Origin of the sequence: Pseudomonas brassicacearum subsp. brassicacearum, assembly GCF_008801605.1 — a bacterium.
GTDB lineage: Bacteria > Pseudomonadota > Gammaproteobacteria > Pseudomonadales > Pseudomonadaceae > Aquipseudomonas > Aquipseudomonas brassicacearum.
Genome location: NZ_VZPJ01000021.1, coordinates 1 through 57,671, shown reverse-complemented (window position 1 = coordinate 57,671; position 57,671 = coordinate 1). Strand labels below are relative to the sequence as shown.

The window sequence follows — 57,671 nt, the reverse complement described above, 5'->3', positions numbered from 1 at the left end:
CGTCGCCAGCCACCCGGAACGGTTCGCCGATTCGGTGGTGACCGAGATCGTCGGCTACAGCGATGAGAATGGCGACTCGCCGTTCTGGGATGCCATCGGTCGCAACTTCTTCGACCTCAACTACGCCGCCGCCGAGCGCTTGTGCGGGCTGAAAAGCCGTACTTTCCTCGCCGAGTTGATGCCCCATTACCCGATCTACGTGCCGCTGTTGCCGGACGCCGCCCAGGAAGCCATGGGCCAGGTCCATCCGCGGGCGCAGATCACCTTCGACATCCTGATGCGTGAGGGTTTCGAGACCGATCACTACATCGACATCTTCGACGGTGGTCCGACCCTGCATGCTCGTGTCTCGGGCATCCGCTCGATTGCCCAGAGCCGCGTGGTGCCGGTCAAGATCGGCGAACCGGTCAAGGGGGCCGGCCGCCAATACCTGGTGGCCAATGCCCAATTGCAGGATTACCGCGCCGTGCTGCTCGAGCTCGATTACGCGCCGGGCAAACCCGTGACGCTGGACATGGAAGCGGCCGAAGCCTTGGGCGTCGGCGAAGGCGCCAGCGTGCGTCTGGTAGCCGTATAACGCTTTACAGCTGAGTTTCGCGGGTGGCGTGAGCGACCCGTTTGAGGAGATAGCATGATCGTTCGTCCCGTACGCAGCAGCGATTTACCCGCTCTGATCGCCCTGGCCCGCAGCACGGGCACCGGCCTGACCACCCTGCCGGCCAACGAAGAGCGCCTGGCCCATCGGGTCGGCTGGGCCGAGAAGACCTTTCGCGGTGAAGCCGGGCGCGGTGACGCGGACTACCTGTTCGTGCTCGAAGACGACGACGGTCGCGTGGTGGGCATTTCCGCTATCGCCGGTGCCGTTGGGCTGCGTGAGCCCTGGTACAACTTCCGGGTTGGCCTGACGGTCAGCGCGTCCCAGGAATTGAACATCTATCGGGAAATCCCGACCCTGTTCCTGGCCAACGACCTGACCGGCAATTCCGAGCTGTGCTCGCTGTTCCTCCATGCCGATTTCCGCAGTGGTCTCAATGGCCGCATGCTGGCCAAGGCGCGGCTGTTGTTCATTGCCGAATTCCCACAGTTGTTCGGCAACAAGATCATCGCCGAGATGCGCGGCATGTCCGACGACAAGGGGCGTTCACCGTTCTGGGAAAGCCTGGGCCGGCACTTCTTCAAGATGGAATTCAGCCAGGCCGATTACCTCACCGGGGTGGGCAACAAGGCGTTCATCGCCGAGCTGATGCCCAAGTTTCCGCTGTACACCTGTTTCTTGTCCGAAGATGCCCGGGCCGTGATCGGCCAGGTTCATCCGGATACCGAACCTGCATTGTCGATGCTCAAGAGCGAAGGTTTCAGCTACCAGGGTTACGTCGACATCTTCGACGCCGGCCCAGCGGTGGAATGCGAAACCGGCAAGATCCGCGCGATTCGCGACAGCCAGGCGCTGGTGCTGGCCATCGGTACGCCGGGCGATGACGCCACGCCGTTCCTCATCCATAACCGCAAGCGCGAAGACTGCCGCATCACCGCTGCACCGGCGCGCTTTGCCGCCGGCACGCTGGTGGTCGATCCGCTGACCGCCAAACGTCTTCAACTCAACGCCGGCGATCAGGTACGTGCCGTCGCGCTGTCTGCTGCCCGGGAGTCGAAATAATGAACTCGCTGTACATCGCAGGAAGCTGGCTGGAAGGCCAGGGTGATCTCTTTGAGTCGTTGAACCCGGTGACCCAGCAGGTATTGTGGTCGGGTAACGGCGCCACGGCGGCACAAGTGGAGTCGGCGGTGCAGGCCGCGCGCCAGGCGTTCCCGGACTGGGCTCGGCGCTCGCTGGATGAACGCATCCAGGTGCTGGAAGCCTTTGCCGCTGCCCTGAAAAGCCACGCGGACGAACTGGCCCATTGCATCGGTGAAGAAACCGGCAAGCCGTTGTGGGAAGCGGCGACCGAAGTGGCCAGCATGGTCAACAAAGTCGCCATTTCGGTGCAGAGCTACCGCGAGCGGACTGGCGAGAAGAGCGGCCCCCTGGGCGACGCCACCGCTGTGCTGCGCCACAAGCCCCACGGTGTGGTGGCGGTGTTCGGCCCCTACAACTTCCCTGGTCATTTGCCCAACGGCCACATCGTGCCAGCCCTGCTGGCCGGCAACAGCGTATTGTTCAAGCCGAGCGAACTGACGCCGAAAGTTGCCGAGCTGACGGTCAAGTGCTGGGTCGAGGCCGGTCTGCCGGCGGGCGTACTGAACCTGCTGCAAGGCGCGCGGGAGACGGGTATCGCCCTGGCGGCGAACCCAGGCATCGACGGGCTGTTCTTCACCGGCTCCAGCCGCACCGGCAATCTGTTGCATCAACAATTTTCCGGGCGTCCGGACAAGATCCTCGCGCTGGAAATGGGCGGTAACAACCCGCTGGTGGTGGATGAGGTGGCCGACGTCGATGCGGCGGTCTACACCATTATCCAGTCCGCTTTCATTTCCGCCGGGCAGCGCTGCACCTGTGCGCGCCGCCTGCTGGTGCCGGAAGGCGCCTGGGGCGATGCCTTGCTGGCGCGCCTGGTGGCGGTCAGCTCGACCCTTGAAGTCGGTGCCTTCGACCAGCAACCGGCGCCGTTCATGGGCTCGGTGATTTCCCTGGCCGCGGCGAAGGCGCTGATGGATGCGCAAAACCATTTGCTGGGCAAAGGCGCCGTGCCGCTGTTGAGCATGACCCAACCGCAGGCCCAGGCCGCATTGCTGACGCCGGGTATCCTGGACGTGACGGCCGTGGCCGAGCGTCCCGATGAAGAGCTGTTCGGGCCGTTGCTGCAAGTGATCCGCTACAAAGATTTCGCAGCGGCAATCGCCGAGGCCAACAATACGCAATATGGCCTGGCCGCCGGGTTGCTGTCCGATTCCCAGGAGCGTTACCAGCAGTTCTGGCTGCAAAGCCGCGCCGGTATCGTCAACTGGAACAAACAGCTGACCGGTGCCGCCAGCAGCGCGCCGTTCGGCGGTGTCGGCGCCTCGGGCAACCATCGCGCCAGCGCTTATTACGCGGCCGATTATTGCGCGTACCCGGTGGCTTCCCTGGAGACACCAAGCCTTGTGATGCCGGCTGCCCTCACTCCCGGCGTGCGCATGTCTTGAGACCGCCATCGCGGGCAAGCCTTGCTCCCACAGGCGTTATGCCAAATCTGTGAGAGCAAGCCTTGCTCCCACAGGAACTATGCAGAACCTGTGGGAGCAAGGCTTGCCCGCGATAGCCGCGACTCGGTTGTTATTGATGCCTATAAAAAAACAGATCCTCGTGGAGCCTCGCTGATGAAATCCTATGAAGTCAACTTTGACGGTCTAGTGGGGCCGACCCATAACTACGGCGGGCTCTCGTACGGCAACGTCGCGTCCCAGAGCAACAGCCAGCAGTCCTCCAACCCCAAGGAAGCGGCGTTGCAGGGCCTGGCGAAAATGAAAGCGTTGATGGACATGGGTTTCCAGCAAGGTGTGCTGGCGCCACAGGAACGCCCGGACGTGGCGGCCCTGCGTCGGTTGGGCTTTGCCGGTAGCGATGCCCAGGTCATCCAGCAGGCCGCGAAAGAAGCGATGCCGTTGCTGGTTGCCAGTTGCTCGGCCTCCAGCATGTGGGTGGCCAATGCCGCCACAGTCAGCCCGAGCGCCGACACGGCCGATGGCCGCGTGCATTTCACCGCCGCCAACCTGAACTGCAAATACCACCGCAGCATCGAACATCCGACCACCAGTCGGGTGCTGGGGGCGATGTTCGCCAACCAGCAACACTTCGCCCACCACGCCGCCTTGCCGGCGGTGGCGCAGTTCGGTGACGAAGGCGCGGCCAACCACACCCGTTTCTGCCGCGCCTACGGCGAGGCTGGTGTTGAATTCTTCGTGTTCGGTCGCAGTGCTTTTGACACCCGCTATCCCGCGCCGCAGAAATACCCGGCGCGCCAGACCCTCGAAGCTTCCCAGGCCGTTGCCCGTCTGCACGGGCTGAGGGAGGAGGGCGTGGTGTACGCCCAACAGAACCCATCGGTGATCGACCAGGGTGTGTTCCACAACGACGTGATCGCGGTGGGCAATGGCGAAGTGCTGTTCTATCACGAGGACGCGTTTCTCGAGACCGACAAGATGCTGGCCGAATTGAGCGGCAAACTCGCCAAGGTCGGTGGGAAATTTCAATCGGTGTGCGTGCCGCGTTCGGCGGTCACCGTCGATGATGCGGTACGTTCCTACCTGTTCAATAGCCAGTTACTGTCGCGTCCCGACGGTTCGATGCTCTTGATCGTGCCGGAAGAATGCCGTAGCAACGAACGTGTCTGGCAATACCTGCAGGGCCTGACGGGCACTGGCGGGGTGATTCGCGAAGTGAAGGTCTTCGACCTCAAGCAAAGCATGCAGAACGGTGGTGGCCCGGCTTGCTTGAGGTTGCGCGTGGCGCTCAATGAAACCGAGCTGGCGGCCGTCAACCCAGGGGTTATCATGACCGCGCCGCTGTACGATTCGCTGACCCAATGGGTCGAGCGGCACTACCGCGACCGCATGACCGAAAACGATCTGGCAGACCCGCAGTTGCTGCTCGAATGCCGTGCGGCACTGGATGAACTGACACAAATCCTTAAACTTGGCGCGGTTTATCCTTTCCAGATCAATTGAAAGCGCGCGCGACCTGACTACAGTCAAAGCAGGGCGCGTTGCCTTATCCCCAGACGAGAATGTAAAGACATGAGCGATACCCTGCAGCTGATCCTTGAAGACACCGACGGCACTCAACTGGAAACTTCCTGCACCCGCGTCGCGGTGATGTGGCAAGGCAAGGAATTGTGGATCCAGCAGGATGGCCGCGGTCAGTTGCTGATCGGCGTCGATGTCGAGGAAGGGGACGAGGAATACGCCAACCTGTTGTTGCGTCCATTGGCGACCAACCTGGTCAGCCTGCAACTGGAAATGGAACCAGCGGACGTCGGCGACGATGACCATGTCCATGGCCCGGATTGCGGCCACGACCATTAAGGAAACCGCGCTATGCTCGCCCTCGGCAAACTGCTTGAACTGACCCTCGCCGGCCGTGAACCGGCGGAGAAGACTCAACTGACTGTCGAAGGCGTACGGATGCGCTGGTTGAGCGAGGGCGCGCTGGAGGTCAAGCCGCCCGAAGCCCGGGACAACGGCCTGGACCTGCTGCTGTCGGCCGGTATCCACGGCAATGAAACCGCGCCGATCGAGCTGCTCGACCGCTTGCTGCATGACATCGCCCGTGGCCATTTGAAGCCGCGGGCACGCATTCTGTTCCTGTTCGGCAACCCCGAGGCCATCCGGCGCGGTGAGCGTTTCGTCGAACAGGACGTCAACCGCCTGTTCAATGGCCGCCACGAGCTGAGCGGCGGCCCCGAGGCGCTGCGGGCCTGCGAGCTGGAGCGATTGGCCGCCAGTTTCTTCAGCCGGCCAGAACGCAGTCGCTTGCATTACGACCTGCACACCGCCATCCGCGGCTCGAAGATCGAGCAGTTCGCCCTCTACCCGTGGAAAGAAGGTCGCCAGCATTCACGCCGTGAGCTGGCACGCCTGCGTGCCGGGGGCATGGAGGCGGTGCTGCTGCAGAACAAGCCGTCCATTGTGTTCAGCGCCTACACCTACGACCAGCTCGGTGCCGAGTCCTTCACCCTGGAACTGGGCAAGGCCCGGCCATTCGGGCAGAACGACGGCGTCAACGTCAGCCTGCTGGAAACCCGCCTGCAACAGATCATCGAGGGCAACGAGCCGGAGCTGGATGAGGGGCTCGATGGCCTGCAGCTGTTCAGCGTGGCCCGGGAAATCATCAAGCACAGCGACAGTTTCCGCCTGAACCTGCCAGCGGACATCGAGAACTTCTCGGAATTGGGGAAAGGCTACGTGCTGGCCGAAGACATCGCCCAGACCCGCTGGGTGATCGAAGAAGAGGGTGCCCGGATCATCTTTCCGAACCCCAAGGTCAAGAATGGCTTGCGGGCTGGCATCCTGATCGTGCCGGCGACCGACGAAAACCTGATCTAAAACCCACACCGAACTATTGTGGGAGCGAGCTTGCTCGCGATAGCGATGTATCAGTCAACATTAATGCAGGCTGAACCACCGCCATCGCGAGCAAGCTCGCTCCCACAGGTTTTTAGCGGCTTTTAGACCGCTACCGCCCGCTGCTCACTACGGCGCAACGCCCGGGTCTTGTGCAACGTATCGGCACAGGTCTTCGCTGCTTCCTGGCCCTTGTGCACGAAATGCTCGAAGAAGAACTTCTGATGTTCTTCCCCGGCATGGAAGTGATGCGGCGTGAGCACCACCGAGAATACCGGCACTTCGGTTTCCAGCTGGACCTGCATCAGGCCGCTGATCACCGATTGGGCGACGAACTCGTGGCGGTAGATGCCCCCGTCTACCACCAGGCCGGCGGCGACGATGCCGGCGTAGCGGCCTGACTTGGCCAGCAGCTTGGCGTGCAGCGGAATCTCGAAGGCGCCACCGACTTCGAAGAAGTCGATATCACTTTCCTGGTAACCCTGGGTGATCATTTCGGCGACGAAGCCTTTACGGCTCTGGTCGACGATTTCCTTGTGCCAGCAGGCCTGGATGAACGCGACGCGCTCGCCCGGATGACTTTTGCTTTTGCTGTCGATTGCAGTGGGTTGCATGTTCTGGTTCCTGTTTGTGTGAAAAACAGGGCGTCATGAATCGAAGGGGATTCGAGGGTACGCCGCGCACGGACAGTCGCAGTCGGCCCTTGGGTATCAATCCCGTTCTCTCTTCATCCGGACTATGACCGTCGGCCCCGGAATCACACCGGGTCTGCTGACCTTGTCGCTACACCCTAAAAAAGTGGTGTACCACCAAGCGCTCGCGGGCTATGCACGTTGCGTGCAATTACCGCCGGTGGGGAATTACACCCCGCCCTGAGAACGTTTTGCCGCCACGCTTTGTGACGGCGGACAATTTTTAACACATAACCCCTTGTGGGAGCGAGCTTGCTCGCGATGGCGGTGGATCAGCTTGCATCGCTGCTGAATGTGCCGCCGTCATCGCGAGCAAGCTCGCTCCCACAGGGGTTTTGAATAATCTGTTGGTTCGTGTCGTCCTGGGCTTGATTATTCCTCGCCATGACCGCAGTAATTGCCCTTCGAAAGGGATTTCCCTCCACTTGAGCCCGAGGCCAGATTCATGAGTGTTATCGATCTTCGCAGCGACACGGTCACCCAACCTACCGCCGGCATGCTGGATGCCATGGCCAGCGCGCCTACCGGCGACGATGTGTATGGGGAAGACCCGACCGTCAATCGCCTCGAGGCCGAACTGGCCGCGCGCCTGGGGTTTGCCGCAGCGCTGTTCGTGCCCACGGGGACCATGAGCAACCTGTTGGGTTTGATGGCCCACTGCGAGCGCGGCGGCGAATACATCGTCGGCCAGCAGGCCCACACCTACAAATACGAAGGCGGCGGTGCGGCCGTGCTCGGTTCGATCCAGCCCCAGCCCCTTGAAGTGCAGGCGGACGGTACCCTGGACCTGGCGCATGTCGCTGCGGCGATCAAACCCGATGATTTCCACTTTGCCCGCACCCGCCTGCTGGCCCTGGAAAACACCATGCAGGGCAAGGTGCTGCCACTGGAATACCTGGCCCGGGCCCGGCGTTTCACCCAGGAACATGGCCTGGCCCTGCACTTGGACGGGGCGCGGTTGTACAACGCTGCGGTCAAGCTGAATGTCGATGCCCGTGAGATCACGCAGTACTTCGATTCGGTGTCGGTGTGCTTGTCCAAGGGCCTCGGCGCGCCGGTGGGCTCGGTCCTGTGTGGCAGCGCCGAACTGATCGGCAAGGCCCGCCGGCTGCGCAAGATGGTCGGTGGCGGCATGCGCCAGGCGGGGATTCTCGCGGCGGCGGGGCTATACGCCCTGGAACATCAGGTCCAGCGCCTGGCCGATGACCACGCCAATGCCCAGCGGCTCGCCGAGGGCTTGCGTGCGGCGGGTTATGAAGTCGAGCCAGTGCAGACCAACATGGTCTACGTGCAAATGGGCGAGCGGGCCGAGGCGATCAAGGCATTTGCCGATGAACGGGGCGTCAAGCTCAGCGCGGCGCCACGCCTGCGAATGGTGACGCACATGGACGTGAGCGCGGCGCAAATCGACCAGGTGATCGCCACTTTCGTCGAATTTTCCCGCCACTGACCCGTCAACCGGGCCAATTGACAGTTTCTATCGCATAAACACGCTGTACCCCACGCGAAGGGCCGATATAATGCGGCCCTTTGCCGTTGCTTCGTCTGTTGACGTTTTGCACAGGCCTTTGGCCGCAGCCTCCGTGGAAGAACCTAATGAAAAGCGCAGAAATCCGTGAAGCCTTCCTTCGCTTCTTCGAAGAGCAAGGCCACACCCGAGTAGCCTCCAGCTCTTTGATTCCGGGCAACGACCCGACCCTGCTGTTCACCAACGCGGGGATGAACCAGTTCAAGGACTGCTTCCTGGGCCAGGAAAAACGTGCCTACACCCGTGCGGTGAGCAGCCAGAAGTGCGTGCGTGCCGGCGGCAAGCACAACGACCTGGAGAACGTCGGTTATACCGCTCGTCACCACACCTTCTTCGAAATGCTGGGTAACTTCAGCTTCGGTGACTATTTCAAGCGCGACGCCATCACCTTCGCCTGGACCTTCCTGACCTCCGACAAGTGGCTGAACCTGCCCAAGGAGAAGCTCTGGGTAACGGTCTACGCCACTGACGACGAAGCCTATGACATCTGGACCAAAGAGGTCGGTGTCCCGGCTGAGCGCATGGTGCGCATCGGCGACAACAAAGGCGCGCCTTACGCCTCCGATAACTTCTGGACCATGGGTGACACCGGCCCGTGCGGCCCGTGCACCGAGATTTTCTACGATCACGGCGCCGACATCTGGGGCGGCCCACCCGGCTCGCCGGAAGAAGATGGCGACCGCTACATCGAGATCTGGAACAACGTGTTCATGCAGTTCAACCGCACCGCCGATGGCGTGTTGCATCCGCTGCCAGCGCCGTCGGTCGACACCGGCATGGGCCTGGAGCGGATCAGTGCGGTGCTGCAGCACGTTCACTCCAACTACGAAATCGACCTGTTCCAGAGCCTGCTGAGCGCGTCGGCCCAGGCCATCGGTTGCACCAACGACAACCAGGCGTCGCTCAAAGTGGTGGCCGACCACATCCGTTCCTGCGGTTTCCTGATTGCCGACGGTGTGCTGCCTTCCAACGAAGGTCGCGGTTATGTGCTGCGCCGGATCATCCGTCGCGCCTGCCGTCACGGCAACAAGCTGGGCGCCAAGGGCAGCTTCTTCTATCAGATCGTCGCGGCATTGGCGGCCGAGATGGGCGAAGCCTTCCCGGAGCTCAAATCCCAGCAGGCGCACATCGAGCGCGTGCTCAAGGCTGAAGAAGAACAATTCGCCAAGACCCTGGAGCAAGGCCTGAAGATCCTCGAGCAGGACCTGGCCGAGCTCAAGGGCAACGTGGTCCCGGGCGATGTGGTGTTCAAGCTGTACGACACCTACGGTTTCCCGATGGACCTGACTGGCGACATCGCCCGCGAGCGCAACCTGACCCTCGACGAGGAAGGTTTCGAGCGCGAGATGGACGCCCAGCGGGTGCGTGCGCGTTCCGCCAGTTCCTTCGGCATGGACTACAACAGCCTGGTCAAGGTTGACGTGGCCACCGAGTTCACCGGTTATGCAGGCACCACCGGTTCGGCCAAGATCGTTGCCATTTATAAGGACGGGCAATCGGTCGACATCCTGAGCGAAGGCCAGGAAGGCGTGATCGTGCTGGACAAGACCCCGTTCTACGCCGAATCCGGCGGCCAGATCGGCGACAGCGGTTACCTGCAGGCCGGCAGTTCGCGTTTCGACGTGCGTGATACCACCAAGACCGGCGGCGCCTTCCTGCACCACGGCGTGCTGGCTTCGGGCAGCCTGATGATCGCCGCCCCGGTGGCCGCCCATGTCGACGCCGATGTTCGACATGCCACGTCGCTGAACCACTCCGCCACGCACTTGCTGCACGCCGCGTTGCGCCAGGTGCTGGGCGAGCATGTCCAGCAGAAAGGTTCGTTGGTGGACAGTCAGCGCCTGCGCTTCGACTTCAGTCATTTCGAAGCCATCAAGCCTGAGCAGCTCAAGGCGCTGGAAGAAATCGTCAACGCCGAGATTCGCAAGAACTCCCCGGTGGAAACCGAAGAAACCGACATCGAGACCGCCAAGCGCAAGGGCGCGATGGCGTTGTTCGGCGAGAAATACGGCGACAGCGTGCGCGTGCTGAGCATGGGCGACTTCTCCGTTGAACTGTGCGGTGGCATCCACGCCAACCGCACCGGTGACATCGGCCTGATGAAAATCATCAGCGAAGGTGGCGTGGCATCCGGCGTGCGCCGGATCGAAGCGGTCACCGGCGCGGCGGCCCTGGCGTACCTCAACGCGGCCGAAGAACAACTCAAGGAAGCGGCAACCCTGATCAAGGGCAGCCGTGACAACCTGATCGACAAGCTGTCGGCTGTGCTGGAGCGCAATCGCCTGCTGGAAAAGCAACTCGAGCAGTTGCAGGCCAAGGCCGCCAGCGCCGCGGGCGACGATCTCTCGGCCCAGGCCGTGGACGTCAAGGGCGTGAAAGTGCTGGCCGTGCGTCTGGACGGCCAGGATGGCAAGGCGCTGCTGGCGCTGGTCGATCAACTGAAAAACAAACTCGGCCGCGCAGTGATCCTGCTCGGCAGTGTCCATGAGGAAAAGGTCGTTCTCGTCGCAGGCGTGACCAAAGACCTGACTGGCCAACTCAAAGCCGGTGATTTGATGAAGCAAGCCGCTGCGGCAGTGGGCGGCAAGGGCGGTGGTCGTCCGGACATGGCGCAAGGCGGTGGTACCGACGTCGGCGCACTGGACGCAGCACTGGCCCAGACCGTTGCATTTGTAGAGCAGGGTATTTAAGGCAGCGTCGCGGGCTCGTGGTCTAGTCACGGGCCCGACCGCTGTTGAGTGATTATTGGGCGCCCTTCATGGGCAGAGGCGGCTTTGAAATGGCTTTGATCGTACAGAAATTTGGAGGCACCTCGGTCGGCACTGTCGAGAGAATCGAACAAGTCGCCGACAAGGTTAAGAAATTCCGCGAGGCGGGCGATGACCTGGTGGTTGTGCTGTCGGCAATGAGCGGCGAGACCAACCGTCTGATCGATCTGGCCAAGCAAATCAGCGGCGATCAGCAACCGGTTCCGCGGGAACTGGACGTGATCGTTTCCACTGGCGAGCAGGTGACCATCGCCTTGCTGGCCATGGCGCTGATCAAGCGTGGCGTGCCAGCGGTGTCCTACACCGGCAACCAGGTGCGTATCCTGACGGACAGCGCGCACAACAAAGCGCGTATTCTGCAGATCGACGACCAGAAGATTCGCGGCGACCTGAAGGCTGGCCGTGTCGTGGTGGTCGCCGGTTTCCAGGGTGTGGACGAGCAGGGCAACATCACCACCCTCGGCCGTGGTGGTTCCGACACCACGGGCGTAGCGCTGGCAGCGGCCCTCAAGGCTGACGAATGCCAGATCTACACCGATGTGGACGGTGTCTACACCACTGACCCACGCGTGGTGCCTGTGGCCCAGCGCCTGGACAAGATCACGTTCGAAGAGATGCTGGAAATGGCCAGCCTCGGTTCGAAGGTGTTGCAGATCCGGGCGGTCGAATTCGCCGGCAAGTACAACGTTCCGCTGCGCGTTCTGCACAGCTTCAAAGAGGGTCCGGGCACCCTCATTACTATTGATGAAGAGGAATCCATGGAACAGCCGATCATTTCCGGCATCGCTTTCAACCGCGATGAAGCCAAGCTGACCATCCGTGGCGTGCCAGACACCCCCGGCGTGGCGTTCAAGATTCTCGGCCCGATCAGTGCCGCGAACATCGAAGTCGACATGATCGTGCAGAACGTCTCGCACGATAACACCACTGACTTCACCTTCACCGTGCACCGCAACGACTACCAGTCTGCCGAAGCGATACTGAAAAAAACCGCTGGCGAGATCGGTGCCCGTGAAGTGGTGGGCGATACCAAGATTGCCAAGGTCTCGATCGTTGGTGTCGGCATGCGCTCCCACGCAGGCGTGGCCAGCCGCATGTTCGAATCCCTGGCCAAGGAAAGCATCAACATCCAGATGATCTCTACCTCGGAAATCAAGGTTTCCGTGGTGATCGAAGAGAAATACCTGGAACTGGCCGTGCGCGCCCTGCACACGGCTTTCGAACTCGACGCTCCTGCCCAACCGGGCGAATAAAGCGTTGTCTGAAGGGCGCGGCTGGACCGCGCCCTCTGTTTTTCTGAATGGCGCGTCCCAAAACTGTTCTTTTGCCCGCGCTGGTCAATACTAGGCCTGTAGGCTTCGACCGTTTCGGTTGTAGGTCCAATGCCTTTTTTTTGCAGACTGTTGTCCCTTAAGTGAATTGCGTGAGGAGAAAGGTATGCTGATTCTGACCCGTCGGTGTGCAGAAAGCCTGATTATTGGCGATGGCGAAATCACCGTGACCGTGCTCGGCGTCAAAGGAAACCAAGTGCGTATCGGCGTCAATGCCCCGAAAGAGGTTGCTGTACACCGCGAGGAAATTTACCTGCGTATCAAGAAAGAGAAGGACGACGAACCAAGCCATTAATTTTTATCGATTTTTATGTTTGCAAACGGGGATGAAGGTGGTTAATATACGCCCCGTGTTGCGGAGAGCTGGCCGAGTGGCCGAAGGCGCTCCCCTGCTAAGGGAGTACACCTCAAAAGGGTGTCGGGGGTTCGAATCCCCCGTTCTCCGCCATTATTCGTTTAGTGCGTCAAAACCTGGCTTGTTCAGTAAGTGATTGAAATTACTGAAAAAAGCGCTTTACAAAAGGAATTGACGACCTATAATGCGCGGCAACAAATGCACTCGTAGCTCAGCTGGATAGAGTACTCGGCTACGAACCGAGCGGTCACAGGTTCGAATCCTGTCGAGTGCACCATTTAAGAGTTGTTTGCAGCAATGCAAATAACTTGGCTTCAACCAGTTGTGATCTGGTATAAAACCACAATCTGCACTCGTAGCTCAGCTGGATAGAGTACTCGGCTACGAACCGAGCGGTCACAGGTTCGAATCCTGTCGAGTGCACCAAACACCAAAAAGCCCGCGTTTAACGCGGGCTTTTTGCTGTCTACGATTTGCCTTTCACGCATCCCCTCTCATCGAACACGACCTCTGCGCTGCGACCTTTCCTCGCCTTGTAGGTATACCGCGTGCTCGAATTCCGAACGTTGATCGAGTCTGGCTTGCCCAGGGCGCTCTCTACGTCCTGTTGGCTCATGCCGGCGATGATGCGTCGGTCCAGGATGGCGTCGCGGCGTTGCCTGGCGTCGATTAGGTTCCCGCAGCGGTCCTGGAACTGGCCAACCACGGTCGGTTCCTTGCGCGTGGTTTTGTTGCCGGATGTTTGCCCGCGCTCCGCGTCAGGCAGCATTGCCTCGGTCGTCGGTTTGATTGTCGGTTCGGTCGAACCTGGGCGGTACGGATGGATCTGTTGTAGCGACAGGGCTTCTCCCGGGCCGCAGCTCAGGGTGGTGAATGTCACGTGCCCTGCGATGTTTTCGCAGCGATGCACGGTCTGCCCGGCAGCCCACAAAGGCAGGCAGGGCAAGCAGGCGAGCAGGAACAGGCAGTGGCTTGGATGCATCCGATCGTCCTCCTTGACGGTGCAGAAGAGAAGGGTAGTCGCTGCATTTGCGCCGCGGCGTGTGTTTTCTTTTCTGGATAAGTCGTCGTAAAGGAACAGGTTCAGCCTGTGTTCAGGTTTGTCTCGCAAGCGCTTGTTCTTGCCATGATTTTTTAGCGTTTTAAAGCGTCAAGCGGTGTATGATTGCGCCCGTCAGCCCCGCCGGGGCTTTGGAATATCTCCATGGACTTACCCAGTAGTTACTCAATATTTAGTTTTGCCAATCATGAATTGACTGATTGATCCTTCCGGCGTGCTCCACTGCTGGGAGTGGAGTTCGCCTATGACCCAAGTAGATGTAAAAAAAACGCAGGAAAGCCTTCAGGATCGCCTCGCTCAAGTTGTTGAGCTGCTGCAGCGCCAGCGGGTCGTCGAAGACCTGACGCATCGCCAGGAAGGTCCGCATCATGACCGGGTCGAGAACCTGGTCCACCGGCAGAATCTCGTTGAGCTGCAACGCAAGCTCGATGATCTGCACTCCGCCGACGTCGCCTACATTCTTGAAGCCTTGCCACTGGAAGAGCGTCTGACGGTCTGGCAGTTGGTCAAGGCTGATCGCGACGGTGACATCCTGCTCGAAGTGTCGGACTCGGTTCGGGAAACCCTGATCGCCGACATGGATGATCACGAGTTGCTGGCGGCGGCCAAGGAAATGGACGCCGACGAACTCGCAGACCTTGCGCCTGAACTGCCGCGGGACGTTGTCCACGAACTGATGGAAGCCCTCGACGGCCAGCAGCGTGAGCGTGTGCGCTCGGCGTTGTCCTACGACGAGGAGCAGGTCGGTGCGCTGATGGACTTCGAGATGGTGACGATCCGAGAGGACGTCAGTCTTGAAGTGGTACTGCGCTACCTGCGTCGCCTCAAGGAACTGCCGGGGCATACTGACAAGCTGTTTGTGGTCGACTACGACGGCGTGCTCAAGGGTGTTCTGCCCATCAAGCGTTTGCTCGTCAACGATCCGGAAAAACAGGTGGCCGAGGTGATGGCCAGCGATCCGGTGAGCTTTCACCCGGACGAAGACGCCTATGATGCGGCCCAGGCGTTCGAACGTTATGACTTGATTTCGGCGCCGGTGGTCGACAAGAACGGCAAGCTGATCGGTCGTCTGACCATCGATGAAATGGTCGACTTGATTCGTGAGGAAAGCGAAAGCGAAGTCCTCAACATGGCCGGTCTGCGCGAAGAAGAAGACATCTTCGCCTCGGTCTGGAAATCCCTGCGTAACCGCTGGGCCTGGTTGGCGATCAATCTGATCACGGCGTTTGTTGCTTCCCGGGTCATCGGGCTGTTCGAAGGCTCCATCGAGAAGCTGGTGGCACTCGCGGCGCTGATGCCCATCGTCGCCGGTATCGGTGGCAACTCTGGCAACCAGACCATCACCATGATCGTCCGTGCAATGGCGCTGGACCAGGTCAGTACCGGTAATACATCGCGATTGATGCGCAAGGAGCTGGCTGTGTCCTTGATCAACGGTGTGATTTGGGGTGGTGTGATTGGCGTGGTGGCTTATCTGCTCTATGGCAGCTGGTCGCTGGGGGTGGTCATGACGGCCGCGATGACGCTCAATCTGTTGTTGGCGGCATTGATGGGGGTCCTGATCCCCATGACCCTGGCCCGCATGGGGCGTGACCCTGCCATGGGCGCCAGTGTCATGATCACTGCCGTGACTGACAGTGGTGGGTTCTTCATCTTCCTGGGGTTGGCGACGATTTTCCTGCTCTGAAGTCGCTCATCAAGAAACTCGCCTGTCTGGCGTAATACTGTCGACTTAGAAAAAACGGCGCTTCCAGAAATGGGAAACGCCTTTTTTTTGCGCTTTTTTTGGTTGAAGGGGCGTCGAGATCAAGTACCCAAGGCAAGAGCAGCAGGCACATCCAACATCATCACAAACTGACCCTCCGCTATCGCGAGCAAGCTCGCTCCCACAGGAGAAACGCGATCACCAAAGAGCCAGGTCGGCTACAAGGCCGCCTCGCGGTGGACGTTGATTTCGGCGCCCCGTTACCGCAGCAATGGATATACACACCAACCCTGCTCTTCACAAAATCCCCCACGCATCACTGCATCAACGCCAGTCGTACAGCCAGTAACACAAAGGCTGCCGAGAACAGGCGGCGCAACCACTGCAACACGGATGGACGCTCCAGAACATGGCGGCGCATCGATGCGCAGAGCACGCCATAGATGACGAAGACGGCAAAGGTGATCGCCATGAAGATGAAGCTCAGTTGCAGCATGCGCCACATGGCATCCGTTTCTCCTGGCGCGAGAAATTGCGGTAGAAAGGCCAGGAAAAAAATCGACAGCTTTGGATTCAGCAGGTTGAGCAAAATGCCCGAAAAAATCACCGCGCCATTCGAGCGCGGAGTCTTGTGCGGATCAATATGCAATGCCCCGTGGGTCTGGAGTGTGCTCCATGCCATCCACAGCAGGTAAGCGACGCCCAGGTACTTGGTGATCTCGAAAGCCAGTGGGCTGGTGTGCAGCAGTGCCGCGAGGCCCGTGATGGCTGCCAGCATGTGCGGCACGATCCCCAGGGTACAACTCAATGCCGCTACCACACTCGCGCGCCAGCCCCGGGCCAGGCCGGCTGCAACCGTATAGACCACGCCAGTACCAGGCGAAGCCGCCACGATCAGGGAAGTGACAAAAAATTCGAGGTTCATGCGACGCCGACCTTGGCAGTTATGGAGTCTCCAGCCTGCCTGTGATGAGGAGGAGCATCTTGAACGAAATTGCGGGTCGCTACGGGTGCCCTTGCCGGGCGTACATGCCGGGTGAGAATCCAAAGCTGCGCACGAAGCATCGGGTCATATGGCTCTGATCGGCGAAACCGCTGGCCAGGGACGCATCGGCCAGCGGCATGCCAGCAGCGATCAGTTGTCGTGCCCGGTGGATACGTCGTTGCAGCAGATAGGCGTGGGGTGTCAAACCGGTCAGGCGGGTGAAGGCGCGTACCAGTTGAAAACGGCTTAAATCGGCCTCCCTGGCGAGCAGGGCAAGCGACATGGACGACTGCGGATCGTCGTCGATCAGGGCTTTTGCACGGTTTGCCGCGACCTCCGGCAAAGACGATACCGGTATGGAGCAATCCAGCAAATGTTCGAGCAAAAGCGCGAGCGTTTCTTCGATCTTGAGGTGATCGCCAAACTCCTCGGCTTGAGCGACGGCTTGGTACAAAGTGCGGAACAATTCTGCCGCGCGCGGGCGCGGCAGTACCGGATAAGCGAATTCCTGGGCGCAGATGCCCCCATCGTTCGCCATATCCTTGAATGCCTGCGCAATCAGGGGCGGGTCGAAATACAGCATCTGCCAACGACGTGTCCCGTTTCCGATGGGTGCGCCATCATGCACTTCGGCCGGATTGACCGATATAAGGTCGCCGGCCGTCGCTTCTACCTGGCCTCGGCCGCTGGCTGAACGTTGCGCCCCGCGCACAAGCAAGCCAATGCCAAAATGTTCGTGCATATGCCGGACGAACGTTCGATCTGAATCGGCCTCGACGATTTCCACGCCCAGTCCTGGGATTCTTTGGATCTTGAATGCGTGACCTGTCATGCAGGCCTCCATGCCCATACTTTTTAGCGGATCAATTTAGCATTACTGCCATGGGTCAGCAGTGGTGTTGGTTCGCTGATGAGTGCTTGAAAAGCAGGCTTGGGCCAAATGCCAGGCAAAAAAAAGCCAGCACGAGGCTGGCTTGAGTATTTTGGGGGCTATCAGGTCGCGTCTGCGGCCATTTCTGCGTCATGGGCAATCAGCGAAACGAGGGCGTTCTGCTGGCGATGGGAGAGTTGTCGGAAGCGTTGAAGCAGTTCGCGCTCATGCAATGACAGCTCTGGGCTGTCCAGGCGCATGCTCAACTCTTCACCCAACGCGCCTTCCTGAATAAGGCTTTGCTCAAGACGCGCGATGATTTCAGAGTTCATGCTGCGGTGATGATTGCGAGCCACTTCGGCAATGCGTTCCCGCATTCCGTCTGGCAGACGTACGACGAACTTGTCAGCCGTACGGCTGGAATAAATTGCCTGTTTCAATGGGCGCATATATTTAACCGGTTAGTTCAGGGGAGCGGTTCTCGGGATTGGCCGCAGGATGTCGATAGGACAAGCTCCATTGCCAAATGTTCAACCTGAATTGTTAAGAGGCCCGCATCATGCCTCAAAATTGCCAGATCATTGGCGCCAATTCTGTGACAAATTCTGATCCGGGTAAAGGCGTTCTGCCAGTACCCTTCATCAAAAAATGCGGACTGGTTGGTAAAAAACAACAGGTTCGCATCTGTGACCGTCGGATTGTGTCTATGTGCCATACCGTCTGGCGGATAACGGAAATGGACAAAAACGTGTGCCGTCCCTGTCTTGTACAGGATAGTGGCAAATTGCCGATTTACTAGGATAAGCGAACCAGGGCGGATGAATGGCGGCCAAAACTCGGCATCCGGGATCTGCCAGCCTTACAGGGAGTACTATTTGCCTACACTTAAAAAGCCATGGGCGACATGACAAACGCAGGGCAGGTCGTTAACATGCACGCCGTCCCGCGCACCGCGTCTCTCGTGGTCGACTCGTGTCTCAGTAGCTCAATTGGATAGAGCATCCCCCTCCTAAGGGGAAGGTTGGCAGTTCGAACCTGCCCTGGGACACCATTATAAACAATGGGTTAGCGAAATTGCCGCTGACTTTTCCTGCTTCCATCCCCATCCCCGAACGATCAACTCCGGTCTGAGCGCGCCGTTCAGGCCTTGCACGGCCATTTCACCCCTCAATGCTGTGACCGATTCCCCATTTCTAGCCATTTGTATCGAGGATATTTCGGTAATGCGAAACTTTCTTTCCCCTCGGCTATCTGACCGTCTCGGTACGTTGTAGGACTTTTCCTTCGTTTTCGATGGAATTCGTACCTCTTTTATCTATGTCAGCGCCAATGCCGCGTCCGGCGGGCGTGACCCACCGTGTCTTTGATTCAGGCCACAAGGATGTGACATGCACCCAGCCGCACCCTGCCGAACGCGTAAACCGAGCAATACTCGCCGTTGTGTTGACGGAACCCGTTCATCTGCACAAAACGCCAAGTCTCTCGCGCTGCTGTTGATGACAGCGTGGATGACGGGTGCGTGGAGCGCTGCGCAGGCGGCTGGGCCTGAAGAAGAACTGCTGCGCCAGCAAGAGCGCGAACGGGTGTTGAGGGAGCAGTTGGAATCCCGGCCGGATGTGCGCCTGCAGGCGGCCCCTGTGGCTGAGGGTGTCGATCGCTTGCCCGCCAAGGAAAGTCCCTGCTTTGCCATCAATGACATCCGTCTGATTGGCGAGGCGTCGGAGAAATTCCAGTGGGCGTTGCGCGCTGCCAACTCCAAGGATGACCCTGCCATCGGTCGTTGCCTCGGCGGTGGCGGGATCAATCTGACGATGAAGCGCATGCAGAACGCGATCATCGAGGCCGGCTACGTCACCACTCGCGTGCTCGCCGAAGCCCAGGACTTGAACAGCGGGGTTCTGGTCTTGACCCTGGTGCCGGGGCGCATTCGCGAGATTCGTTTCGAAGAGGGCACCAGCTCCCGCGCCAATGCCTGGAACGCGATGCCGGCCAATCCTGGCGATCTGCTCAACTTGCGCGACATCGAGCAGGCGCTGGAAAACTTCAAGCGTGTGCCGACCGCCGAAGCCGATATCAAGATCGCGCCGGCCCGTGCCGTCGACGCCAAACCCGGTGAGAGCGACGTGGTGATCGCCTGGAGCCAGCGGTTCCCCGCCCGTGTGAGCCTGTCGGTGGACAATTCGGGCAGCAAGACCACCGGTAAATACCAGGGCAACGTGTCGCTGTCATTGGACAACCTGCTCTCGCTCAACGATTTGCTCTACGCCAGCGTCAACCATGACTTGGGCGGGGGCGAGTCCGGGCACCGTGGCTCCGATGGCCGCACGCTGCATTATTCGCTGCCGTTCGGCTACTGGCAGGTGGGGTTCACCAGCAGTGAATACAACTACGAACAGTCCGTCGCCGGCACCAACCAGACCTATCAGTACCGGGGCGAGAGTCGTAACAACGAGTTGCGTCTGTCCCGCCTGCTGTACCGCGACGCTGTTCGCAAGACCACCGCCTGGGGCAGCCTCTGGACGCGTTCGTCGGAGAACTTCATCGACGACACCGAAGTCGGCAACCAGAAACGCCGCATGGCCGGCTGGCAGTTGGGGTTGGATCATCGAGAGTTCATTGGCGCTTCGATTCTTGACCTGGGTGTCGCCTATCGTCGCGGCACCGGTGCCCACGACTCGCTCAGGGCACCCGAGGAAGATTTTGATGCCGGCACGTCGCGCTCGCAAATCATCACCGCCGACGCCCAACTGCAGGTGCCATTTCAGCTTGGCGATCAGCGACTGCGCTACATCGGTGGCTGGCGTGCGCAATGGAACCGGACGCCGTTGGTGCCCCAGGATCGTTTCTCGATTGGCGGGCGCTACAGCGTGCGGGGCTTCGATGGTGAAAACATTCTTTCCGCCGACCGTGGCTGGACCCTGCGCAACGAGGTCGGCCTGTCCTTGGGGCAGACCGGCCAGGAGCTCTACACCGGTATTGACTATGGCGAAGTCAGCGGTCAATCCAGTGAGTTCCTGATCGGCCAGCGCCTGGCAGGGGCCGTGGTGGGCATTCGCGGTGGTTACAAGGGCCTGTCCTATGACTGGTCGGTGGGCACGCCGTTGAAGAAACCCGATGGTTTCGAGACGGCCAACGTGACCAGCGCCTTCACCGTCATCTGGTCATTCTGAGGTGATCCCATGCAGTTCGAGACGCTAGACATTATCGCCCCCGGCCTGATCGATGAACCCTGGAGCGAAGCCGCGGTGTTTGGCTCTGCCACTTGGTTGTGGATGCATTCCAAGGCCCATCGCGATGCGCCGTTGCACACCTTGCCGACGCTGCTGCTGCCGGCCCTCAAGCATCGCCAGTTCGTGCTCGGCTCCGAGCACGGCAAGCCGGTGTTCTACCTGTCCTGGCTCAACCTCGACGAGGCGGCAGAGCAACGCTACCTGCGCCAGTCGCCGCTGGCGCTGACCCAAGACGACTGGAACAGCGGCGAGCGCCTCTGGCTCAACGACTGGGTCGCTCCCTTTGGCCACACGGCGGCATTGAGCCGCTTGTTGCAACGTCACCTTTTCATCGATCGCTGCGCCCGTGCGCTCTATCACCGAGGCGATGAGCGCGGCCTGCGGGTCAAGACATTCCAAGGGATCGGGGTCATTCCCGAACAGGCCCAGGCCTGGTTCGCCGCCCACCCACTGGCAATCGAAGCGTAACTCCAACCACTGGTCGTGCGGGCTGGCTCCGCAAATGGAATTGCTATGAACAAGCATCTGTACCGAATCGTTTTCAACAAGGCCCGCGGACTGCTGATGGTCGTGGCCGAGAACGTCACCAGCCAAGTCAAGGCGCCGGGGACCCGCTCCGGGCCGACGACGAGCGCAGCGGCTTGCACGGCGACACTCGGGGCGTTGCGCTTTGCCTTGATGACCGCGATTGGCCTGGTGTCCTTGAGCGTGGCGCCGGCCTGGGCTGGAACCATCGTCGCCGATCCTGGCGCTCCGGCCGGCCAGCAACCCATGGTGATACAAAGCGCCAACGGCACGCCGCAGGTCAATATCCAGGCCCCCAGCGCCGGCGGTGTCTCGCGCAACACTTACAACCAGTTCGACGTCGATAGCCGGGGGGTGATCCTCAACAACGGCACGGGCAATAGCCAGACGAAACTGGGCGGTTGGATCGAAGGCAACCCGATGTTGGGCAATGGCAGCGCGCGGGTCATCCTCAACGAAGTCAACGCCAGCAATCCCAGTCAACTGCGCGGTTACGTCGAAGTCGCCGGCCAGCGCGCCGAAGTGGTGATCGCCAACCCGGCCGGCATCACCTGCAACGGTTGCGGCTTCATCAACGCCGACCGGGCCACCCTCAGCACCGGCCGGGCGCAGTTGGAGAACGGTCGCATCACCGGCTACACCGTGCAGGGCGGCACCATCAATATCGAAGGCAAAGGCCTGGATGCCCGCGAGACCGACTACACGGACCTGATTGCCCGCTCGGTGCAGGTCAACGCCGGGGTGTGGGCCAACGACTTGAAGGTCACCGCCGGACGTAATCAGGTCAATGCCGACAACACCCAGGCCACGCCGCTGCCAGGCACCGAGGGAGACAAACCCACCGTTGCCATCGACGTTGCCAAGCTCGGCGGCATGTATGCCGGGAAGATCATGCTGGTGGGCACCGAATCCGGCGTGGGTGTGCGCAACGCCGGGCAGATCGGCGCCATGGCTGGCGAGGTCGTGATCAGCGCCGACGGCAAATTGCAAAACCAGGGTGCGATCAGCAGCGCTACAGCGACCCGAATCAATGCCGCCAGTGTTGAAAACAGCGGCACACTCTACGCCAAGGGCGACCTGGGCCTCGACAGTACCGGTGACATCGACAACAGCGGCACCGTTGCCAGCCAGAACCACACGACACTGACCGCCAAGAACATTCGCAGCACCACGGCCTCGAGCCTGGCGGCGGGCGTCGGGGCGGACGGCAAGTTGGGCAGCAGCGGCAACCTCGCGTTTCGGGCCACCACGGTCAAGGCGCAAGGCCAGAACCTTGCCGGCGGCGATGTCAGCGTCGAGGCCGCTGACCTGGACCTGAGCAGCAGCCAGACCCTGGGTCAAAACGTCACCCTGACGGCCAGCGGCGGCGATGCCAACCTCAGTGGCAGTCAAGTCGATGCGACCCAGGTGCTGACTGCCAAAGCGACCAATACCCTGCGCACCAATGGGGCCAAGGTCACCGCTGGCAACCTGCAATTGGGCGCGCGGGATGTTGCCAATGTCGGCGGTGAGCTGGTGCAGACCGGCACCGCCGACGCGTCGATCAAAGCCACTGCCACGCTCGACAACAGCGGTGGCCGTATTGCCTCCAACGGCAACAACCTGAAGCTTGGCGCCGATCGCCTCGACAACAGCAAGGGCAAGGTCGAGCACGCCGGCAAAGGTACCTTGGACATCCAGGCCACCCAGTTGGCTGGCAGCAAAGGTACCCTGGCGAGCAATGGCACATTGAGCGTCAAGGCCCGCGAGGTGGTGGTCGATGATGGCCTGACCCAAGGCCAACAGATCACGCTCGACACCACGACCCTGTCCAACCAGCGCGGACGCATTCTCCAGACCGGCGCGCAGCCCTTGCAGGTCACCGCCCGTGAACGCTTCGACAATCAGGCCGGACAAGTCAGCAGTCCAGGGGCGGTGGTCCTGAAGGTCGGGACGTTTAACAACCAGGACGGCAAAGTCCTCGCCACCGATAACGGTGCGTTGACCGTCACGGCCGACAAAGAGGTCAATAACGACGGCGGGACGCTGGCCGCCAGCGGGACGACAAAGGTCAGCGGCGAGGCGCTGGATAACACCCAAGGCACCGTGAGTGCTGGCGGTGAGCTGTACGCGACGTTCGACCGCTTGAACAATATCGGCGGCACGCTCGCCGCCACCCAGCGCATGGAAATCATCGCCGGGCAGTTGAACAACACCAACGGCGTGCTGGGCTCGGTGAAGTCCGGCTTGCTGGTCAGCGTCTCGGCCGATGCATTGAACAACAGCGGCGGGCGTCTTGAAGCGCTGGGCGATATCGATCTGTCGGCCCAGGGCCTGAATAACCAGGGCGGGGTGATCAGTGGCCAGGCCCTGGACCTGGACAGCCACGGCCTGCTGATGGACAACAGCCAGGGCACGTTGAATGCCGGTGCGACCCTCGATCTGCGCAGCGGTGAACTGCGCAACGCGGCGGGCCTGATCCAGGCCAAGGGCAAGCTGTTCATCGACACCGACAGCCAGGCGCTGAACAACCTTCAGTCCGGCACCACCCAAGGCATCAGCGGCCAGGGTGCGGTGGAAATCCACAGCGCCCATTTCAACAACAGTGGCGGCTTCCTCGGCGCCAAAGGCGCGCTGGTGCTCAAGGCCACCGACCTTACCAACGGCAGTGGTGGCCAGATCATTGGCGAAAAAACCGTACAGGTCGAAGGTGCCCGGGTGGATAACCGCGGCGGTCAATTGCAAGGCCTCGGCGATGTCCAGTTGGTGCTGGGGGATACGCTCAACAACCAGGGCGGACTGGTGCGCAGCGCGGGAATGCTGGGCGTGATTGCCGGCGTGCTCGACAACAGCGCCACCCAAGGTGCCAACCAGGGCCTTGAAGGGCGTGCCATGAGCCTGGCGCTCGACACCTTCGGCAACCAGGCCGGTGCCGTGCGCGCCGACCAAGGATTGTCCATCGGCGTCAGCCAAACGCTGGATAACCTGGGCGGCCTGATTTCCGCGGGAGCCGGCCTGACCATCACTGATCGCGATCCGGCGCAGCGTCGCCAGGCAGTGCACAACCTCGACGGGACCTTGCTCGCTGGCAGCCTGTTGTCCCTTAACGCGGCCTATTACGCAGGCACCGGTCGAGCCCTGAGCCTGGGCGACCTGACGTTCAGCCTGCAAAGTGGCCTGGACCTGAGTGGACAGATCCAGGCCAATAACAAGATCGACCTGAGCACCGAGGGCGCTTTCAACAACAGCGGAAAACTGTTGGCAGGCAATCTCCTGCTGGTGCGCTCGCAGACGCTGGACAACGCCGCCAGCGGCGAGATCAGCGCCGGCCAGGTTCGCCTGAGCATAAACGACAGCCTGACCAACCGTGGCCTGATCGACGGCCAGCAAGTGCGTGTGCAAGCGCTGTCGCTCAACAACCTGGGCACCGGACGTCTGTACGGTGATCGACTGGCGATCGCCACTTCGGCGCTGAGCAACCGTGATGAGAACGGCAGCGCCGCGACCATCGCCGCCCGTGAGTCGCTGGACATTGGTACCGGCACCCTGGATAACCGCGAGCAGGCGCTGATCTTCAGTGCCGGGGACCTCGCCATCGGTGGTGCGCTGAGTGCGACTGACAAGGCCCAGGACCGTGCTCAACTGCTGACCAACGCCAGTGCGACCATCGAAGCCCTCGGCAACCTGTCGCTCGATGTGCAAAACGTGCGCAACACCAACGAACATTTCAGCACTCAGCAAGTGGAAGTCAGCCGCACCGCCTTGCAGGACTTCCAGCTCAGCGGTTCGCCGAACCGCTACCAGGGCGACCAGATCTCCGTGAACAACGACGAGGTCCTTCACCTGACCACCCCAGAGGGGCGCAAAGACAACTGGAACCGCTACGACTACACCCGCGTGGTGCAGGAGACCCAGATCGCCACCTCGGCACCGGCGCAGATCCTGTCTGGTGGGACGATGCAGATCAACGCAGGGGATGTGCTCAACGACAAGAGCCGCATCATTGCCGGTGGGTTGTTGCAGGCCAACATTACCAGCCTGACCAACACCGAACTGACCGGCCAGCGCACCACTACCGACAGCGGCACCGTCAGCAATTTCTATCGCATCCAGCGCAAGGGCCGGGACCGTCAGGGAACGGCCGTCACGGCCTACACGCCAGCCCCCTTGATCCAGGACATCACCCTGCAGCCGACCGTGTTCGCCCAGAACGCCGCCGGCAACGGTACCGGCACCCAGATCAGCGCCCGCGCCACACAGGGCGTCGGCGAGCAGATAGCCGCCACGGGCACGGTCAGCGCCCCGGTCGGCAGAACCTATCAAGTGGCGCCTATCGTTCAGGTCGCGGCCCAGACCACCCTCAACAACAAGGGCGTGGCCGAGCAGATTCGCAGTGGCGGGCCATCCCTGGCCTTGCCGAACAACAGCCTGTTCACCACCAATCCGCAGAACACCAGCAGCTACCTGATCGAAACCGACCCGCGTTTTGCCAGCTATCGCACCTGGCTGTCGTCGGACTACATGTTGCAGCGCTTGCAAGTCGACCCAGCCCTGACGCAACAACGTTTGGGCGACGGCTTCTACGAACAGAAATTGATTCGTGAACAGATCGCGCAACTCACCGGCCGACGTTTCCTTGACGGCTACGCCAATGACGAAGCGCAATATCGTGCCCTGATCGACAACGCCGTGACCGTCGCCAGCCAATGGCAACTGGTGCCCGGCGTGGCCCTGACCTCCGAGCAGATGGCTCAGTTGACCAGTGACATCGTCTGGCTGGTGCAGAAGCAAGTCACCCTCGCCAATGGTGACACCCGCAACGTGCTGGTGCCGCAGGTGTACGTACGGGTCCAGGAAGGCGACCTCAACGGCTCCGGTGCCCTGATTGCCGGGCAGCAGTTGAACCTGAACATCGCCGGCGACCTGGTCAACAGTGGCAGCCTGGCCGGGCGCAGTGTCATGGCGATCACCGCGCAGAACATCGAGAACCTCGGTGGGCGCATCCAGGCCGACAAGGTATCGCTCGCCGCGCGGGAAAACCTCAACAACCTCGGCGGCCTGATCGGTGCCGTGGACAGCCTGTCGGTCAAGGCCGGGCAGGACATCAACGTCATCTCTAGCAGCCGGGACAGCAGCAGTGCCCAAGGCACCCGCACCAACCTGTCGCGGGTGGCCGGGCTGTTCGTCAGCGGTGCCCAGGGCACGATGGGGATGAGCGCCGGCAACGACCTCAACCTCACCGGAGCCCAGGTGGTCAATGCTGGCAAGGGCGGCAGTACGTTGCTGGAGGCGGGCAAGAACATCAACCTGGCCACCGTCGGCGAAGCCCACGAGCAAGCGCTGACCTGGAACAGCAGCAACTGGCGCAAGGACGCCAGCCAGACCGAAGTCGGCTCACAGGTCCAAGGGCAGGGCGACGTGCGCTTGAGCGCGGGCCAGGACCTCAACGCCCGCGCCGCCCATGTCACCAGCGAGCAAGGCGCGGTGTTTGCCGAGGCCAAGCGCGACGTCAACCTGACCGCCGGCCAGAACTACCAGTTCGCTGATGAAGCCCACAAGGTCAAGGGCAGCAACGGGATGTTCTCCAGCAAGACCACCACCACCCGCGACACCATCAGCCAGACCTCGGTCGAAGGCTCCACCCTGAGCGGCGAGCAGACCTATGTGCAGGCCGGTCGCGACATCAACCTCAAGGGCAGCAACGTGGTGTCCACGACCCAGACGGTGCTGGTGGCGGACAACAACGTCAACATCGAAGCCGACACCGCCAGCAGCAGCGAACGCCACGACAAGTCCGTGAAGAAAAGCGGCCTGTTCAGCGGCGGTGGCATCGCCGTCACCCTGGGCAGCCAGCAACAAAGCGTCAAGGACCTCACCACCGAGCACACGGCCGTGGCCAGCACCGTCGGCTCGACCGCTGGCGATGTGTTGATCGAAGCGGGCAAGGGCTACCGTCAGGTGGGCAGCCAGGTGTCGGCGCCACAAGGCAACATCGACGTCACGGCGCAGACCATCGACGTCGTCGAGGCGCGCAACACCCGCGAGCGCGAGCGTGAAACCCTGTTCAAGCAGACCGGGTTCACCCTCACCGTGACCAACCCGGTGATCAGTGCGATCCAGACGTCCCAGCAAATGAAACGGGCGTCGGAGAAAACCGACGACGGGCGCATGAAGGCCCTGGCTGCCGCCACTGCCGTGATGGCCGCCAACAATGCCGCCACTGCCGTGGCGATGGACCCGGGCGCGGTGGGCGGGATCAACATCAGCCTGTCGCTGGGCACCAAGAAGAACGAAAGCACCACCACCTACACCAGCGACAGCGCGGCTGGCTCGACCATGACCGCTGGCAACGACGTTCGCCTGCGCGCCACGGGAGCTGGCGCCGCGAGCGACATCACCGTGCAAGGCAGCGATATCAAGGCTGGCCGCAACGCCAGCCTGCTGGCGGACGGCGATATCAACCTGCTCGCCGCGCGCAATATCGACAAGCAGGAAACCGACAGCAAAGGCAGCAGCGCGAGCATCGGCATCGGCTTTTCCCTCGGTGCACGCAACGGCTTCACCCTGGACCTGGGTGCCTCCGGCAGCCGCGGCCAGGCGGATGGCGATGGGCTCACCCACACCAATACCCATGTCCAGGCGGGCAACCAGTTGTTGCTGTCCTCGGGCGGTGACACCAACCTCAAAGGCGCGGTGGCGAGCGGCAAACAGGTGTTGGCCGATATCGGCGGCGACCTGAACATCGAAAGCCTGCAAGACACCAACACCTACGTGGTCGATGAGAAGAGCCTGGGCGTTGGCATCAGCCTCTGCATTCCGCCGTTCTGCTTAGGCATGAGTTCGGTCAGCGGTGCCAGCGGCAGCTTCGGTGCCACCGATATCGACTCCAATTACGCCAGCGTCACCGAGCAATCGGGCATCAAGGCCGGGGACGACGGGTTCGACATTCGGGTGGGTGGCAACACCGACCTGGTCGGCGCTGTCATCGCCAGCAGCGACAAGGCCGTGCAGGACGGCAAGAATCGCCTGGTCACCGCCAGCCTCACCAGTCGCGACATCAAGAACAAGGCCGAGTACGACGCCAGCACCGTCAGCGTCGGCGGCGGCTATCGCGAAGTCGGCAAGGACCAGCAGGGCAACGCCACCAGCGGCGGCACGCAAACCCCTGGCACCGACCTGCCGAAGAACGACAACGACCTCAGCGCCACGATGCCGATCGCCATCAGTGCCAGCGACGACGCCAGCAGCGTCACCCGCAGCGGCATCAGTGGCGGCACCATCGTCATCAGCAACGACGCCGAGCAACAGAAGCGCACCGGCAAGAACGGCGAGCAAACTATCGCCAGCCTCAACCGCGATGTCTCCAGCGACCGCGACACCACCAACACGCTCAAGCCGATCTTCGACGAAGACGAAATCCGTGCCGGTTTCGAGATCGTCGGGGCGTTCGCCAACGAAGCCAGCACCTTGCTCGCCAACAAGGCCAAGGAAGTCGACCTCAAGCGCAAACAGGCCGAGGCGGCCCAGAACGCGGCCCTGGACCCCAACGCCAAACTCACCGACAGCGAACGCCTGGCCCTGCTCGGCAGCGCTCAGCGCCTGAACGCCGAAGCCAGCGGCATCGCCGACAAGTGGGGCGCGGGCGGTACCTACCGGCAGATCACCACCGCCCTGGTGGGCGCGGCCAGCGGCAATATCAGCGGCGGCAACAGTGCCTTCGTTCAAGGGCTGGTGGTCAATTACGTGCAGCAGCAAGGTGCCGGCTACATCGGCGACCTGGTGGCGGACGGCAAACTCACCGAAGGCTCGCCGCTGCACGCCGCCCTGCACGGCATCGTCGCCTGCGCCGGTGCCGCAGCCAGCAGCCAGAGCTGTGGCAGCGGTGCCGCAGGCGCGGCGGCGTCGAGCCTGCTCACCGGCCTGTTCTCCGAAGCCAGCCCCGATGAAAGCGAATCCCAGCGTGAGGCCAAGCGCAACCTGATCGTCAGCATTGTCACCGGGTTGGCGGCCACCAGTTCCTCGCTCGACCCGGCCACCGCCACCAGCGCGGCCGGGGCAGCGGTGGACAACAACTGGCTGGCGACCCAGCAACTTGTTCAGGCGGAGAAGGAATACAGCGCGGCTGACCTGACGGGCAAAGCTCAGGTTGTAGCCAAGTGGGCGTTCATTTACCAAAAACAAGAAGTACTGACCCGATTCGGCATTGGCAAAGGCTTGGCGCAGGCGGGTTGGAGCGATGTCGAAGGCTTGACGCAGTTTCTCCTTAATCCGGTTGAAGGGATCAAAGGTATCAAAGCCTTGATCGACGATCCCGAGGCCCGCCAGAGATTAGGCGATGAAATGGTCGGTGACGCCAAAGCCAAAATCGCACGTATCGAAGACGCCCTGGAACACGGCGGCGACGAACGTGCCGTGCAACTGGGCGAGGATATTGGCGAACTGGTCTGGCAAGTCGGCACCATCGCCACGGGCGTGGGCACGGCGGCCAAGGGCGGCGTGGCGCTGGCGAAAGCCGGGATCAAGGTGGGTGCCAAAGAGCTTGAAAAAATGGCCGATATGGCCAACATTGCCAAAGCTGAAGTGTCGGCCGGTAAGCCGATGAACTGGAGCAGCGTGGAGGGGGCGTATAGCAAGAAGCTTGAGGGGGGGTATGGCCCTGGCACGACGACGGTTAATGGGAAGGTTGTTGAAAACACCGTGGACTATAGTTCGGGTGTTAAGGGGACTCAACCAACCAAGGTGATTGATCGTCTTGATGAGCTGAAGCTAGACGGTTTTAATCCCTACGATAATCCTCGCTACAAAGAAATGTCCCCCGATCAGCAGAAAACATTTTTGAAGGAGTACAACAAGCAGTTGCAAGCTCAGCAGGATGCGATTAATAGCATGACAGCTGATGAGTTTAAAATTGCACGGGATGCCTACATTCAACAAGGCCGCAATCCCGCAGCTGATTCAATGCAGCGAAGTCTAGGTCGTGAGTTCGAGAGAGAAGTGTCTGAGAGTATTCGACAAAGTTTAATAAATAAAGGTGTCGATCGTTCTACGGCAACGCAGATGGCAAAAGATCGCGCCAAGGAAATTAAATCTAGTCTTGCAGCCTTGCACGAGCCTGACATGGTTGCAGGCGGTTGGACGACGCCAGCGCCGGTAAGGATGGGGGACACCAATGTGAACTCATCCATAGGTGCTAGCTGGTCAAGTCGTTTATCATCTGTCGATCAAGCCGTAGATACGGCCATTTCCACCGGTGCTGGCAGCGCTAAATTGAATGTCCGGCTAGAGCTACTCAGAGGAGCACAGGCAAGATGAGGGACGAAGATTTCCAGTATTTCATCAGCGTGATGGGGGAAGCCACATCTCATCGACATGTGCCTGACTCCCAAATTGCTAAATATCGTGGGGTGCTGCCTGAGGCGTTGCTTGACTATTGGCAGGATGAGGGGTGGTGCGGATATGCCAATGGCCTTTTCTGGACGGTAAATCCGGATGATTATAAACATCTGCTCGATATGTGGCTCGCGGGCACTGAATTTCCACAAATAGATAACTACCACGTTATTGCGAGGAGCGCGTTTGGGACTCTCTATGCTTGGGGTGAAAAATACAATCAGAAGATTGTTGTTTCGTGTCCGACGGGGTCTATCGTCGCGTTAATGAGTAAACTGAAAACGCCTAACAAAAATCCGGATCTAGCCCTTCAGACATTTTTCGCTATGTCTGATAAGGAGCGTTATGATTTGGAGGATGATCAAGGTGAGTTTCTATTTGAGCGAGCGCTAGAGAAGTTTGGGGCGCTTGATGAGAGTGAGCTTTACGGCTTTGAGCCGGCACTGTTTGTTGGGGGGACTGCTTCGCTAGATCATTTGGTTAAATGTAACTTGGAAGTTCATTTAATGATCCTGCGACAGATGCGTTCTTGAACGAGTAAGAGGGAAAGGAGGAAAGGGGATAAATTTGTTTGTTGGAAGGGCGGATTATTTAATTCCTAGTTTCCAAATAAGTCTGTCCCCTTTTTACAGAGTTAGCCGGTTGCTAGCTCAAAAGTGTTTGCCGATGCGCGCGTCACAAACTTTAAATTTGTAATTGCCCCATCAACAAAGTGAGGCGTGAGATGAGTGGTGGTCGGGAAACGTTAGAAAAAATTTTGGGTGGGAAAATTGAGCAACCGAACGCTCGAAATGTACCTGGTGTTACGGTTGTGGATGGGCAGCAAGTTATTTATTTTTCGGATGACGGGAAAAACAAACTACGGAAACAATTTAATAACATTAGTTGCTTTTCTGAGCCTCCGAATGCTGTTCGTGGAGGGGTAAATGATCGGGGGTGCAGAGTCATACCGCCCGAGGGACCTATTTTTCATGCGATCTCCTATCATGGTGATCTTGACGGTTGGAGAAAAGATATTGAGGCAGGGGCAATTGGCCTTGGTCTATTACTCGCCCAAATCAAAGGTGATCAATTGAATATTTCCGATGGCCGCTCAATCCCTTTGTCAGATTGCAAAATAGAGTTTGCTTGATCATGGCTTATCCACAATACCGGCCTTGCGCCGGTGTTGTTTTATCGGTGTTAACCTTTCTTCTTGGCTGCGTATTGTATGTGGTAATCCCCCCATTTACTCAGGCGGGTCTAAAATTGAGATAGAGGGTGCGAGTGGGGGGAAGGGGACGAGAGAAGGGGACGGATTTATTTAATTGCAGACACTAGCCTCAGACCAGATAGGTTCAATGTTAGAAACTCGATCGATGGAGTACGTCCTGTGATTGTTGATTTTAAGAATGCGCCTAAAGGTGGTAGCTAATGAGTGAACAGGAACTGTATCAAAAAATTGGCCAGCTTTTGTTAGACGCTGGTCCGTCGGAGGCTCAGAAAATAGTAGTTAGAGCCAGGCTTTTTGCTGAGGCCGATGGAGGAAGTTATGAATTCGATTATTTTGATAAGGCAAACCGCTCAAGCTGGTTCGATCCAGATAGCAAGGCTGTGGGCGATTTGACAGAATTGTTGGTTGAGCTTCGGAGTTATTATATTGGAAATGGTTTGTGCCAAGCTGGAATAGCCTGGTCTTCGTGCACGGTTACCTTGGATGCGGAGAAAATGAAAATTAGCATTGATTACAATTATGATGATTGAGTGGTTTTTGAGCTGAAATGAAGTATTACTTATTGCGGGAAGACGTGCAGTTTCCTGAGCGCTGGTATCTGGGCGATATCAAACATTGCAACAACTGGCTCTTCATCGACCCCTCTTCTGAGTACATGGAGCCGTGTACCTACGCCCTTGAGGTTCGTGAAGAAGGTGTGAGCCTGGATTTTTCCTTGGCTGGATATGCCTCTGTGCCGGTCCTGAGCGAAAAAGCCAGGGAGGCATTGGTGGGCATTCCCGACGTTGATGAACCGTATATGAATGTCGTGCTTGAGCCTGTGACGGTTGCGGGGGAGCAAGCTCACGATCGTCACTATGTAATGATTGTCGAGACCCAACTGGATTGCGTAGACGAATCACGGTCCGCTTTCAAAAAATATGAGGTCAATGACCCCGTACGACCTGATCGAGCTGGCGAATACAGCGTCTTCCTGAGTCTCGTTATTGATCCCGCCAAGGTTCAGGGAAAACATATTTTTCGTGTCAAGAAACACTTGGGAGCATTGATCGTTAGCGAGGAGGTGAAGCTTCAGCTGGAGCGAGCGGGGCTCACAGGAATGCTATTCGAGGGTGTGAATGGTGAGGGTAAAGTTATTTGCTGATTAGCGAGAGCCAGTACGCGGCCGGCGAGGCAAGAGGCTGAATCGCCTGCTACGGTGGTTGTAAAGAATAGGACTGAGCCGAGGGGGGAGGGCCTTACATCATCCGCTGTGGCGAGGGGATTTATCCCCGCTGGGCTGCGGAGCAGCCCCCTGAGTTTGTGTTCGCGTTGTATCAGTATGATCGGGTGTCGGCTTACTGGGGCCGCTTCGCGACCCAGCGGGGATAAATCCCCTCGCCACAGATTCGTTGTTTGCCACGGTTCTGTGCTTGGCAGGTCCTCGGTACTCGGTTTCTCCCACACCTTCCCCTTAACGGAACGCCATCTCCTGCCGATAACCCGATGAGCCCGTTTCTCTCCAACGTTTCGGCTCGCAATGTGCGTCACGACTCAGCCAGGCCAAGCGGGTGCTGAAATCCCTTGAACGTTGCCGGCTGGTGGCTATCATCTGCGCGCCTCGGGGTTGTGACACGGCGTTTCGTTGTTATGCCATTAGGTTATTTTCTTACTTGCCTGGACATCCTCGATGCTGGCGTACCACCAAAAAAGTTTTCTGATCGTCGATGATTTCTCGGATTTCCGCAGTTCGATCCGTTCCATGCTGCGTGAGCTGGGCGTCAAGGACGTGGACACCGCCGACACCGGTGAAGTGGCGCTGCGCATGTGCTCGCAGAAACGCTATGACTTCATCTTGCAGGACTATCACCTGGGCGATGGGCGCAAGAATGGCCAGCAGGTGCTTGAAGACCTGATGGTCGAAAAATTGATCAGCCATGAAAGTGTTTTCCTCATGGTGACCGCCGAGACCAGCCAGGCGATGGTGCTCAGTGCCCTGGAGCATGAGCCGGATGCGTACCTGACCAAACCGTTCAACCGCTCCGGCCTGGCCCAGCGGCTGGAGCGGCTCGAGCAGCGCAAGACCCTGCTCAAGCCGATCCTGCAAGCCCTCGATCGTGGCAAGCCGATGGAAGTGCTCAATGCCTGCATCGCCTTGTGCAAGCAGGACCCGCGCTACGGGCCGTTGTGCCTGCGTTATCGGGCCGATGCGTTGCGCGACCTGAATCAGAACGAGGCTCTTGAACGACTGTACAACTCCATCATCGCGGATCGCCCGTTGCCGTGGGCCTATGCGGGGCTGGGCAAGTTGATGTTCAAGCGCGGCCAGGTGGGGCAGGCCAAGGCTGTCTATGAAAAGGCCCTGAAAGTCTTTCCGATGATGCCGGCCTTGTACGACGGCATGGCCGACGTGCTGGTGGCCGAAGGTGACACCAAACAGGCGCAGCACGTGCTGGAAGAGGCGGTGCGCCTGTCGCCGCTGGCGGTGCGCCGCCAATCGTTGTTGGGCAAGCTGGCGATGACCAACGAAGACTACGACACGGCTTCCCGGGCCTATCGCCAGGCGGTCGGGCAGGGCGCGCAGTCGCGCTTCAAGGACCCGGAAAGCAACCTCGGCCTGGCCCATGCGCTGATCAGCAAGGGCAGCGAAAAAGGCCTCGACACCCGCACCCGGCTGGAGATCAACACGACTCTCAGCGCCGTGGCGAAGGAGAACCTCAACGACCCGGGGCTGCAGGTCCGGGCGCGGCTGATGAAGGCCACCAGCCTGTTGCTAAACGATGCCGAAACCGCCGAAAAGCTCACAGAACAGGCCTTGCAGCGCCTCGATGGCATGGAGCAATTCATGAGCGCCGAGGCCGCGTTGCTGGTGGCCAAGCAGCTGCAAATGCTTGGCCAGACCAGCGCCGGCGAGTCGATGCTCAAGAACTGCGCGGAAATCTACGGGGATGACCCGACGGTGATGCAAGGCATCGCCAAGCTGACCGACGACCCGAACATTCTCAACCAGGGCAATGCCGCCGCCGAGTTGAACCGCGAAGGCGTGCGGGTCTACAAGACCGGTGCATTGCCGCAGGCGCGGGAGCTGTTCCGCCGCGCCCTGAAGATGCAACCGAAGAACATCAGTATTGCCCTGAACATGGCGCAATCGCTGCTGCATGGCACCGACACCAGCGTGGAATCGGAACTGCTGCAGGAGTGCCGCGCCTGCCTGAAACTGGTGGGCATGATGCCCGACACCGATGCGCGTTTTGCGCGTTATCAAAAACTGCGAAGCAAGGCATTTGGCGATGAATGACAGCGAACAGGCCCTCGATTTTTCCACGGTGATCGCGTCTACCGTGCACGACATGAAGAACTCCCTGACCTTGCTCATGCAGACGCATACGCAATGGCTCGAGCGCTTGCCCGACGCCGAGCGCCAGACCTCGGAGCAAGGCGTCATCGAGTTCGAATTCGCCCATCTCAATGGTTTGCTGGTGCAACTGCTGGGGCTGTACAAGCTCGGTGTCAACCAGTTGCCGCTGCACCCGGCCTACCATGAACTGGATGACTTCATCGAGGCGCAACTGGCCGGCCATCAGGACGTGTTCCGCAGTCGCGGGATCATGGTCACCTATGAAGTCGATCCGCTCAGCCCCTTGGGCTTTTTCGACCGTGAACTGATTGCTTCGGTGCTCGACAACTGCATCAACAACGCCATTCGCCATGCGCGCCAGGCATTGCTGATCAGTGTGAGCGACGAGGCCGGGCAACTGGTGCTGACCATCAATGACGACGGCGAAGGTTACCCGCCAGAGATGATCGAGCGTCAGGCCGAGTACGTGCAGGGCATCAACCACAGCAGCGGCAGCACCGGGCTGGGCCTGTACTTCGCCGCGCGGATCGCCGGGCTGCACCAGCGCGGCGGCGTGAGCGGGCGTACCGAAATCGCCAATGGCGGTGTATTGGGTGGTGGGGTGTTCCGGCTTTACCTGCCCTGAGCGTGCGCTTTATAAAAAGCAGCACAAATCCCCTGTGGGAGCGAGCTTGCTCGCGATAGCGATGTATCAGTCAGCTCAATATTGACTGAGCCGACGCCATCGCGAGCAAGCTCGCTCCCACACTCGTATTGCACAAGATTTTAATTGTCTGCGGGTGCTTGATATTCCGAACAGCCGAAGCCTATTTTGTACGGGTTGCCGTTCGCGGCTCGCACATAACAAGGATTGCGTCATGACGACCGATGGCCAGCGTTCACTCGCGCAGCGACTGACGGGCATTGATGAGATTGAATGTGTCACGCCGGATTTGAATGGCGTGCCGCGGGGCAAGGTAATGACCGCTGAGGGGTTCCTCGAAGGCCGGCGGCTGCAGTTGGCGCGGGGCGTGCTGCTGCAATGCATCATGGGCGGTTATCCGCCGTCGCGTTTCTACGGCAGCGACGACGGCGACCTGGCGCTGGTGGCCGATCCGAAACAGATCCACCGTCTGCCCTGGAGCCAGCAGCCCCGCGCCCTGGCGATCTGCGATGCCGACGAGTTGACCGGTGAAAGCTCCCGGCTCTCGACGCGCGGCCAGCTCAAGGCCGTTGTCGCTCGCTATGCAGCCTTGGGCCTGGCGCCGGTGGTGGCGACCGAACTGGAATTCTTCGTGTTCGCCCCCAATCCGGACCCGACCCAGCCGTTCCAGCCGCCGATGGGCATGGATGGACGTCGCGAAGACGGCCATTCGGCGTTCAGCGTCAGCTCCAACAATGGCCTGCGCCCGTTCTTCAGTGAAGTCTATGCATGCATGGCGGCGCTGGGCCTGCCTCGCGACACCTTCATGCATGAAATGGGCGTGAGCCAGTTCGAGATCAATCTGCTGCACGGCGACCCGCTGTTGCTGGCCGACCAGACCTTCCTGTTCAAGCACCTGCTCAAGGAAGTGGCGCTCAAGCACGGTCTGACCGTGGTCTGCATGGCCAAGCCCCTGGCCCACACGCCGGGCAGTTCGATGCACATCCATCAGAGCGTCGTCGAGGCAGACAGCGGTCGTAACGTTTTCAGCGATGAAGCGGGCGAAGCGACGGCGACTTTCCGGCATTTCATCGGTGGGCAACAGGCGTGCCTGGCGGACTTCACCGCGTTGTTCGCGCCGAACGTGAATTCCTACCAGCGCCTGTGCCACCCGTTCGCCTCGCCGAACAATGCCTGTTGGTCCCATGACAACCGTTCGGCCGGGTTGCGGATTCCTGCCAGTTCGCCGGTGGCCCGGCGGGTCGAGAACCGCTTGCCGGGGGCCGATGCCAACCCCTACCTGGCGATTGCCGCCAGCCTGGCCGCCGGGCTGTATGGGATTGAGCATCGGCTGGAGCCGAGCGCGGCGATCCAGGGCGAATTCGAAGTGCCGGATAATCTGTCGTTGCCATGTACCTTGCATGCCGCCTTGGAGCGTCTGAAGCGTAGTCATCTGGCGAAGGAACTGTTCGGTGCGGAGTTCATCGAAGGCTACATCGCCTCCAAGACCCTGGAGCTGACCAGCTTCTTCGATGAAATCACGCCCTGGGAGCGGCGTGTCCTAGCGGCCCAGGCCTAACGAACCGTCGCATTCGGGCTATCTTCAACAGGTAGCCCTTACTCACCTCAAGGAGCCGCTCGGAACGCCGATGCGCCAAATCTGGAAACCTTTTCGAGCGCTTTATTTCGCCTCGCTGATGATGTTGATCGGCTCGGGCCTCTTGAGTACTTACCTGGCCTTGCGCCTGGCCGCCGACCATGTGGACAGCCTCTGGGTCGGTGCGCTGATGGCCGCCAACTATTTCGGCCTGGTGCTGGGTGGCAAGATCGGCCACCGGCTGATCGCCCGCGTCGGCCACATCCGCGCCTATTCGGCCTGCGCCGGGATCGTCGGGGCGGCAGTGCTGGGCCATGGCCTGGTGAACTGGCTGCCGGCCTGGATCGTGCTGCGGATGATTGTCGGCCTCGGGATGATGTGCCAGTACATGGTCATCGAGAGCTGGCTCAACGAGCAAGCCGATGCCAAGCAGCGTGGCGTGGTGTTCAGCGGCTACATGATTGCCTCGTACCTGGGGTTGGTGCTGGGTCAGTTGATCCTGGTCATGCATCCGGCCCTGGGGCCTGAGCTGTTGATGCTGGTGGCGCTGTGCTTCGCCTTGTGCCTGGTGCCGGTGACGCTGACCCGGCGAATTCACCCGGCGGCGCTGCATCCGGCGCCCATGGAGCCGCGCTTCTTCATCAAGCGTGTGCCGCAGTCATTGAGTACGGTGCTGGGCTCCGGGTTGATCGTCGGCTCGTTCTATGGCCTGGCGCCCCTATATGCCTCTCAGCAGGGCCTGTCGACCGAGCAGGTCGGTCTGTTCATGGGTAGCTGCATCTTCGCCGGACTGCTGGTGCAGTGGCCCCTGGGCTGGCTGTCCGATCGTTATGACCGGGCGCTGCTGATCCGCTGCTTTGCGCTGGTGCTGACGATCTGTGCGTTGCCGTTGGCGATTCTTCCGACGGTGCCGCTGGAGGTGCTGTTCGTCGCGGGGTTCTTCTGTTCGCTGGTGCAGTTCTGCCTGTATCCGCTGGCGGTAGCGTTTTCCAACGACCACGTCGAAGCTGATCGAAGGGTGTCCCTGACCGCGATGCTGCTGGTGACCTACGGCGTGGGGGCCAGTATCGGGCCGCTGGTGGCCGGCGTGCTGATGAAGATGTTTGGCAGCCAGATGCTCTACGGCTTTTTCGCTTTCTTCGCCTTGGTGCTGGTGTGGCGGATCCGGCCGAAAGCGGTGACCAACCTGCATCAGGTCGATGACGCACCGCTGCATCACGTGGCGATGCCGGACAGCATGTCGAGTTCGCCTTTGGTGGCGTGTCTTGATCCGCGGGTGGATGAGCAGGTGGTGCAGGAGCAGATGCAGGCTCCGGCCAATCCGGACGTGGAGCCTGAGCCGGCCACTGAGACCGCGACCGAGGCCGAGACTGGGCCTGAGGAGCCTGAGACACCGAGTTTTACCCAGGCCAGGCCTTGAAGCAGGCATGAAAAAACGGGCAGTCGCCGCAAGGGACTGCCCGTTTTTTTTGCCTCGAAAATCAGAGGTCGTCTTTATCGAAGCGCCGGGCTTCTCGTTGGAGCTGGTAGACGAACCGCTCGACCTGCCGTTGCACCAGGCCACTGATGTTGTGGAAGCGTACGCCGGCGAACGTGGTGTTGATCCTTTCTTCGAAATGCAGGTAACGCAGCTCGACTGGCGCGGTCATGTTGCCAAAAGGCAGGGCCGCGATGAAGCGCTCGTACACCTGGCCCAATTGCAGTCGCTCCGTGATGTCGCCGTCAAACCGCAACTTGCAACCGGTGGCAGAGATGTCCAGCAGCTTGCCGTCCACCGGGGACTTGAGCTTGTCACCGCCCAGTTCAACGCTCACCAGTTGTGCCAGTTTCAGGGCGGCGCGGAAGGCGTTGCGACGTTGGTGGTAGACCACTTCGTCGGGCAGGGCGCCGCGATAGCAGCGACCGTCGCTGGATTCATCGATGGTCAGTGGGCCCTTGCCATCCCATGCGATACGCACGCCGTCATGGAAACCCTCGACACGAAAAGGCTCGCCCGCCAGCAGGAAACGCTCGCCGTCCCGGGGAATCATTTCATCCAGGGCAATGGAGTTGGTCTCACGATCGACGTTGACCAGGTAGCTCTGGAAGCGCTGGCTACGTTCGTGGAAGGTGATGATCAGTGGGTCGTGGCTCTCTTGCAGCATCCGCAGGTTGCCGGAGATTTCCAGGGGCGTGGTGAGGACCTTGGGTGGCTGCGGAGCATCATCCGCGTTTGAGGCATTGAACACGGTGAGTCAATCTCCAGGCAAAATACGACTACGAATGGCCGGCATTTTGCCAGCATGTATCGCGCGTTGATAGAGCGAAGGCATTGTTCGTTTCATGCCTGGCTGAGCGGGCGATGCTTGACCATTCTGGCCGTTGAACCGCTAGCGTCATACAGCGTCGGGATCTCGCCACCGTTGAGGATGCGCAACTGGTTGGCGGTGGCGGCCTGCTGCATCAGGATCGACTGGCCGTTGCGAGCGTTGGTTGCCTGGCATTGGGCGAGCAGGTCGTTGAGTACTTTGCTCTGGGACAGTAGCTGATCGCCAATCGTCGACTGGCTGGCCAGTTGCTCGAGGCCTTCATGGCTGGCGGGCAGGTTGAGGCTGACGAGGATCTCGCTGCGTTTGCGGCCATGCTGGTCAAGCAGGATGATCAAGGCCTGTTTCTGCGCCAGGATATTCTCCAGCAGAGGCATGTCACGACCGTGCAATGCCACGGATTCGGCCTGCAACAATTCCAGTAGCTGTTGCGCTGGAACAAAGTCGTCGATGATCAATTGCAACAAATGAGTGTCGTGCATGGCTGGCCTTGGGTCTTAGCGTCCAAAAGCCTGGCGCAGGCGGCGGCCTAGCGCTGGGCTTCGAAGTTGAGCAGTTTGCTGGCTACGCGGTTGCTGTCGACTTTGTAGCTGCCATCAGCGATTGCTGCTTTCAACTCGGCCACGCGGGCGTTGTCGACGACAGGTTGATCGCGCAGCTTGTCAGTGACCTTCTGCAACTGCTGAGCCTCATTGCTGAGGTGTACCGACTCCCCGTTGCTGACCTGTTCGGCTGGTGTAGGCAGCGGTGCGGATTTGCCGGCTTCGGCGGTTTCCTTGGTGGCGCTGGTACGCGTGGTGCCTGGCAGCGGTGAAGAGCTGTTTAAACGATTGAAATCGATGACCATGGTAAAAAACCTCTGGGTATTTGGACGCTTGCCATGTTTTCGGCCATCCCCAAAATAACTTTAGGCTCATTTATGAAATGAACTTGCGCACGTCTGCGCTTGCCTTTGCGTAAGGCACAGTCTAGGGAACACCGGGATCAAGCGCCAGCTTTCTACCTCCTCTACCAGATCACTACATCGCCACTTCCACTTGGCCCGGGGCCATCACCTGCGCCTTGATCACGCGCTGGGAATTGAGGTTTTTTACCCGTATCTGTTCACGCATACCGCCGTTGGACAGGGCCTCGCCGGGCATCCGCACGGCCAGGGAACCGGTGCGGGCGGTGATCACAACCTGGTCGCCCTTGCGGACTACCTCGGCCTGCTCCAGATGCACCAGCGTCACGACCTGATCGGCGACCATTGGTCGGACAAGTTTCTGCCCGATGGCCTGGTCGACGGAGGTCAGGAAGCCCTGGGTGATCTGGCTGATGTCCCGTTCACGCAACATCACGTCCTGGGGCTCGACGATTCCGGCCCGCTTGAGCGGACGAGTGGTGGTGACAATTTCCCGAAACAGGCGCACTTGAGCGGGCACGAACACCGTCCAGGGCGCGGCGCTGTCGCAACGAACCTTCACCGTGACGCGTCCCAGGGGCCGGGCAGGGCTCTCCAGCGAAGCAGTCAATTCCTTGTCGCACATCGGCATGCGCAGGCGCGGGTCGAGTTGGTTGACTTCGATTTCATAGCGACCTTCCGTTTGACTGGTAGCCAGATAGTCTTCTACGGTGAATTCAAGAAAGCCCTGAGTGACGCCGATAAGGAGATCAGGCAAGGTAACCGGAACAGCAGCAAGGGCAGGACCGCCCGAAGTGAACAGGCAGACAGCCAGCAGTGCACCGAGCCAGTGGCGGCAGTGAGTGGTCAGGCGTCGAGAAAATGTCGTTTGTGCGTTCATGCCGGTTCAATAGCAAGCCCCGTGCCGTTTAGTGAATGAATGCGCGTCGGACACATTAGCGTTAGGTAGGAGTCAGGGCATGGCGGGAGTAATGGATTCGGTAAACCAGCGCACTCAGCTGGTCGGTCAGAATCGCCTGGAGCTGTTGTTGTTCCGTCTCGACGGCCAACAAATGTATGGGATCAACGTATTCAAGGTCCGCGAGGTGCTGCAATGCCCCAAGCTGACCCTGATGCCCAAATCCAGCCCCGTCGTGTGCGGTGTGGCCAATATCCGGGGTGCGACCATCCCGATTCTCGACCTGGCGATGGCGACCGGTTCCGGCCGGCTGCTGGACCAGAGCAATCCGTTTGTGATCATCACCGAGTACAACACCAAGACCCAGGGATTCCTGGTTCGCTCGGTGGAGCGCATCGTCAACATGAACTGGGAAGAGATCCATCCACCGCCCAAGGGCACCGGCCGCGATCACTACCTCACGGCAGTGACCCGGGTCGATAACCAGTTGGTGGAAATCATCGACGTGGAGAAGATCCTCGCCGAAGTAGCGCCCACGCCGGAAGCGATCTCCGTGGGAGTGGTGGATGCCGAAACCCAGCACAAGGCGATTTCGCTGCGGGTGTTGACCGTCGACGACTCTTCAGTGGCCCGCAAGCAGGTGACCCGTTGCCTGCAAACGGTCGGTGTCGAGGTGGTGGCGTTGAACGACGGGCGACAGGCGCTCGATTACCTGCGCAAGCTGGTCGACGAGGGCAAGAAGCCTGAGGAAGAGTTCCTGATGATGATCTCCGACATTGAAATGCCGGAGATGGATGGGTACACCCTGACGTCGGAAATCCGCAGCGATCCGCGCATGCAAAAGCTGCACATCATCTTGCATACTTCGTTGTCCGGGGTTTTCAACCAGGCGATGGTCAAGAAGGTCGGCGCCGACGATTTCCTGGCGAAATTCCGTCCAGATGACCTGGCTTCCCGGGTCGTCGAGCGGATCAAGGCAGCAGAATAAAAGGTCGGGCGCGTTGTGCGCCCGGCAAGTCAACACGATGAAAGAGGCGGTATCTTGTCTACGGGTAATTTGGATTTCGAACAGTTCCGGGTCTTCCTGGAAAAAGCCTGTGGCATCTTGCTTGGTGAAAACAAGCAATACCTGGTGTCGAGCCGTCTCAATAAATTGATGGAACAGCAGGGCCTCAAGTCATTGGGCGAACTGGTGCAGCGTATCCAGACCCAACCGCGCAGTGGCTTGCGCGAAATGGTGGTGGACGCGATGACCACCAACGAAACCTTGTGGTTTCGTGACACCTATCCGTTTGAGGTGTTGAAGAACAAAGTGCTGCCGGCGGCCATCAAGGCCAGCCCGGGCCAGCGTCTGCGGATCTGGTCGGCGGCCTGTTCGTCGGGGCAGGAACCCTATTCGCTGTCGATGTCCATCGATGAGTTCGAGCGGTCCAACCTCGGCCAGTTGAAAGGCGGCGTGCAGATTGTCGCCACCGACCTGTCCGGGACCATGCTCAATAACTGCAAGACCGGCGAGTACGACAGCCTGGCTATCGGCCGGGGCCTGTCGCCGGATCGCCTGCAACGTTACTTCGATCCGAAAGGGCCGGGTAAATGGGTGGTCAAGGCGCCGATCAAGAGCCGGGTGGAGTTCCGCTCGTTCAACCTGCTGGATAGCTATGCCAGCCTGGGCAAGTTCGACATCGTGTTCTGCCGCAACGTACTGATCTACTTCTCCGCCGAAGTGAAGAAAGACATCCTGCTGCGCATCCACAGCACGCTCAAGCCGGGCGGCTACCTGTTCCTCGGTGCCTCCGAGGCGTTGAACGGTTTGCCGGATCATTACCAGATGGTCCAGTGCAGTCCGGGGATCATCTACCAGGCAAAGTGATTGGCTTGAACTGTCAAAAAACGGGAGTCCCCACGGGCTCCCGTTTTTTTATGCCTGCCGGTCACCACTAATCCCGCTCCCACAGTTCGAATGTCATTTGCCCTTGAGAAGCGGCAGAAAAGCGGCAGCCAGCGGAAGCCAGTTGCCGCTTTTCTGGCATTGCCGCTTTGCCGATGCCCGCAAAGCCCCGGTTTATGGGGTTTTCCAAAGTGGCACGCTGCTTGCTAAGTTCATCGCACGTACATTCTGGTCACCCAAAGGTTTCCGACATGAGCATCAGCTTCGATAAAGCGCTCGGTATCCACGAACAGGCCCTGAGCTTCCGCGCCCAGCGTGCCGAAGTCCTGGCCAACAACATCGCCAACGCCGACACCCCGAACTACAAGGCGCGTGACCTGGACTTTTCCAAAGTGCTCGCCGAGCAGAACGAGAAGACCAAGAACGGCCACTTCGCCTTGAACATGACCAACAGCCGTCATATCGAAGCCGAAGGCCTGGGCAATGGCGACGAATCGCTGATGTATCGCACGCCGATGCAGCCTTCGATCGACCAGAACACCGTAGACGCTCAACTGGAACAGTCCAACTACGCGGAAAACTCCGTGAACTTCCAGGCCAGCTTCACCCTGCTCAACAGCAAGTTCAAAGGGCTGGTATCGGCCCTGCGCGGAGAGTAAGCCATGTCGATTGCTAGCGTATTCAACATTGCCGGCAGTGCCATGAGTGCCCAGACCACTCGCCTGAACACCGTCGCCAGTAACATCGCCAACGCCGAGACCGTTTCGTCGAGCATCGACCAGACCTACCGCGCCCGCCACCCGGTATTCGCCACCATGTTCCAGGGTGGCCAGTCCGGCGGTAGCGACTCGCTGTTCCAGGAGCAGGACGCGGCCGGGCAGGGCGTGCAGGTGCTTGGCGTGGTCGAAGACCAGAGCAACCTCGAAGCCCGTTATGAGCCAAACCATCCGGCCGCTGATGCCAAGGGGTATGTCTACTACCCGAACGTCAACGTCGTCGAAGAAATGGCCGACATGATTTCCGCCAGTCGTTCGTTCCAGACCAACGCCGAAATGATGAACACCGCCAAAACCATGATGCAGAAGGTCCTGACCCTCGGTCAGTGATAAGGGGCGAGTCACATGAGCGTTACCAGTACAACAAGTGGTTTGAGCCTCAACGAGATTCTGGCCAACTCCTCGGTCAAGACCAGCACCACCACCGATGCCCTGGGCGCGGCGACCGGTGCGGCCACCGGCAAGAAGGAATTGGGCAAGGATGCGTTCCTGCAGTTGCTGGTCACCCAGCTGAAAAACCAGAACCCGCTGGAGCCACAGGATAACGGCGAGTTCGTTGCCCAACTGGCGCAGTTCAGCAGCCTGGAAGGCATCACCACCCTCAACGAGACCGTGAGCGGCATCGCCGGCAACTACAACTCGTCCCAGGCCCTGCAAGCCTCGTCGCTGGTCGGTCGCTCGGTCATTGCCCCGGGCGACAAGGCTGTGGTCGATACCTCCAAGAGCCTCAATGGCACGGTGGTGGTACCAACATCGGTGTCCTCCGTCGCGGTCAAGATCGTGGACAAGGACGGCAAGACCGTTCGCACCATCGACTTGGGCAGCCAGAACGCCGGCAACTCCGCGTTCATCTGGGACGGCAAGAACGATGCGGGCGCGGTCGTTGAATCGGGCACTTACACCTTCGCGGCCTCGACCACCATCGACGGCAAGGCCACGTCGCTGATCACCAACCTGCCGGCCACGGTCAGCAGCGTGACGATCAGCCAGACGGGCGGTGAGCTGATGCTCAACCTGGCCGGGCTGGGCAGCATTGCCCTGTCCAAAGTACAAACTATTGGTATGTAGAGCCGACTAACCGGCAAAAGGAGTCAACATGTCTTTCAACATCGGCCTTAGCGGTCTCTATGCAGCCAACAAACAGCTGGACGTGACCGGCAACAACATCGCCAACGTGGCGACCACCGGTTTCAAATCGTCCCGCGCGGAATTCGAAGACGTCTACTCGGCCACCAAGCTGGGTTCGGGCAGCAAGACCGTCGGTAACGGCGTGCGCCTGGCCAACGTTTCCCAGCAGTTCGGCCAGGGTGATGTGAACAACACCGGCAACGTACTGGACATGGGCATCCAGGGCCAGGGCTTCTTTGTCCTGAGCAATGACGGCTCCCTGAGCTACACCCGTGCCGGTACCTTCAAGACCGACAAGGAAGGCTATATCACCAACAGCGACGGCACTTCGCGCCTGCAGGGCTATGGCGTGGATGCCAACGGCAAGATCCAGAACGGCATCTTGACCGACCTGCGCATCGACACCTCGAACCTGCCGCCGAGCGCCACCAGCCTGGTTTCCTCGACGATCAACCTGAATTCGACGGCAACGGCGATCACCGCGGCGTTCAATCCAAGCGACACCGCCACGTTCACCAAACAATTCACCACCCCGGTCTACGATACTCAGGGTAACCAGCACTCCATGGACCAATACATGGTCAAGACTGCCGGCAACACCTGGAACGTCTATACCTTGATCGATGGTCGTAACCTGAACGGCACCTTGCCGACCACGACGGGCGCTACTGCGCCGGTCCCTTCGACCATGAACTTCGATTCGAGCGGCAAGTTGACCACGGTCACCACGCCGCCAGCGACGGTCAATAGCGATCTGGTACTGACCGGTTGGGTTCCCGGCACTGTGACCAACGGCGTATGGGCCGCCAACGGCGCCGCGAGTGCGCCAACCATCACGATTTCCATGGGCAACACCACCCAATTCAACGCCGACACCGCCCGCTCGATCCCAACCCAGAACGGCTACGCCACTGGCCAGATCACCAACCTGACCATCGACGGCAGTGGTGTGTTGCTGGCCAACTTCAGCAACAACCAGACCAAGCCGATCGGCCAGCTCGCGCTCGCCAGCTTCACCAACGAGCAAGGCTTGCAGCCGGTAGGCGGCACCAGCTGGAAAGAAACCTTCGCGTCGGGCATCCCGGGCTACGATGCCCCGCAAACCGGTACCCTGGGTTCGATCGTTTCCAACTCCCTGGAAGAATCCAACGTCAACCTGACCAACGAACTGGTCGAGCTGATCAAGGCGCAAAGCAACTACCAGGCGAACGCCAAGACCATCTCCACCCAAAGCACTATCATGCAGACCATCATTCAGATGGCTTGATATCGATAGTGGCTTGAAGGCTGCACAAGAAGCCCCTCGCAAGAGGGGCTTTTTTCATGGGCGGTGATTTGTGTTGTTTGTTCTGGCCTCATCGTCGGATCGCCGCCCGGAGCAAGCTCGCTCCCACAGTCGTACGCATTCCAATGTGGGAGCTGAGCTTGCTCGCGGTAGCGGTGGGTCAGTTCGCATCCTTATGAGGTGTGTCACCGTCATCGCGGGCAAGCCTTGCTCCCACATTTGCCTTGGGGTGTTCCTCCAGGCAAAAGAAAACCCCCGATAAACCAGCGGTCTATCGGGGGTTTCTTTCAGTAGGCGCCTTTACGCGCCCACTCGCTCAGCTTATTGGCAAGCTTCGCAATCCGGCTCGTCGATCGCGCAGGCTTTTGGCACTGGCGCAGGACCGGCTGGAGCAGCCAGGACCGAATCGTCACCGTGGTTGCCGCCGCTGGAAACCGCGTTCAGCTTGCCGGTGTTGATGGTCGACTTCTCGGTGCTGGTCGCGGCCAGGGCACGGAGGTAGTAAGTGGTTTTCAGGCCACGGTACCAAGCCATGCGGTAGGTCACGTCCAGCTTCTTGCCCGAAGCGCCGGCGATGTACAGGTTCAGCGATTGAGCCTGGTCGATCCACTTCTGGCGACGGCTGGCGGCGTCGACGATCCACTTGGTGTCCACTTCGAAGGCCGTTGCGTAGAGCTCTTTGAGTTCTTGCGGGATGCGTTCGATCTGCTGTACCGAACCGTCGTAGTACTTCAGGTCGTTGATCATGACCGAGTCCCACAGGCCACGGGCCTTGAGGTCGCGAACCAGGTACGGGTTGATCACGGTGAACTCGCCCGACAGGTTCGATTTCACATACAGGTTCTGGTAGGTCGGTTCGATCGACTGCGACACGCCGGTGATGTTGGCGATGGTGGCGGTCGGTGCGATGGCCATGATGTTGGAGTTACGGATGCCTTTCTGCACACGGGCGCGAACCGGTGCCCAGTCCAGGGATTCGTTCAGGTCAACGTCGATGTACTTCTGGCCACGCTGGGCGATCAGGATCTGTTGCGAGTCCAGCGGCAGGATGCCCTGGGACCACAGCGAACCCTGGAACGTCTCGTAGGCGCCACGCTCGTCGGCCAGGTCGCAGGAAGCCTGGATCGCGTAGTAGCTGACCGCTTCCATGGACTTGTCGGCGAACTCGACCGCGGCATCGGAACCGTACGGGATGTGCTGCAGGTACAAGGCGTCCTGGAAGCCCATGATGCCCAGGCCGACCGGACGGTGCTTGAAGTTGGAGTTCTTCGCCTGTGGCACCGAGTAGTAGTTGATGTCGATCACGTTGTCGAGCATGCGCACGGCGGTGTTCACGGTGCGCTGCAGCTTGGCGGTGTCCAGCTTGCCGTCGACGATGTGGTTCGGCAGGTTGATCGAGCCCAGGTTGCAGACCGCGATCTCATCCTTGTTGGTGTTCAGGGTGATCTCGGTGCACAGGTTCGAGCTGTGGACCACGCCCACGTGCTGCTGCGGGCTGCGCAGGTTGCACGGGTCCTTGAAGGTCAGCCATGGGTGACCGGTTTCGAACAGCATCGAGAGCATCTTGCGCCACAGGTCTTTGGCCTGGACGACTTTGAACAGCTTGATCTTGTTGTACTCGGTCAGGGCTTCGTAGTACTCGTAGCGCTCTTCGAAAGCCTTGCCGGTCAGGTCGTGCAGGTCCGGTACTTCGGATGGCGAGAACAGGGTCCACTTGCCGTCATCGAAGACGCGCTTCATGAACAGGTCAGGGATCCAGTTGGCGGTGTTCATGTCGTGGGTACGACGACGGTCATCACCGGTGTTCTTGCGCAGCTCGATGAACTCTTCGATGTCCATGTGCCAGGTTTCCAGGTAGGCACAGACCGCGCCCTTGCGCTTGCCGCCCTGGTTGACCGCGACCGCGGTGTCGTTGACCACTTTGAGGAACGGCACGACGCCCTGGGATTTGCCGTTGGTGCCCTTGATGTACGAGCCCAATGCGCGAACCGGGGTCCAGTCGTTGCCCAGGCCGCCGGCGAATTTCGACAGCATGGCGTTGTCGTGGATGGCGCCGTAGATGCCCGACAGGTCGTCCGGCACGGTGGTCAGGTAGCAGCTCGACAGCTGTGGACGCAGGGTACCGGCGTTGAACAGGGTCGGGGTCGAGGCCATGTAGTCGAAGGACGACAACAGGTTGTAGAACTCGATCGCACGGTCTTCACGCTGCTTCTCTTCGATCGCCAGGCCCATGGCCACGCGCATGAAGAAGATCTGCGGCAGTTCGAAACGCACGCCATCCTTGTGGATGAAGTAACGGTCGTACAGGGTTTGCAGGCCCAGGTAGGTGAACTGCTGGTCGCGCTCGTGGTTGATCGCCTTGCCGAGTTTTTCCAGGTCGAATTCAGCCAGGACCGGGTTCAGCAATTCGAACTCGATACCCTTGGCAACATAAGCTGGCAATGCCTTGGCGTACAGGTCGACCATTTCGTGGTGGGTCGCGCTCTCGGCGACTTCCAGGAAGCTCAGGCCTTCGGCACGCAGGGTGTCCATCAGCAGGCGGGCGGTCACGAAGGAGTAGTTCGGCTCGCGTTCCACCAGGGTCCGTGCGGTCATCACCAGCGCGGTGTTGACGTCCTTGAGAGCAACGCCGTCATAGAGGTTCTTCAGGGTTTCGCGCTGGATCAGGTCGCCATCGACTTCTTCCAGGCCTTCGCAGGCCTCGGTGACGATGGTGTTCAGGCGACCCATGTCCAGCGGCGCCAGGCTGCCGTCGGCGCGGGCGATGCGGATCGAAGGGTGGGCCTGGACCGGTGCGTCGGCCGGGGAACGGGTAGCACGCTCCTTGGCGCGGGAGTCACGGTAGATCACGTAGTCGCGGGCCACTTTCTGCTCGCCAGCACGCATCAGGGCCAGTTCGACCTGGTCCTGGATTTCTTCGATGTGGATGGTGCCGCCCGAGGGCATGCGACGCTTGAAGGTCGCGGTGACCTGTTCGGTCAGGCGGGCCACGGTGTCATGGATTCGCGACGAAGCGGCAGCGGTGCCACCTTCAACTGCGAGAAACGCTTTGGTGATGGCGACGGTAATCTTGTCATCGGTGTAAGGAACGACAGTGCCGTTACGCTTGATCACGCGCAGTTGGCCCGGCGCGGTGGCGGACAGATCCGGGTTCGAATCGGCGGCCAGCGGCGCGGTGCCCTGCGGGTTCTCGCGAGTTGTGTCGGTGTGCATGGGTGTCTCCACGTTCTCTATGTTTGTTTGGGCACCATCACGGTGCCCACCGTTCCGTCCTGAAGCACTACAACCGACTGGCGCCGGGCATAACAACTTCGGGACAGTAGGAAGCAGGCGTTTAATGCCGCTTCCATCCGAAGTTCTCAGGTTGCGAGCGGGGCTCGAAACCGGGTTGCCGGGGTGGCAGCAATTGACTGCAACACCCGTACCGTTTCGGTCGTTTTCGACCTGGAAACAGTTGCCATCCGCAGGGGCGGTCTGGGCTTGGGGAAATGCGGTGTTTCAGTTGGACAGAAGCAAGAAAAGCGCTTGAATTCTCTGTCCGACTTGTGTTTGGTTTTTAGCCTGAAACCCTACATGTAGGGTTTTTTACGCGGCGGGCTACAAGATAATGCGTTTTCGGGGGGTATGCAACGTACTACCTGTGGATAAGCCTGTGCGTAATTTGTGTGCGAATCGTGGAACGGCTCTGTAGGCCGCGACCTAGCTGGAGTGGACCTTTTTTCATCGGTTTCGACGATCCGAAAACAGCCCGGTGATTTTTGCGGGCGCGGACATTACCACATAAAACCCAGCCGATCGAAACGCATTTGTCCGCTTGTTTTCTGCGCAGGTGACGTTTATACAATCGGCCCATGCATGGGTGTGTTTATCCTCCTTTAACATGACAAAAAGACGGGAGTGGCGCAGGACCCAACCTGTGGGAGCGAGCTTGCTCGCGATAGCGTCGGTTCAGCCGTACCAAGGGTGCCTGACACACCGCCATCGCGAGCAAGCTCGCTCCCACAGGGTTCGCCTTGTCAGTGATATTGGCGACACGCCTTTCCTTATTTAGCTAATCAGCCAAAAGGTCCCTCAGTGGAACAAGAAGCCTGGCAGGTATTGATCGTCGAGGATGACCAGCGTCTGGCCGAGCTGACCCGGGAGTACCTCGAAAGCAACGGACTGCGTGTCGCCATCGAAGGCGACGGCGCGGTGGCGGCGGCGCGGATCATTGCCGAGCAGCCGGACCTGGTGGTCCTCGACCTGATGCTGCCCGGCGAAGACGGCCTGAGCATCTGTCGCAAGGTGCGCGGGCACTATGACGGGCCGATCCTGATGCTCACCGCCCGCACCGACGACACCGATCAGATCCAGGGCCTGGACCTGGGCGCCGATGATTACGTCTGCAAGCCGGTTCGCCCGCGTTTGCTCTTGGCGCGGATCCAGGCCTTGCTGCGGCGCAGCGAACCGGAGCCGAGCGTCGCGCAGAAGCAGCGACGCCTGCAATTCGGCCCGCTGGTGGTCGACGACGCCCTGCGCGAAGCCTGGTTGCAGGGCAACGGTATCGAGCTGACCAGCGCCGAATTCGACCTGCTGTGGCTGCTGGTGTCCAATGCCGGGCGCATCCTGTCCCGGGAAGAAATCTTCACCGCCTTGCGCGGCATCGGTTATGACGGCCAGGACCGCTCCATCGACGTGCGCATTTCACGCATCCGCCCCAAGATCGGCGACGACCCGGACCATCCACGGCTGATCAAGACCATTCGCAGCAAAGGCTACCTGTTCGTTCCTGAAGCCTGCGTAGACCTGGCACCGTGAATTCGATCTTCCTGCGTATTTATGGCGGCATGTGTGCGGCACTGGTGCTGGTGGCGGTCCTCGGCGTGCTGGCCCTGCACCTGCTCAACCAGACCCGCAGCGAGCAATACCGCGAGCGCCTGGCCCACGGCACGTTTTCATTGATGGCCGACAACCTGCGGCCGATGAACGACACCGAACGGCGCCGGGCGTTGCTGGTGTGGGAGCGCCTGCTGGGCATTCCCCTGGCGTTGCAGACTTTCCCCCAGACCGACCTCGACCTCGGCCAGCGCACCCGGGTAATGCGCGGCCAGGCATTGGTGGAGCAGACCGGGCCGCACGCGGCAAAAGTCTATCGACTGATCAATGATGCCGAGCAACTGATGTTGGTGGGGGAAGTCCAGCAGATCAGCGAACAACTGGCTCGCGCGACCATTTACCTGTTGGCCGACGAGCTGGTGCGTTATCCGGTGGCCGAACAGCCCAAACGGCTGGCGCAACTGGCGCAGGAAAAAGGTTTTGGTTTCGATCTGCGACTCATGACCACCGAGCAGGCGGACATGGACGACGACCAGCGCCGCCGTGTGTCCGAGGGCGATACGGTGATGGCGTTGGGCAAGGGCGGCGACTCCATCCGGGTCTTCGCCGGCATGGTCGGCACGCCGTGGGTGCTGGAGATCGGCCCGCTGTACCAGATGAACCCTTATCCGCCGCAATGGCTGGTGCTGATCGCGGCACTGGGCTTGAGCCTGATCGGCTTGATCGTCTACCTGCTGGTGCGCCAATTGGAGCGGCGCTTGCGTGGCCTGGAGTCGGCCGCCACCCAGATCGCCCAGGGCAGCCTGGAAACCCGGGTGCCGGCCCGAGGCGCCGACTCGGTCGGGCGATTGGCCGCTGCGTTCAATGGCATGGCCGAGCACCTGCAGCAACTTTTGGCGATCCAGCGTGAGCTGGTGCGGGCGGTGTCCCACGAATTGCGTACCCCGGTGGCGCGCCTGCGCTTCGGCCTGGAAATGCTCGGCAGCGCCACCACGCCCCAGGCTCGGGACAAATACCTGGCGGGCATGGACCACGACATTGAAGACCTGGATCGGTTGGTGGACGAAATGCTCACCTATGCGCGGCTGGAACAGGGGTCACCGGCCCTGAATTTCCAGCGAGTTGACCTGGATGCGCTGGTCAATCAAGTGATCGATGAACTGGGGCCGTTGCGGGCGGGGATCACGGTCGAGCGCGGTCTATGCCTGTCGGCCGCCGATTGCGACGGCGCCTGGGTCGAGGCCGAGCCACGCTTTCTGCATCGCGCCCTGCAGAACCTGGTGGGTAACGCCATGCGCCACGCCAGCTCCCGGGTCACCGTCAGCTACCAGGTGGGCCAGTTGCGCTGCCGGGTGGATGTGGAAGACGACGGGCCTGGTGTGCCGGAAGCGGCATGGGAGCGGATTTTCAAACCTTTCCTGCGCCTGGACGACAGCCGCGCCCGGGCGTCAGGCGGCCATGGGCTGGGGCTGTCGATCGTGCGGCGGATCATCCACTGGCATGACGGCCGGGCGCTGATCGGCAAGAGCAAGAGCCTGGGCGGGGCTTGTTTCAGCTTGAGTTGGCCGAGGCATCAGGACAGGTCTTGATGGGGGTGGTGCCTGATCGACCGCCATCGCGGGCAAGCCTTGCTCCCACAGGTCAGTGCTCTCTCATTTAAGTGTTGTTTGCTGTGGGAGCAAGGCTTGCCCGCGATGAGGCCCTCCCAAACACCCAAGATCTCAGGCCCTGATCCCCACCAGGCTCAACAACTGCCCATCCTTCACCCCAAACTGAGCCTGCAGCTCACTGCCATGGCGCCACTCGGTCGACAGGTCCGTCAGCAGGCGCAGGCGCACCTGCCCATCGTGTGTCCAATCCAGCACCTCGGCATGCTCGAAATAAAAGCGCTGCCTGACGATGGGGTACAGCGCCTTGAACAGGCTTTCCTTCACGGAAAAGGTCAGGGTCACCAGCAAGGCCCGGTCATCGCGCGCGAGCTTGGTCATGCGTTGCAGCTCTGGCGAGGTGAGGATTTCACCGGCCAGGCGTTCGGCGCGCTCGGGGTCGAGCAGGTTTTCCACGTCCATGCCCAGCCCTTGCCAATGATCTTTTTTCGCGACAATGGCCGCCGCCCGACCCGTGCTGTGGGTGATCGAACCGCTGACATGGGCCGGCCACACCGGGGCGCGGTCCTCACCGATGGCCGGCACGCAGGCCAGGCCGTCGAGCCGCTGCAACGCCGCCCGGGCGCAGATCCGCCCGGCCAGGAATTCTGCCTGGCGCTTGGCTACCGAGCGCTGGATGCTCGCCGGGGGCTCGATGGCACTGTTGGGGAAGTCGGCGCCCACCAGCAACAACGGGTCGAAGCGCGTGCTCAGCAGCACCGTATCGGACAGGGCATCGGGCAAGAGCCAATGTTCATCCAAAGGCGAGCAGCAGGCGGGCAGGGAGGGGAGTGTCTTCATGCCGGGCATTTTGCCGGGTTGGCTGGAGGCTGGGTAGTGGGGGCGAGCTGTATGAATGGAGGTCGTGAACGAGGCAGGTGGTCAATGATCGCTCCCACGCTCTGCGTGGGAGCGATCATGCAGGGGGTATGTATCAGAAGATTTTCTTGAAGAACTTCTGCATATCCGCCCACGATTTCTCATCGGCTTCCTTGTTGTAGCCAATGTCCGGCCCGCCATGTTCACCGTGGCTCAAGCGGTCGGCATCGGGGTTGCTGAAGCCGTGCTTGGCGCCTTTGAGGCTGACGAATTTATAGTCGGCGCCGGCCTTGTCCATCTCGCTCTTGAACGCGGTGACGTTGTCCTGGGTGACCATGCTGTCCAGGGCGCCATGCTCGACCAGCACCTTGGCCTTGACGCTGCCAGGCGTTGCCGGGGTGTTGGTCACCAGCGCACCGTGGAAGCTCACCACGCCGGCTAGCGGCACACCCTGGCGCGCTGCATCGAGCACCACTTTGCCGCCGAAGCAGTAGCCGATGGCGGCGAGTTTGTCCGGATCGGTCTGGGGTTGTTTCCTCAGCAGGTCGAGACCGGCCTGGAAGCGGGCACTGGCCGCCGCGCCGTCCTTGAGCGCCGCCTGCATGAAGGCCATGGCGTCGTTGGGGTGCTCGGTGTTCTTGCCGTCGCCGTACATGTCGATGGCCAGGGCGCTATAGCCCAGGCCGGCGAGGTCACGGGCACGGCGCTTGGCGTAGTCGTTCAGCCCCCACCATTCATGCACCACCACCACGCCCGGGCGCGGGCCCTTGACCGCGTCGTCATACGCGTAATAGCCGATCAGCTTGGTGCCGTCGGCACTGGTGTAGGGGAGCTCCTGGGTCTGGATGGCGGCGTGGCTCACGCCGCTAATGGCCAGAAGTACAACAGCAAGCAGCCTTCGCATGACGGATCTCCTTATAAAAGTGGTCCGCACAGATTAGCCGATTCATTCAGCGCAGGTTCAGAGAACGTTCAAGGGGTGTTCAGGGACCGCTGGTTAAGGTGACCACGACTTCACAAAACATCCACGCTGCAAAGGAACTTGACCATGACTGCTATGAAAAAACTGCTGTTGGCTTTCACCGTGCTGGGCGCCAGCGCCCTGGCCCACGCCGATGACAATTTCGCCAGCCTGACCCTCGGCCAGACCAGCGACAAGGTGAAGAAATCCAACGCCCTGGACAGCGCCCTGAACAACCCGAACGCCGACGGCGTCATCGGCAAGGACGCCACCTATGGCATCCGACTGGGCAAACAAAACGACCAGGGCCGCTACTACGCCACCTACGACAACGTCTCGGGCACCCACAACGGCATCAAGCTGCGCCAGGAAAACCTGCTGGGCAGCTACGATGTGTTCTATCCGGTCACCAGCAGCACCAAACTGTTCGGTGGCGGCACGGCGGGCCTGACCAAGCTGACCCAGGACTCTCCCGGCTTCAGTCGCGACAGCGACATCGGCTACGCCGTGGGCTTGCAAGGGGGCGTGCTGCAACAAATTTCGCAAAACACCTCGGTTGAACTGGGTTACCGTTACCTGCGCAGCAATGCCAGCACCGAGATGAGCCCGCACGGTGGCGACAAGGTTGGCTCGCTGGACCTGACCAGCAGCGCCCAGACGTACCTGTCCGCCAACTACACGTTCTAAGCGGTCGATGGTGAGCGTATCCAGCCGGATCGGTCGAAGACGATCCGGCGCCTTGCGTTGAAGTGCGCACTGGATTGTTTGATTTGCCTGGGGAGAGGCTCCATGAAATTACTGGTCGTCGAAGACGAAGCGCTGTTGCGCCACCACCTGCAAACCCGTCTCACCGACAGCGGCCATGTGGTGAAGGCCGTGGCCAATGCCGAAGAGGCCTTGTACCTGGTCCGGGAATTCAACCATGACCTGGCGGTGATCGACCTGGGCCTGCCGGGCATCAGCGGGCTGGAACTGATCCGCCGGCTGCGCTCGCAGGACAAGACGTTTCCGATCCTGATCCTCACCGCCCGCGGCAACTGGCAGGACAAGGTCGAAGGCCTGGCCGCCGGTGCCGACGACTACGTGGTCAAGCCGTTTCAGTTCGAAGAGCTGGAGGCCCGGCTGAACGCGCTGTTGCGCCGCTCCAGTGGTTTTACCCAATCGACCATTGTTGCCGGTCCGTTGCTGCTCGACCTCAACCGCAAGCAGGCGTCCCTCGGCGAGGAGCCGCTGGCGTTGACCGCCTACGAGTACCGCATCCTCGAATACCTCATGCGTCATCACCAGCAGGTGGTGGCCAAGGACCGCTTGATGGAGCAGCTTTACCCCGATGACGACGAGCGTGATCCCAATGTCATCGAAGTGCTGGTCGGGCGCCTGCGCCGTAAGCTGGAAGCCCCGGCCGGCTTCAAGCCGATCGATACCGTGCGTGGCCTGGGCTACCTGTTCAACGAGCGCTGCCAGTGATTCGTTCGCTTCGCCTGCGGTTGATGTTGGCCGCCATGACCCTGGCGGTGCTGTTCATGCTGGCCTTGTTGCCGGCCATGCAAGGCGCGTTCAGCCTGGCGTTGCAGGAATCCATCGAGCAACGCCTGGCCTCGGACGTGACCACGCTGATTTCCGCCGCCCGAGTGGAAAACAACCGCTTGAAGATGCCGGCGCAGTTGCCCGACGAGCGCTTCAACCTCGCCGATGCCCGCCTGCTGGGCTACATCTATGATCGCGAGGGGCGGTTGGTCTGGCGGTCGAAGGCCACCCAGGAAGAAAACATCAATTACACGCCACGCTACGACGGCCAGGGCAACCAGTTCGCGCGCATTCGCGAGAACGACGGCCAGGAGTTTTTTGTCTATGACGTCGAGATCAAGCTGCTCGGCGGCCAGAGCGCGGCGTTCAGCATCGTCACCCTGCAACCGGTGCGCGACTACGAAGTCACCCTGCAAGGGCTGCGGGACAATCTGTACCTGGGCTTTGGCGCGGCCCTGTTGGTGCTGCTGGCGCTGTTGTGGATCGGCCTGACCTGGGGCCTTCGGGCGCTGCGGCGCCTGAGCCAGGAACTGGACGAAATCGAAAGCGGGGCCCGGGAAAGCCTCAGTACCGAACATCCCCGGGAACTGTTGCGCCTGACCGGCTCCCTCAACCGCCTGCTGTACAGCGAGCGGGAGCAACGCAGCCGTTATCGCGACTCCCTCGATGACCTGGCCCACAGCTTGAAGACCCCGTTGGCGGTGTTGCAGGGCGTCAGCGAGGACATGGCCCGGCGCCCCGAGGACCGTGGACAGGCTTGGGTGCTGCAATCCCAGATCGAGCGCATGAGCCAGCAGATCGGCTACCAGTTGCAGCGCGCCAGCCTGCGCAAAAGCGGGCTGGTGCGCCATCAGGTGCGCTTGCGCCCGGTGTTGCAAAGCCTGTGTGACACCCTGGACAAGGTCTATCGCGACAAACGGGTCAGTGTCAGTTTCGATCTGCCGGAGCACTGCCAGGTGCCGATCGAACAGGGCGCCTTGCTGGAGATGCTCGGCAACCTGCTGGAAAACGCCTATCGGCTGTGTTTGGGCGAGGTGCGCGTCAGCGTGCACCAGACCCTCGGCGGCACGGAGTTGAGTGTCGAGGACGATGGGCCGGGTGTGCCACCGGATCAACGTGCGCGGATTCTCCAGCGGGGCGAGCGACTGGATCGCCAGCATCCGGGGCAGGGGATCGGGCTGGCCGTGGTGAAAGACATCATCGAGAGCTATGGCGCCAAGTTGACCCTGGGGGATTCAGAGCTGGGCGGGGCGGCGTTCAGGATTCATTTTTCGGTGGTTTGACTGAGGGGCCTTGGTGTCGCCACTGGCCTCATCGCGAGCAAGCTCGCTCCCACAACGGTTTGGTGAACGCCGAAAATCCAGTGTGGGAGATTCTATGTTGCAGGGCAACCCTGCAACATAGGCTTCGGCTGGTATTCGCTCTGATTTTTCATCAAGGCAAATGCCACCCGGCAGAGCTTGCGAGCAAGCACCACCAATGCCTGGGTTT

The 57,671-nt window shown here is 60.4% G+C and carries 45 protein-coding genes, 4 tRNA genes, 1 pseudogene and 1 riboswitch (1 of these 51 running past the window's edge); of the genes and pseudogenes, 37 read left to right on the top strand and 13 right to left on the bottom strand.

Annotated elements, in window-relative coordinates:
* From aruF to astE, 6 genes are all read left to right on the top strand, one after another.
* A protein-coding gene (aruF, locus tag F7R20_RS29625) for an arginine/ornithine succinyltransferase subunit alpha (RefSeq protein WP_003204790.1) crosses the window boundary here: on the top strand, positions 1–577 show its 3' portion. The gene continues 443 nt to the left of window position 1, outside the view; 577 of the gene's 1,020 nt are visible here — the last part of the coding sequence; its start codon lies off the left edge, out of view; the stop codon is at positions 575–577.
* A 54-nt stretch (positions 578–631) separates the two neighbouring features.
* The gene (gene astA / locus F7R20_RS29620) at positions 632–1,657 is read left to right on the top strand and encodes an arginine N-succinyltransferase (RefSeq protein ID WP_003204788.1); all 1,026 of its coding nucleotides are present in this window, start codon (positions 632–634) and stop codon (positions 1,655–1,657) included.
* A complete protein-coding gene (astD, locus tag F7R20_RS29615; protein WP_167780668.1) occupies positions 1,654–3,123 on the top strand; it encodes a succinylglutamate-semialdehyde dehydrogenase in 1,470 nt (489 codons plus the stop codon). Before astA ends, astD begins: the two co-directional genes overlap by 4 nt.
* A gap of 174 nt (positions 3,124–3,297) precedes the next feature.
* Complete coding sequence (gene astB, locus F7R20_RS29610) at positions 3,298–4,644, top strand: N-succinylarginine dihydrolase (protein WP_003204784.1); 1,347 nt, start codon at positions 3,298–3,300, stop codon at positions 4,642–4,644.
* 69 nt (positions 4,645–4,713) lie between these two features.
* Positions 4,714–5,001, top strand: a complete 288-nt coding sequence (locus F7R20_RS29605) for a hypothetical protein (protein WP_003178862.1) — start codon at positions 4,714–4,716, stop codon at positions 4,999–5,001.
* Between the two features lie 12 nt (positions 5,002–5,013).
* Positions 5,014–6,021, top strand: a complete 1,008-nt coding sequence (astE, locus tag F7R20_RS29600) for a succinylglutamate desuccinylase (protein ID WP_003204782.1) — start codon at positions 5,014–5,016, stop codon at positions 6,019–6,021.
* Positions 6,022–6,143: 122 nt separating this feature from the next.
* On the opposite strand, the gene F7R20_RS29595 is transcribed toward astE, so the two are convergent.
* Positions 6,144–6,653 carry a 6,7-dimethyl-8-ribityllumazine synthase gene (locus F7R20_RS29595; protein WP_003204780.1) on the bottom strand — a complete coding sequence of 170 codons (510 nt, stop codon included), beginning with the start codon at positions 6,651–6,653 and terminating at the stop codon, positions 6,144–6,146.
* A gap of 100 nt (positions 6,654–6,753) precedes the next feature.
* A riboswitch (FMN riboswitch) is annotated at positions 6,754–6,923 on the bottom strand.
* A gap of 253 nt (positions 6,924–7,176) precedes the next feature.
* Here F7R20_RS29595 and ltaE point away from each other — a divergent pair.
* The 7 genes from ltaE to F7R20_RS29560 all read left to right on the top strand — a co-directional run bounded on the left by ltaE (position 7,177) and on the right by F7R20_RS29560 (position 13,139).
* Positions 7,177–8,181, top strand: a complete 1,005-nt coding sequence (ltaE, locus tag F7R20_RS29590) for a low-specificity L-threonine aldolase (RefSeq protein ID WP_081352570.1) — start codon at positions 7,177–7,179, stop codon at positions 8,179–8,181.
* A gap of 146 nt (positions 8,182–8,327) precedes the next feature.
* Complete coding sequence (gene alaS, locus F7R20_RS29585) at positions 8,328–10,949, top strand: alanine--tRNA ligase (RefSeq protein WP_003204776.1); 2,622 nt, start codon at positions 8,328–8,330, stop codon at positions 10,947–10,949.
* A gap of 89 nt (positions 10,950–11,038) precedes the next feature.
* Entirely contained in the window at positions 11,039–12,280 is a 1,242-nt protein-coding gene (locus F7R20_RS29580; RefSeq protein ID WP_003204774.1) for an aspartate kinase, read from the top strand.
* 184 nt (positions 12,281–12,464) lie between these two features.
* On the top strand, positions 12,465–12,653 hold the full coding sequence (gene csrA / locus F7R20_RS29575; RefSeq protein WP_003178872.1) for a carbon storage regulator CsrA: 189 nt from the start codon (positions 12,465–12,467) through the stop codon (positions 12,651–12,653).
* Between the two features lie 62 nt (positions 12,654–12,715).
* A tRNA-Ser gene (locus tag F7R20_RS29570) sits at positions 12,716–12,806 on the top strand.
* Positions 12,807–12,913: 107 nt separating this feature from the next.
* Positions 12,914–12,990 (top strand) — tRNA-Arg (locus tag F7R20_RS29565).
* Between the two features lie 72 nt (positions 12,991–13,062).
* Positions 13,063–13,139, top strand: a tRNA-Arg gene (locus tag F7R20_RS29560).
* Positions 13,140–13,179: 40 nt separating this feature from the next.
* Here the strand turns inward: F7R20_RS29560 and F7R20_RS29555 are convergent.
* Positions 13,180–13,695 carry a hypothetical protein gene (locus tag F7R20_RS29555; RefSeq protein WP_003204771.1) on the bottom strand — a complete coding sequence of 172 codons (516 nt, stop codon included), beginning with the start codon at positions 13,693–13,695 and terminating at the stop codon, positions 13,180–13,182.
* Positions 13,696–14,017: 322 nt separating this feature from the next.
* On the opposite strand from F7R20_RS29555, the gene mgtE reads away from it, so the two are divergent.
* Positions 14,018–15,460 carry a magnesium transporter gene (mgtE, locus tag F7R20_RS29550; protein WP_003204768.1) on the top strand — a complete coding sequence of 481 codons (1,443 nt, stop codon included), beginning with the start codon at positions 14,018–14,020 and terminating at the stop codon, positions 15,458–15,460.
* Between the two features lie 334 nt (positions 15,461–15,794).
* On the opposite strand, the gene F7R20_RS29545 is transcribed toward mgtE, so the two are convergent.
* The 3 genes from F7R20_RS29545 to F7R20_RS29535 form a co-directional block, all read right to left on the bottom strand.
* Positions 15,795–16,403 (bottom strand): LysE family translocator, encoded by a 609-nt coding sequence (locus F7R20_RS29545; RefSeq protein WP_003204766.1) that lies wholly within the window; start codon positions 16,401–16,403, stop codon positions 15,795–15,797.
* A 79-nt stretch (positions 16,404–16,482) separates the two neighbouring features.
* Positions 16,483–17,295 carry an AraC family transcriptional regulator gene (locus F7R20_RS29540; RefSeq protein ID WP_003204764.1) on the bottom strand — a complete coding sequence of 271 codons (813 nt, stop codon included), beginning with the start codon at positions 17,293–17,295 and terminating at the stop codon, positions 16,483–16,485.
* Between the two features lie 161 nt (positions 17,296–17,456).
* Positions 17,457–17,783 carry an Arc family DNA-binding protein gene (locus F7R20_RS29535; RefSeq protein WP_003204761.1) on the bottom strand — a complete coding sequence of 109 codons (327 nt, stop codon included), beginning with the start codon at positions 17,781–17,783 and terminating at the stop codon, positions 17,457–17,459.
* Between the two features lie 525 nt (positions 17,784–18,308).
* Here F7R20_RS29535 and F7R20_RS29525 point away from each other — a divergent pair.
* The 12 genes from F7R20_RS29525 (at position 18,309) to F7R20_RS29470 (ending at position 38,647) form a co-directional block, all read left to right on the top strand.
* Positions 18,309–18,385 (top strand) — tRNA-Arg (locus F7R20_RS29525).
* Positions 18,386–18,842: 457 nt separating this feature from the next.
* Positions 18,843–20,504, top strand: a complete 1,662-nt coding sequence (locus tag F7R20_RS29520) for a ShlB/FhaC/HecB family hemolysin secretion/activation protein (protein WP_033028141.1) — start codon at positions 18,843–18,845, stop codon at positions 20,502–20,504.
* Between the two features lie 9 nt (positions 20,505–20,513).
* Positions 20,514–21,032, top strand: a complete 519-nt coding sequence (locus F7R20_RS29515) for a toxin-activating lysine-acyltransferase (RefSeq protein WP_003204758.1) — start codon at positions 20,514–20,516, stop codon at positions 21,030–21,032.
* A 45-nt stretch (positions 21,033–21,077) separates the two neighbouring features.
* A complete protein-coding gene (locus F7R20_RS29510) occupies positions 21,078–30,380 on the top strand; it encodes a two-partner secretion domain-containing protein (protein WP_003204755.1) in 9,303 nt (3,100 codons plus the stop codon).
* Entirely contained in the window at positions 30,377–30,991 is a 615-nt protein-coding gene (locus F7R20_RS29505; RefSeq protein WP_033028140.1) for a GAD-like domain-containing protein, read from the top strand. The genes F7R20_RS29510 and F7R20_RS29505 overlap by 4 nt, the downstream gene beginning before the upstream one ends.
* Before the next feature lie 191 nt (positions 30,992–31,182).
* Positions 31,183–31,590: a hypothetical protein gene (locus F7R20_RS29500; RefSeq protein ID WP_080756069.1), complete on the top strand. Its 408-nt coding sequence runs from the start codon at positions 31,183–31,185 to the stop codon at positions 31,588–31,590.
* Between the two features lie 281 nt (positions 31,591–31,871).
* Positions 31,872–32,201 (top strand): antitoxin YezG family protein, encoded by a 330-nt coding sequence (locus tag F7R20_RS29495; RefSeq protein ID WP_033028139.1) that lies wholly within the window; start codon positions 31,872–31,874, stop codon positions 32,199–32,201.
* A gap of 17 nt (positions 32,202–32,218) precedes the next feature.
* Positions 32,219–32,815, top strand: coding sequence for an imm11 family protein (locus tag F7R20_RS29490; protein WP_033028138.1), 597 nt, complete (start codon positions 32,219–32,221; stop codon positions 32,813–32,815).
* A 525-nt stretch (positions 32,816–33,340) separates the two neighbouring features.
* Positions 33,341–34,948 (top strand): tetratricopeptide repeat-containing response regulator, encoded by a 1,608-nt coding sequence (locus F7R20_RS29485; RefSeq protein WP_003204752.1) that lies wholly within the window; start codon positions 33,341–33,343, stop codon positions 34,946–34,948.
* Positions 34,941–35,633, top strand: coding sequence for a sensor histidine kinase (locus tag F7R20_RS29480; protein WP_003204750.1), 693 nt, complete (start codon positions 34,941–34,943; stop codon positions 35,631–35,633). Before F7R20_RS29485 ends, F7R20_RS29480 begins: the two co-directional genes overlap by 8 nt.
* Before the next feature lie 334 nt (positions 35,634–35,967).
* Positions 35,968–37,209, top strand: coding sequence for a glutamine synthetase family protein (locus F7R20_RS29475; protein ID WP_172831557.1), 1,242 nt, complete (start codon positions 35,968–35,970; stop codon positions 37,207–37,209).
* 70 nt (positions 37,210–37,279) lie between these two features.
* On the top strand, positions 37,280–38,647 hold the full coding sequence (locus tag F7R20_RS29470; protein ID WP_003204747.1) for an MFS transporter: 1,368 nt from the start codon (positions 37,280–37,282) through the stop codon (positions 38,645–38,647).
* Positions 38,648–38,708: 61 nt separating this feature from the next.
* On the opposite strand, the gene F7R20_RS29465 is transcribed toward F7R20_RS29470, so the two are convergent.
* The 4 genes from F7R20_RS29465 to flgA all read right to left on the bottom strand — a co-directional run bounded on the left by F7R20_RS29465 (position 38,709) and on the right by flgA (position 41,317).
* A complete protein-coding gene (locus F7R20_RS29465; protein WP_003204744.1) occupies positions 38,709–39,455 on the bottom strand; it encodes a flagellar brake protein in 747 nt (248 codons plus the stop codon).
* Between the two features lie 92 nt (positions 39,456–39,547).
* The gene (locus F7R20_RS29460; protein ID WP_003204743.1) at positions 39,548–40,015 is read right to left on the bottom strand and encodes a flagella synthesis protein FlgN; all 468 of its coding nucleotides are present in this window, start codon (positions 40,013–40,015) and stop codon (positions 39,548–39,550) included.
* A gap of 47 nt (positions 40,016–40,062) precedes the next feature.
* The gene (gene flgM / locus F7R20_RS29455; protein WP_003204741.1) at positions 40,063–40,380 is read right to left on the bottom strand and encodes a flagellar biosynthesis anti-sigma factor FlgM; all 318 of its coding nucleotides are present in this window, start codon (positions 40,378–40,380) and stop codon (positions 40,063–40,065) included.
* A gap of 172 nt (positions 40,381–40,552) precedes the next feature.
* Positions 40,553–41,317 (bottom strand): flagellar basal body P-ring formation chaperone FlgA, encoded by a 765-nt coding sequence (gene flgA / locus F7R20_RS29450; RefSeq protein ID WP_003204739.1) that lies wholly within the window; start codon positions 41,315–41,317, stop codon positions 40,553–40,555.
* Positions 41,318–41,396: 79 nt separating this feature from the next.
* Between flgA and F7R20_RS29445 the strand changes: the two genes are divergently transcribed.
* The 6 genes from F7R20_RS29445 (at position 41,397) to flgE (ending at position 46,394) form a co-directional block, all read left to right on the top strand.
* Positions 41,397–42,323: a chemotaxis protein CheV gene (locus F7R20_RS29445; protein WP_003204737.1), complete on the top strand. Its 927-nt coding sequence runs from the start codon at positions 41,397–41,399 to the stop codon at positions 42,321–42,323.
* A 54-nt stretch (positions 42,324–42,377) separates the two neighbouring features.
* Positions 42,378–43,205 (top strand): protein-glutamate O-methyltransferase CheR, encoded by an 828-nt coding sequence (gene cheR, locus F7R20_RS29440; RefSeq protein ID WP_003204735.1) that lies wholly within the window; start codon positions 42,378–42,380, stop codon positions 43,203–43,205.
* 269 nt (positions 43,206–43,474) lie between these two features.
* Complete coding sequence (gene flgB / locus F7R20_RS29435) at positions 43,475–43,882, top strand: flagellar basal body rod protein FlgB (protein WP_003204732.1); 408 nt, start codon at positions 43,475–43,477, stop codon at positions 43,880–43,882.
* 3 nt (positions 43,883–43,885) lie between these two features.
* Complete coding sequence (flgC, locus tag F7R20_RS29430) at positions 43,886–44,329, top strand: flagellar basal body rod protein FlgC (protein WP_003204730.1); 444 nt, start codon at positions 43,886–43,888, stop codon at positions 44,327–44,329.
* Between the two features lie 15 nt (positions 44,330–44,344).
* Positions 44,345–45,067, top strand: coding sequence for a flagellar hook assembly protein FlgD (gene flgD, locus F7R20_RS29425; protein ID WP_003204727.1), 723 nt, complete (start codon positions 44,345–44,347; stop codon positions 45,065–45,067).
* 28 nt (positions 45,068–45,095) lie between these two features.
* Positions 45,096–46,394 (top strand): flagellar hook protein FlgE, encoded by a 1,299-nt coding sequence (flgE, locus tag F7R20_RS29420; protein WP_003204725.1) that lies wholly within the window; start codon positions 45,096–45,098, stop codon positions 46,392–46,394.
* A gap of 339 nt (positions 46,395–46,733) precedes the next feature.
* Here the strand turns inward: flgE and F7R20_RS29415 are convergent, their stop codons facing one another.
* Positions 46,734–49,625: a ribonucleoside-diphosphate reductase subunit alpha gene (locus F7R20_RS29415; protein WP_003204723.1), complete on the bottom strand. Its 2,892-nt coding sequence runs from the start codon at positions 49,623–49,625 to the stop codon at positions 46,734–46,736.
* Between the two features lie 861 nt (positions 49,626–50,486).
* On the opposite strand from F7R20_RS29415, the gene F7R20_RS29410 reads away from it, so the two are divergent.
* Entirely contained in the window at positions 50,487–51,209 is a 723-nt protein-coding gene (locus tag F7R20_RS29410; protein WP_003204721.1) for a response regulator, read from the top strand.
* On the top strand, positions 51,206–52,816 hold the full coding sequence (locus tag F7R20_RS29405; protein ID WP_003204720.1) for an ATP-binding protein: 1,611 nt from the start codon (positions 51,206–51,208) through the stop codon (positions 52,814–52,816). The genes F7R20_RS29410 and F7R20_RS29405 overlap by 4 nt, the downstream gene beginning before the upstream one ends.
* Positions 52,817–52,948: 132 nt before the next feature.
* Here the strand turns inward: F7R20_RS29405 and F7R20_RS29400 are convergent, their stop codons facing one another.
* Complete coding sequence (locus F7R20_RS29400) at positions 52,949–53,674, bottom strand: 4'-phosphopantetheinyl transferase family protein (RefSeq protein ID WP_003204719.1); 726 nt, start codon at positions 53,672–53,674, stop codon at positions 52,949–52,951.
* Positions 53,675–53,807: 133 nt separating this feature from the next.
* Positions 53,808–54,596, bottom strand: coding sequence for a dienelactone hydrolase family protein (locus F7R20_RS29395; RefSeq protein ID WP_003204718.1), 789 nt, complete (start codon positions 54,594–54,596; stop codon positions 53,808–53,810).
* Between the two features lie 144 nt (positions 54,597–54,740).
* On the opposite strand from F7R20_RS29395, the gene F7R20_RS29390 reads away from it, so the two are divergent.
* The 3 genes from F7R20_RS29390 (at position 54,741) to F7R20_RS29380 (ending at position 57,463) form a co-directional block, all read left to right on the top strand.
* A complete protein-coding gene (locus F7R20_RS29390) occupies positions 54,741–55,340 on the top strand; it encodes a membrane protein (RefSeq protein ID WP_003204716.1) in 600 nt (199 codons plus the stop codon).
* Between the two features lie 102 nt (positions 55,341–55,442).
* Complete coding sequence (locus F7R20_RS29385) at positions 55,443–56,120, top strand: response regulator (protein ID WP_003204714.1); 678 nt, start codon at positions 55,443–55,445, stop codon at positions 56,118–56,120.
* Complete coding sequence (locus tag F7R20_RS29380; protein ID WP_003204712.1) at positions 56,117–57,463, top strand: ATP-binding protein; 1,347 nt, start codon at positions 56,117–56,119, stop codon at positions 57,461–57,463. The genes F7R20_RS29385 and F7R20_RS29380 overlap by 4 nt, the downstream gene beginning before the upstream one ends.
* Positions 57,464–57,555: 92 nt before the next feature.
* On the opposite strand, the pseudogene F7R20_RS32025 reads toward F7R20_RS29380, so the two are convergent.
* Positions 57,556–57,671, bottom strand: a pseudogene (locus F7R20_RS32025) (IS110 family transposase); the annotation flags it as partial.

What these genes read in the sequence shown, in the direction of transcription:
- astA (WP_003204788.1), top strand. Translation starts at nt 632, where the DNA reads ATGATCGTTCGTCCCGTACGCAGCAGCGATTTACCCGCTCTGATCGCC.
- astB (WP_003204784.1), top strand. Translation starts at nt 3,298, where the DNA reads ATGAAATCCTATGAAGTCAACTTTGACGGTCTAGTGGGGCCGACCCAT.
- F7R20_RS29605 (WP_003178862.1), top strand. Translation starts at nt 4,714, where the DNA reads ATGAGCGATACCCTGCAGCTGATCCTTGAAGACACCGACGGCACTCAA.
- astE (WP_003204782.1), top strand. Translation starts at nt 5,014, where the DNA reads ATGCTCGCCCTCGGCAAACTGCTTGAACTGACCCTCGCCGGCCGTGAA.
- F7R20_RS29595 (WP_003204780.1), bottom strand. Translation starts at nt 6,653, where the DNA reads ATGCAACCCACTGCAATCGACAGCAAAAGCAAAAGTCATCCGGGCGAG.
- ltaE (WP_081352570.1), top strand. Translation starts at nt 7,177, where the DNA reads ATGAGTGTTATCGATCTTCGCAGCGACACGGTCACCCAACCTACCGCC.
- alaS (WP_003204776.1), top strand. Translation starts at nt 8,328, where the DNA reads ATGAAAAGCGCAGAAATCCGTGAAGCCTTCCTTCGCTTCTTCGAAGAG.
- F7R20_RS29580 (WP_003204774.1), top strand. Translation starts at nt 11,039, where the DNA reads ATGGCTTTGATCGTACAGAAATTTGGAGGCACCTCGGTCGGCACTGTC.
- csrA (WP_003178872.1), top strand. Translation starts at nt 12,465, where the DNA reads ATGCTGATTCTGACCCGTCGGTGTGCAGAAAGCCTGATTATTGGCGAT.
- F7R20_RS29555 (WP_003204771.1), bottom strand. Translation starts at nt 13,695, where the DNA reads ATGCATCCAAGCCACTGCCTGTTCCTGCTCGCCTGCTTGCCCTGCCTG.
- mgtE (WP_003204768.1), top strand. Translation starts at nt 14,018, where the DNA reads ATGACCCAAGTAGATGTAAAAAAAACGCAGGAAAGCCTTCAGGATCGC.
- F7R20_RS29545 (WP_003204766.1), bottom strand. Translation starts at nt 16,403, where the DNA reads ATGAACCTCGAATTTTTTGTCACTTCCCTGATCGTGGCGGCTTCGCCT.
- F7R20_RS29540 (WP_003204764.1), bottom strand. Translation starts at nt 17,295, where the DNA reads ATGACAGGTCACGCATTCAAGATCCAAAGAATCCCAGGACTGGGCGTG.
- F7R20_RS29535 (WP_003204761.1), bottom strand. Translation starts at nt 17,783, where the DNA reads ATGCGCCCATTGAAACAGGCAATTTATTCCAGCCGTACGGCTGACAAG.
- F7R20_RS29520 (WP_033028141.1), top strand. Translation starts at nt 18,843, where the DNA reads ATGACGGGTGCGTGGAGCGCTGCGCAGGCGGCTGGGCCTGAAGAAGAA.
- F7R20_RS29515 (WP_003204758.1), top strand. Translation starts at nt 20,514, where the DNA reads ATGCAGTTCGAGACGCTAGACATTATCGCCCCCGGCCTGATCGATGAA.
- F7R20_RS29510 (WP_003204755.1), top strand. Translation starts at nt 21,078, where the DNA reads ATGAACAAGCATCTGTACCGAATCGTTTTCAACAAGGCCCGCGGACTG.
- F7R20_RS29505 (WP_033028140.1), top strand. Translation starts at nt 30,377, where the DNA reads ATGAGGGACGAAGATTTCCAGTATTTCATCAGCGTGATGGGGGAAGCC.
- F7R20_RS29500 (WP_080756069.1), top strand. Translation starts at nt 31,183, where the DNA reads ATGAGTGGTGGTCGGGAAACGTTAGAAAAAATTTTGGGTGGGAAAATT.
- F7R20_RS29495 (WP_033028139.1), top strand. Translation starts at nt 31,872, where the DNA reads ATGAGTGAACAGGAACTGTATCAAAAAATTGGCCAGCTTTTGTTAGAC.
- F7R20_RS29490 (WP_033028138.1), top strand. Translation starts at nt 32,219, where the DNA reads ATGAAGTATTACTTATTGCGGGAAGACGTGCAGTTTCCTGAGCGCTGG.
- F7R20_RS29485 (WP_003204752.1), top strand. Translation starts at nt 33,341, where the DNA reads ATGCTGGCGTACCACCAAAAAAGTTTTCTGATCGTCGATGATTTCTCG.
- F7R20_RS29480 (WP_003204750.1), top strand. Translation starts at nt 34,941, where the DNA reads ATGAATGACAGCGAACAGGCCCTCGATTTTTCCACGGTGATCGCGTCT.
- F7R20_RS29475 (WP_172831557.1), top strand. Translation starts at nt 35,968, where the DNA reads ATGACCGCTGAGGGGTTCCTCGAAGGCCGGCGGCTGCAGTTGGCGCGG.
- F7R20_RS29470 (WP_003204747.1), top strand. Translation starts at nt 37,280, where the DNA reads ATGCGCCAAATCTGGAAACCTTTTCGAGCGCTTTATTTCGCCTCGCTG.
- F7R20_RS29460 (WP_003204743.1), bottom strand. Translation starts at nt 40,015, where the DNA reads ATGCACGACACTCATTTGTTGCAATTGATCATCGACGACTTTGTTCCA.
- flgM (WP_003204741.1), bottom strand. Translation starts at nt 40,380, where the DNA reads ATGGTCATCGATTTCAATCGTTTAAACAGCTCTTCACCGCTGCCAGGC.
- flgA (WP_003204739.1), bottom strand. Translation starts at nt 41,317, where the DNA reads ATGAACGCACAAACGACATTTTCTCGACGCCTGACCACTCACTGCCGC.
- F7R20_RS29445 (WP_003204737.1), top strand. Translation starts at nt 41,397, where the DNA reads ATGGCGGGAGTAATGGATTCGGTAAACCAGCGCACTCAGCTGGTCGGT.
- flgB (WP_003204732.1), top strand. Translation starts at nt 43,475, where the DNA reads ATGAGCATCAGCTTCGATAAAGCGCTCGGTATCCACGAACAGGCCCTG.
- flgC (WP_003204730.1), top strand. Translation starts at nt 43,886, where the DNA reads ATGTCGATTGCTAGCGTATTCAACATTGCCGGCAGTGCCATGAGTGCC.
- flgD (WP_003204727.1), top strand. Translation starts at nt 44,345, where the DNA reads ATGAGCGTTACCAGTACAACAAGTGGTTTGAGCCTCAACGAGATTCTG.
- flgE (WP_003204725.1), top strand. Translation starts at nt 45,096, where the DNA reads ATGTCTTTCAACATCGGCCTTAGCGGTCTCTATGCAGCCAACAAACAG.
- F7R20_RS29415 (WP_003204723.1), bottom strand. Translation starts at nt 49,625, where the DNA reads ATGCACACCGACACAACTCGCGAGAACCCGCAGGGCACCGCGCCGCTG.
- F7R20_RS29400 (WP_003204719.1), bottom strand. Translation starts at nt 53,674, where the DNA reads ATGAAGACACTCCCCTCCCTGCCCGCCTGCTGCTCGCCTTTGGATGAA.
- F7R20_RS29395 (WP_003204718.1), bottom strand. Translation starts at nt 54,596, where the DNA reads ATGCGAAGGCTGCTTGCTGTTGTACTTCTGGCCATTAGCGGCGTGAGC.
- F7R20_RS29390 (WP_003204716.1), top strand. Translation starts at nt 54,741, where the DNA reads ATGACTGCTATGAAAAAACTGCTGTTGGCTTTCACCGTGCTGGGCGCC.
- F7R20_RS29385 (WP_003204714.1), top strand. Translation starts at nt 55,443, where the DNA reads ATGAAATTACTGGTCGTCGAAGACGAAGCGCTGTTGCGCCACCACCTG.